The organism is Geomonas silvestris (assembly GCF_014193515.1).
Taxonomy (GTDB): domain Bacteria; phylum Desulfobacterota; class Desulfuromonadia; order Geobacterales; family Geobacteraceae; genus Geomonas; species Geomonas silvestris.
The window spans coordinates 171,196-222,933 of record NZ_BLXX01000008.1 but is presented as its reverse complement, the minus strand read 5'-3'; the positions used below and the strand labels follow the sequence as shown (position 1 = coordinate 222,933).

Genomic DNA, 51,738 nt, shown 5'->3' with positions numbered 1-51,738 from the left:
GGCTCGGCAAAGCATCTTTGACTACATCGAGCGGTTCTACAACCGCAAACGGATTCATTCCTCGCTGGGGTATCGGACCCCGTTCGAGGTCGATCAACTCAACCTAGCCGCTTAACCGACTGTCCACGAAATCGGGGCAATTCCAGAGAGTTCCTGGGAAACTTAGAGCACCTTTCCATGTAGCGCTGCGGCTGATCTCACGTTCCCCCCTTTGGAAAAGGGGGGGCAGGGGGGATTCGTCTTTTCTTGCAAGCGGAGAAATCGAGCAGATCATTCGTCATCTGCTGCCTTGGACATCCTTTGAGAGTGGGTCATAAGGTTGGCGCAAACCGAATCCCCCCCGACCCCCCTTTTCCAAAGGGGGGAGCCTACTAGCCCTGTTGTCGTCTAAAGGTGGTTCTTCCCAGGAATTTCCCGAGGAACCTTTTTGAAACGGGGGGACGCAAGGTCAACCGTAGCGCTTGGTAATTGTGTCGAGAGTCTTTGAAATTCAGGAAAAGTTGATCTGGCAGGTTATTTCTCAACCAATGGCAGGCTAACTGAGGGGCTGGTTTTTCGACCTTAATCTCAACCTTAACCTGCCTAACCCTAGGAGGAACGATGAAGCACTTGAAGAAATGGAATGGAATTCTGGCGGCATTCTGCCTCGCCCTGTTCGTGCTGGCCATGGCTGGCTGCGGCAGTTCAAGCACCACTGCCGCACCTGCGGCACTCACGGGCGTGTCTGCAAGCGCCGGCGATCAGCAGGTCGCCCTTAACTGGACCCCGGTGAGCACTGCCATCAGCTACAACGTCTACTACGGCACCAGCGCCGGTGTCACGACCGCTACCGGAACCAAAGTCGCCAACCTCGCCGGGCCGAGCACGGTCACCGGCCTTACCAACGGCACTACCTATTATTTCGTGGTGACCGCCGTCAACGGCGGTGGAGAGAGCCCGGTGTCAAACGAGGTCAGCGCGATACCGGTCCCGGCTGCGCCCGCCCAGGTGAAAGGGATATCGGTGTCACCCGGAGATACCACGGCGACGGTGAGCTGGACAAACGCAACCGACGCCGTCTCCTATAACATCTACATCTCGACTTCTGCGACCTTCACGACTACGACTAACGTTCTGCAAAAGATCACCGGCGCCACCAACGGCCAGGTTATCAACGGTCTTACCAACGGTACCGCCTACTACTTCGCCGTGACCGCTGTCAATCTCGGCGGGGAAAGCCAACTCTCGGCAATCAAAACGACGACCCCTGCGGTCCCGGTTCAGATCCCGACCAATCCTTCCGCGGTTACTGCCACCGCAGGCTCCGGACAGGCGACCATCACCTGGGGGGCGGTGAGCAACGCGACTTCGTACACCATTTACTACCTGCAGGCTCCCGCCTCTCCGCAGGTTGCCGGTAGCACCGTCAAAGCAGCAAACAACGCAATAACCAACGTCACTTCGCCGTACGTGGTGACCGGTCTGACGTCCGGCCTCAACTACTGGTTTGTTGTCACGGCCTCCAACTCGGCTGGCGAAGGCCAACCGCAGACCAACGCGAAGGCGGCCCTGATCCAGTAACTGAATTTCTAATCCTGGTGCTGCAGGGACGAAGCTCCGGTCTCTGCAGCACCTCTATTTCCGGTGCAAACATGAAACAGAAGCCACTCCTGTCGACCCTCGCCATTCTCAACCTACTCCCGTTGCTTGGAAGCCCTGCGTTTGCCGCACAGCCAGAAGACTCCACCTCCGACCGCTACAACCTGGGCGAGATCGTGGTCTCGGCACCCGGCGAAGGGGTTCAGGCCACCGAAACGGTGCGCATGGTGACTGCGAAGGACATCGAGACCAGCGGCGCCAGGACCCTCGATGAAGCGATCGCACTTTTGCCGGGCGTCAACATCCGCAACGGCGGAGAAGGGGTGCCGCGCATCGATATCAGGGGCTTCAAGACCCGGCACGTGGTTCTTTTGCTGGACGGCATCCCGTTGAACTCCGCGTTCGACCAGCAGTTCGATCCGACCGCGATCTCCACGGAAAACATCGCCGAGATCAAAATGACTTCCGGCGCGAGTTCGATCCTCTACGGGCAGGGTGGATTGGGTGGCGTCATCAACATCATCACCAAGAAGGGGATGCAGCGCACCCAGGGGATGGTCGGCGTCGAAACGGGCGATCACGAGCCGTACCAGGCGAAGGCCTCCGTCTCCGGCGCGAGCGATCGCTTCAACTACTTCTTCAGCGGTAACGCCCAAAAGGTGGACGGCTTCCCGCTTTCCGACGATTTCCGGCCGACCGTCGAGCAGGGCTCCGGTTACCGGAAAAACAGCGACCATGAGCGCAACAGCCTATTGGGGACCGTCGGGTTCACCCCGAACCAGGACCTCGCCCTGGGGCTCACCGTCAACTATGCGCAAGGCTCCTACGGCAAGCCGGCGACTGCTATCAACGACAGCGCCGACCTCTTTGCCAACACTACGAAATTTCAGCGGGTTCAGGACTACTCGACCCTGTCGCTGCAGCTGGCGGGCGAGTACGCTGCGACCCAGCACCTCAACCTGAGGGGCTGGACGTGGTTCACCCAACACGACGAACTGCAGAACCAGTACGGCAGCCGCGACTACGCTGCCGTGAACCTGCAGCAGAAGGCAATATCCACCATCACCGGTGTCACGCTGCAGCCCAAATACGATTTCGGTCCTGCGGGCTCGCTCGCGCTGTCGCTCTCGGCCGAAAACGACGCCTGGGATACCTACACCATCATCGGCACGGCAGACACCGAGCACCCCGAACAGCAGATCTACTCCGCTGGTATCGAGTACGAATTTTCGCCGCTGCCCGGGCTCAACCTGGTCGCCGGCTACGGCCACTACTGGCAGGCGAGAAGCGAAGTGACCCTTGACGATTACAGCGCGCTCTTCGGGGCCAGCTACGATCTCACAGCGGCGACGCGTCTGAAGGCCTCCTTCAAGCGCAACGTGCGCTTCCCGTCTCTTGGGGATCTCTACGACACATTCAACAACGGCAACCCTCAGCTTTTGCCGGAACGCTCCCACACCTACGAGGCTGGAGTGGATCAGAAACTCCCCCTGGAAACCACGGCTGCGCTTACCGGTTTCTACACCACGGTCGAGAACCTGGTGCAGACCAACCAGGACGTCGGCAGGAAGGTGAACCTTGCCGAGGTGCGCTTCGCCGGAGCGGAACTCTCTGTTGCCAACCGTGCCGTTAAGAACCTTTTGCTGCGCGGCAGCTACTCGTACCTGCACTCCGAGGACCGTTCCCGGGCCGGCCGGGAGGAGCAGCAGTACACCCCGGAGCACGTGATCGTCCTGGAAGGGAAGTACGACTGCGCCTGCGGTTTCACCCCCTACGCCTCGGTGCGCTACGTCGGGAACCAGTACGCCTACACCAAGAACAACGTGCAGCCGGTGCAGAAGGCGAAGCTGAACGACTACACCCTGGTGAACCTGAAGCTGAACCAGCAGGTCTGGGGCGGCAAGGCGAACCTCTATGTCGGGGCCGACAACCTCTTCGATCAGAACTACGAGACCAGCTACGGCTTCCCCCAGCCGGGCAGGTTCGTCTACGGCGGCGTGGAGTTCCGTCTCTAAACGCGCGCTGCCGCAACCCGCGGCAGGAACCACCTCTGGAGGAACCAAACGATGAAGCACGGCGGAAAAATCATCGCCCAGATACTTATCCTGACAGCGCTCGCGCTGGGGCTTTGGGGCTGCGGCGCCTCTCCCTGGCGTTACGATCCCGGCGTCCCTGCTGCCCCTGACGTGGTAGCCACCGCCGGAAACGGGGTCGTTCGCGTGAGCTGGTCCCAGCCGTCCAACGCCACGGCGTATGACATCTACTACGCGAGCTCGCCCGGCGTGACCACCTCCAGCTCCAGTATCCCGAATTCCTGCGGATCCTTCGCCGATGTGACGGGGCTGCAAAACGGCACGACCTATTACTTCCGTGTCGTGGCCCGCAACTCGAAAGGCTCCAGCCCGCTCTCCGGCGAGGTGTCCGCCGCGCCGTCATCAGCCGGGATCTTCCTGCCGGCCGACCTGGTGGGGACCTGGCGCTTCAACGCACTCATCTCCGGCTCCGGCGCGAAGTGGATGCGCGGCAGCGTGAACATCGACGCCTCCGGCGCGGTTTCGGTCGCCTCATTCCTGGACAGCGCGGGCGGCACTACCGCTCCCAACGATCTATTCAGCACCATGAGCATCGCCTCGGACGGCACCGTTTCGCAGGACGGCGCGGCCGCAGGCTTCCACGGCGTCCTCTCCGAAAACATCTTCCGCGACCTTTTGGTCGGCACCGGCACGACCGCCTCGGGGCAGCTCATGGTGGTGCTGCAAAAGATGGTGCCGGGGATCACCTTCGCCGCCACCGACATCCAGGGGACCGGCCAGTCGGGCGCGGGGCCGCTGCTCGTTGTCTATCACCAGATCTCCAGCGGCGCGGTAAGCGAATGGGAGTGGGGCAACTTCCAGGTCGGCCGGGATCAGGCGGAGACCTACAGCTCGATCGGAGCGCAAAGCGCCAAGGTGCTTCCCGGGGCCGGCTCCAAGGTGGTCGGCATGACCATCACGGCCGACGGGCTTATCTCCGAGTCGCCGAAAGCAGGCGTCACCCCGCAACCGGCGGCACTTTTAACCGATGCGGTAATGTCCGCGGACAAGATGACCATCGTGGGAACCGCGACCGACAGCCGTGGCGCCTACCTGCTGCGGATCATCCAGCTCGTGCATCCGCCGACTATCGCTACGGGGACGAACTACCAGCTTGGCGATCTGGCCGGAAGCTACACCTACCTCGCGGCAAGCGCCGGGGCGCTACCGGGCTGGGCCGTGGCAACCGAGACGGTAGGGAGCGCCGGCAACGCCTCGTTCTCCGGCTACCTTGCCTCCGACGGCAGCACTACTGCTCCGGCGCCCTTCGCCTTGGGACTCGACGCGCAGGGGAAACTCAGCTCCGGTGCCGACACGAGCTACCACGGCCAGTTCTCTTATTTTAAAAATCTGGTGGTGGCGACCGGAACCGGGGCGGGCGGAGCAGGGTACCTGAGCGTTGCGGTGAAGCGGTAACTAATCCACAGAAGAAAAGAGGGTAGCCATGGAAAGCGAAGCGCCGCGCAAGAAGAAGCGCTCCAAACTCTCCAAAGCCATCGACCTCGTGCTGCGTTACTGGCATGTCGGGACCACCAGCGTGCTCTTCGGTGGGATGGTGCTGGGGATCCCCTTCATCCGCCTGGATATCTGGCACACCCTGGCCATCGCCACCGGCGGTTCCCTGGTCTTTTCCGGGATCTGGCAGAGCCGGCACTGGCCCTACCAGGTGCGCGGAGTGCTCGCGCTCGTGCACGTGGGGCTTTTGGCCCTGGTGCATTTCCAGCACGATTTGGCGTTGCCGGTGCTTACCGCGGTGTTGCTCTTCGGGTTTTTCGGCAGCAATCTTCCCGGCAACCTGCGCCACTGGTCGCTGCTGCACGGAGAACGGGTGGATTGATACGGATTGCAGGCAACCCAAGAGGTTCGGCTGAAATACTAGAGCCAGCCACCGTGATATTTCTCAAGGAGGGTATCTATGAAACTGCTACTGCCGGGAATAACGCTTGTACTGTTGAGCTTGGCGTTTTGGAGTTCCCAGGCCCGCGCCGATCAGGGCTTCCTGCTCATGGCGAGCACCATCGGCCCCATCGATGCCGGCATTGTGCCGGTACTCGAGGACGCCTTCGAGAAGGAGACCGGCATCCAGGTGCGCCACGTCGGCGCCGGGACAGGCGAGGCGCTGCAGATCGCGAAAAAGGGGAGCGTCGACCTGGCGCTGGTACACGCTAAATCGCTCGAGGAAGCGTTCGTCAAGGAAGGGTTCGGTACCGAGCGGATCCCCCTCATGTACAACGACTTCGTCATCGTGGGACCGGCCGCGGATCCGGCTGGCATAAAGGGGATGAAGAGCGCCAAGGAAGCCCTGAAGCAGCTTGCCGTCCGTCAGTCGCCTTTCGTCAGCCGCGGCGACAAGTCCGGGACCCACGTGGCGGAGCTTGAGCTCTGGAAAGGAACCGGAGTAATTCCCGGCGCGCCTTGGTACTCCGTTTATGAGAAAGGGAACGAGGGGAACGTTCCGACCCTGCGCTACACCGACCAGCGGGGGGCCTACACGGTCATCGATCGGGCGACCTATCACTCCCTCAAGGACGCCATCAAGCTGGTGGTGCTGGTCGAAGGTGACGAGGTGCTCTTGAACCGCATCTCGCTCATCCCGGTGAACCCCAAGAAGTTCCCGACTGTCCACCACGCTGAGGCTTTGCAGTTTGTGGCCTGGCTGACCGACCCGGCAAAGGGGCAGCGCATCATCGCGGAGTTCGGGAAGGAGAAATACGGCGCTCCGCTGTTCTTTTCGGACTCCAGGCTCTGGCATGCCAGCCACCGGTGATGCTCAGTTATAGCCAGTTCTTTGATGAGGACCTAAATTCGAATACGAGATCTGTAAAGCGTAAAAGCCGCCTCCTGTCGCAGCGACAGGGGGCGGCTTTTTTGTTGTACTTTCCGCGATGGTGTCAACTTTTGGGAATCGTTCTTATCGCCCCCTTGTTGGTACAACCGTTTTTGGAATCGTACTAATCGACCCTTTGTCGGTACAAACGTTTTTGAAATCGTACCAATCGCCCACACGTTGGTACAAACTTTTTTGAAATCGTACGAACTACCCCTCTGTTGGTACAAACATTTTTGGAATCGTACTAACCGACCCTTTGTTGGTACAAACGTTTTTGAAATCGTACCAATCGACCACACGTTGGTACAAACTTTTTTGTAATCGTACGAACTACCCCTCTGTTGGTAAAAACGTTTTTGGAATCGTACTAATCGACCCTTTGTCGGTACAAACGTTTTTGAAATGGTACCAATCGACCACACGTTGGTACAAACTTTTTTGAAATTGTACGAACCACCCCCCTGTTGGTACAAACTTTTTTGAAATCGTACGAACCACCCTTATGTTGGTACAAACGTTTTTGGAATCGGAACAATCGCCTCGCGTCGATACAAACTTTTTTAGGATCGTACTGACCCACCTCGTGTTTGCCTAAACTTTTTTGCGATCGTACCACAAATGGTTCTCCCCGACGGCATCCAACGCCGGAATGCCGAACCAAGTAAACCTGTTCCCTGCGCGGTGCTTGATGCGGCTGCTTTTGGGCTTCTTTTTCAACCCGACTCGGTCTACCTCACATGAGAAGAAGGTCTTGTTCGCTGCACCACGCGAGGTACCCGCACGGTTTTCATGTGGCGCCGCGTCGTCCGAGGAGACCAACACGCGGATTTTCCTTAGGACTAAGGAATTCTCTGTATAAGAGATTTGCGGCATCTGATGCATAGTTGGCGGCACCGCCAGGTCTCTTTTCCCCAAGATCACGAAATCACTGGTAAATGATCGCAGAACAGGCTAAAAAGACTCTAAGGTCCCCTGCGGCTCGTAGTGAGGGCAGCTCGAGGGGACCGGTCCTGCCTGGTGAGGGGGGCGTGCCGCCGACAAGGAAGGCCGTCCCGCTGCTTCCCCAGGTCCCCCGTCCGGGGCGGCCCGCGACGAATGTGCCGCCATGGCCGCCGGGACGAAACCTGCTCCGACTCCTGGTTCGGCTCGCTGAACCGGAACGAGGAAAACGCCGCCTTGCGGGCTCCGGCACGTCCGGGAGGTCCCGCCGGAATAACAGCCATGCTGCACACCCACGTCCCCATCAGCTACCTGGTCCTCGATACCGAGGGGAGGGTCCTCAAGAGCAGCTACGCGACCGCTGAGCTTTTGGGTGTGCATCGCCTGCACCTGGTGCAACTCCCCTTCAGCGAGTTTGTACAGGAGGATTGCCGCCCGCTACTTCTCGCACTGCTGAAGCAGCTCTACGCCGAACCGGCGGAGCCGATCAGCTGCGAGCTCGCCCTGTGCACCGCGGCGCAGCAGACGGTCCACGTGCAGGTGCAGGCCCGGGTGCGCGAACCCGGCAACCTCTGCTTGATGACCTTGACCGAGGTAAGCCCGCTGCGCGACGGCCAGAAGAACTCCGATACGCTCGCCGACCAGACCGCCGCCTGGGAGTTCTGGGTCGGTCCCGACGGCAGGTTCATCTACATGTCCCCCTCCTGCCAGGCCATAACGGGCTATCGGGACGAGGAGTTCCTGGCAGATCCCGAGCTCTTCGTGCGCATCGTGCACCCGGAGGACACCCCGCCGTTTTACCCGTCCGACCTCGGGCAGTACCGCCAGGGGCCGCCGCAAGAATACCGGATCAGGCGCCGGGATGGCGGCACCGCCTGGATACGCCACGAAGGGCACCTGGTGACCGGGCCGGAGCAGGCCATCCTCGGGCTTAAGGGGACAAACCGCGAGGTGACCCACGAGCGGCAGTTGCGCCAGCAGCTGGAACAGTCGGTCGAGGAACTCAAAAAACTGACCGCGGAGCTGAACCTCTCCGAGGAACGTGAACGGCGCCGCATCGCGCAGGCGCTGCACGACCAGGTGGTGCAGGGGCTTGCCATCGGGAAACTGAACCTGGAATCGGTCCTCGACAAGGGCGAGATCGCCGATCATCCGGTGCTGCAGGAACTGAAGTCGATCCTCGAATACTCGATCCAGGACCTGCGCGATCTCTGCTTCGACCTCAGCTCTCCTCTGCTCTACGACCTGGGGCTCGAATCGGCCATCGGTTTCCTGGGGGAGAAGCTGGAGCAGAAGTTCGGCTACAACTTCGTCTTCAACACCTGGGCCCGGGACAAGAAGCCGCTCGGCGAAGAGGTCGCGGTCGCCATGTACCAGTTCTGCCGCGAACTCCTGATCAACGCGGGGAAGCATGCCGAGGCATCCACGGTTTCCTGCCTGTTGTTCCAGGACGACGAACGCCTGGTTTTGAACCTTCAGGACGACGGCAAGGGGTTTGATCCGGAACGGTGCCGGGAAGGGTTCGGGCTCCCCAGTATCCGGCAGCGGGTCAACTACCTGGGGGGGACCCTGACCGTTAAATCCGCGCCGGGTGCCGGGACGACCATCGAAATCACGCTCTGGCCCGCCACAAAGAGCGCCAAGGAGACCCTATGATCCGCCTGCTACTCGCCGACGACCACACCATCTTCCGCACCGGGCTGAAAAACCTGCTCTGCCAGGAGGAGGATTTTCAGGTGATTGCCGAGACCGACGACGGTGCGGCTGCCGCTGAACTGGCCGCGTCCCTCTCCCCCGACGTGGCCATCGTGGACATATCCATGCCGAGTCTTACGGGGATCGAAGCTGCACGCAGGATTACCAGGGAAAGCCCCGGGACCCGGGTCATCATCCTCTCCATGCACACCACCAAGGAGTACGTATCCGCCGCCCTGGTGGCGGGAGCCAGCGGCTTTCTCTCCAAAAGCTGTACCCACACCGACCTGATCCAGGCGATCCACGACGTGGTCGGCGGCAAGCACCACCTAAGCCCCACCATCAGTTCCTCCCTCATCGAGCTGATCACCACCCCTCCGGCGGAGCCGCAGCCGGTGCCCGCCAAAGCCGAGAACCAGCTCTCCCGCCGCGAGAACGAGGTGCTGCGCCTCCTGGCGGAGGGGAACTGCACCAAGGAGGTCGCCGCGCACCTGGGGATCTCCGCCAAAACCGTGGAGAGCTACCGGCTCAACCTGATGAAAAAACTGAACATCGTCAACATGGCGAACCTGGTGCGCTATGCCATCAGGGAAGGCATCGTCGATGCCGATTGAGGGTGCCGGCAGGCTGCCGAGACCCGGCGCCCGTGGTGCACCTTTTTTCGCCGGACCGGCGGCGGGCAAGGCTCCGCTCTCACCAATCAGCCGCACTGCGAAATCTCTTTACAACTGCCTAATACTGTCATAGGTTAGCGGCCAGTGCCGACGATGATGTATCTGTCGGATTGATACTGGCACAGTTCGACTCGCCTCCAACCTGAAATAGATCAGCAGCGGTTTCGCGTGGAGCATTAATGGCAGTGTCCGGCCTCTCTTACCATTACCGGAGCCGTTTAAAACAGCTGTGGGTTGCTTTTGTCTTCGTTTCCTGCTGCTGTTCCCCGTTTTCCCTCCCGCTTCCCGCCACCGCAACCGAGACCGCCGTCGAGGGGGCTGCCGCCGCACCCGACCAGGCGCTCCCCGATCTGAGCCTCGAACAGTTGCTGCAGGTCAGACTCTTTTCCCCCGCCCGCAAGAGCCAGACGCTCTCCGACGTCACCTCGGCCGTCTTCGTCATCAACCAGGAAGACATCCGCCGCTCGGGTGCCACCACGCTCCCCGACCTTTTGCGCATGGTTCCCGGGGTCCAGGTCGCCAGCATCGACGGCAATACCTGGGCCGTTTCCATCCGCGGCTTCAACGGCACCTTCGCAAACAAGCTCCTGGTGCTCATCGACGGCCGCTCGGTGTACACCCCTCTCTACGGCGGCGTGTACTGGGACGTCCAGGACCTGGTGCTGGAAGATATCGACCGGATCGAGGTGATCAGGGGCTCGGGCAGCACCATGTGGGGAGGCAACGCGGTAAACGGCGTCATCAGCATCATCACCAAGGACGCCCGCGACACAGCCGGCGCTCTGGTCACCGGCCTGGCCGGCAGCCGGGAGCGCGGGACCGCCGCGCTGCGCTACGGCTCGGGCATTGGCGACAGCAGCTCGTACCGTCTCTACCTGAAGTACCTCAACCGCGGGGAGAGCGCCGCGGCCGGCACTCCGGCGGTGAGCGACGACCAGGAGATGACCCGGGGGGGCTTCCGGATCGACAGCGTGCCGCACAACGACCTGCATCTCACCGTGCAGGGCGATTTCTACGGCGGCAGTGCGGGGAAGGCCTTCACCATGCCGACCTTGACCCGCCCCTACAGCGTCACGCTGCCGCAGACCGCGGAACTCTATGGCGCGAACCTCCTGACCCGCGCCGATTGGCTGCAGGGCCCGTCTTCCCGGTTTTCGCTCCAGCTCTACTACGACCGGACCGACCGGGACAACGCCCTCGTCTCCGAGGCGCGCGACACCCTCGACCTCGATCTGCAGCACAACCTCCAGGTGGCCCGGATCCACGAGATCACCTGGGGGGCGGGCTACCGCTTCCTGCACGACAGGGTCGATGGCACCAGGAACCTCTTCCTGCTCGATCCGCCAAGCCGCTCCCAGCACCTTTTGAACCTGTTCCTGCAGGACGAGATAACCCTGGTCCCCGAGACGCTGCGCCTTGTGGCCGGGAGCAAGCTCGAGTACACCGAGTTCACCGGCTGGGGGGTGCAACCCTCGGCACGGCTTCTCTGGACACCGACCCGGGGGTACAGCGTCTGGGGCGCGGTGACCCGCTCCACCCGCACACCGTCGCGCGGCGAGCAGGACGCCCGGCGCGGGATTCAGACCGTCCCACCCACCCCGACGGTCCCCTTGCCGACGGTAGTCATCGCCACGGGGAACCGGCAGCTGGACCCCGAATCGCTCATTTCCTACGAAATCGGCTTCCGGGCCGATCTCACCGACACCTTTGCCGCGGACCTTTCCTCGTTTTACAACCAGTACCGCGGGATCATCGCGCCGCGCCAGGGGGCGCCGTTTCGCGACGGCAGCCAGATCACGCTCCCGCTCAACCTTGCCAACCTGAACGATTACGACAGCAGCGGGGTGGAGCTGGCCCTGCAGTGGCAGCCGGCGGCCTGGTGGAAGCTCAAGGGAGGGTACTCCTTCATCGAGTTTTCCGGAGCCGGTGCCGACAACAGCCTGGCGAACCGCGCCACGCCCGCCCACCAGGGGACCCTGCGCTCCCAAGTGAACCTGGGGAGGGATATCGACCTCGATCTCTGGGCCCGGTACGCCGGCCGCAACAGCTACCCGTTACTGACCGGTAGCGTCCAAATCCCTGCCTACCTCACCATGGACCTCCGCCTGGCCTGGCGGGCGCTCCCCGGCCTCGAGCTCTCGCTGGTCGGGCAGAACCTGCTCGAGGAGCGGCACCTGGAATCGGTGTCCGATCTCTCGGTCGCCAGGCACCAGGTGGAGCGCACGGTCTACGGCAAAGCCGCCTGGGCCTTCTGACCCGGATCCCCCGGAATCTTCCCGTCGAGAAATCAATCGTTAAGGTAGTCACAGCCCCGCGCCGAAGAGTAAGGGTGGAAAGCTGGAAGCGGGGGGCCGGCCGCCACGGCGCCGCCGGCAACCGATTGAGAGTTTCTTTTGGCCGACAGATCAGGGAAATAGCTATTGCCGCGCCGGCGGTTCACTTGTAGCCTTGGGCTCAGGCAATAACCGGAGGCAAACCGGCAACGGGGCGCTGCCCGGAAAAGCGGATGCCGTGGAGAGCAACCCGGCATCTGGCGGTAGGCTGATCAGGAATATGGGGAGAAGGAAATGGGGTACCTCGCGAATGCTGCAGGGGGCGGCATGGTGGAAGTTGAAAAGAACTGCGTGATTGCCACGGGACGAGCCATCTCGCGGGGCGCCAGGAAGAAGTCGTCCGGCGTCATGCCGGTCGAGCAGTGCCTCGAGCAGATCTCGGCACACGTCGAGAGCACCCTGGGAACGGTGGATACCATCTTTCATGAGATCGTCTCCGACACCATCCACATCGACGTCCTGCAGGTCGCCCCGACCGAGGAGTCTCCCTTCTGGCGCCTGGTCACCTCGGGGATGAGCGACCTTCCGATGAGTACCCTAAGCGGCTCGGGGGATGCCAGGTACGCCGAGCTGATGCTTACCCTGCCGGCTTACTGGCGCTTCGACCAGGAGTCGCTGCAGGACGAGAACTGGTACTGGCCCCTGCGCCTTTTAAAGCAGCTGGCCCGGCTCCCGCACAGCCACCAGGCCTGGCTTGGGTGGGGGCACGCGATCCCCAACGGCAACCCGGTCGAACCCTATGCCGAGAACACCAGGCTCTGCGGCTCGATCATCCTGCTCGGCGTCTCCGAAAAGTTCGAGACCCTGCGCATCAATGCCGACAAGGAGATCCGCTTCTTCACCGTGGTCCCGCTCTACCAGGAGGAGATGGAGCTGAGGCGCACCAGCGGGACGAGCGGGCTTTTGGAGCGACTGGTCCACGCGCAGGTCTCCGACATCATCGATCCGCAGCGCAAGAGTGCCGCCTAAGCCACGCCGGCCGTAAGGGGAACCGCATGAGAAACGCTATCCAGGCCGGCAGCGCGGTTGCCGTCGGGCCCTACTCGCATGCCGTCGAGAGTGGCGACACCGTCTACCTCTCCGGCCAGACCCCCATCGATCCCGCCACCGGGAAGCTCGTGCAGGGAGACATCGCCTGTCAGGCAGAACAGTGCTTCGCAAACCTCTTCGCGGTGCTGGCGGCGGGGGGGCTGAGCACCGACCAGGTGGTGAAAGTCAACGTGTTCCTGGTGGACATGGACGATTTCGCCGCCATGAACGCCGTCTACGAGCGGCAGTTCTCGAAGCCGTACCCGGCCCGCACCACCATCGGTGTGGCGTCCCTGCCGCTGGGCGCTCGGATCGAGATGGAAATGATCGCTCGCAGGTGAACCGCAGCACCCCCCACCCAAAGTAGTTTCCTTTAAGAATTATCTATGACAAAGCCGATTCTCTGAGTATAATCAGCGCGCTCTCAATGAGCTTCCTGCTGCGGCCTGGACCTGTTGCACCATACCGGGACCGGGTCCTTCCACTGCCCTGGAGGTTGATATGAAACGCGCGTTGCGCCTGGTACTACTTCTTTTCCCTCTCGCGTTGCTTCTCGCCGCCCCCACCCTGGGGCGCGCCGAAACCAAGACCGCCCTTACCTGGTACGGACAATCGGCCTTCAAACTCACCACCCCCTCGGGAAAGGTGCTACTCATCGATCCCTGGATCGTGAACCCGGTGAACAAGAACGGCGCCCAGGACCTGGCCGCGCTCAACAAGGCGGACCTGATCCTGATCACCCACGGTCACGGCGACCATGTCGGCAATGCCGTCGAGATCGCCAAGAAGACCGGCGCGAAGCTGGTGGCGAACTACGACCTGGGGCGCGCCCTGGTGCAGTACGGCGGCTTCCCCGAAAAGCTCGCCGAGCGAAGCGGCCTCGGTTTCCCCGGAGGAGAGCTCAACCTCTTGGACGGCGAGGTGAAGATCCTCCTGGTCCCTGCGGTGCACAGCTCGGTCCTCGAGGCGGCGCCCGGGACCCCGCTGGCCGGCAAGGTGGTCTACGCCGGGACCCCCATCGGCTTCGTGATCAGCGTGAAGGGCGGCCCGACCATCTACCATACCGGCGATACCGACGTCTTCTGGGATATGTCGATGATCGGCAACCTGAACAAGATCGACCTGATGCTCGCCTGCATCGGGGGACACTTCACCATGGGGCCCTCGCGCGCCGCCCTCGCCGTGAAACTCGTGCACCCGGCCGAAGTGGTGCCGATGCATTTCGGCAGCAACCCGCTCTTGACGGGGACGCCCAAGGAGTTCGGTGCAGCTTTGGCGGAGCTTCCTTTTGACGGCCCGCGTCCGGTGGTTCGGGAGATGAAGGTCGGGGAAACGCTGCTATTGTCCGGACGGTAGCCGGCGACGGGAGAGGCGGCATCTTGTTCCGGCCAGAGGTCGGGAGGAGAGGGGGGACGCGCCGGGAATGCCGGCGCGCCGTTGGGCTTGGTGCAGAATGCTGAGTGCGGCGCCCTGCGGCACCGCCTCGGTTACTTACAAGGAGAACTGCCCCACCATTTTTTCCAGCTCTCCGGCGTTGGTGCTTAACTGATCCGCCTCGTGGGCCGACTGGCTGGCACTGGAGGAACTCTGCTGCACCACGTCGGTGATCTGCACCAGGTTCGCCGAGATCTCGCGGGTCGTGGCGGTCTGCTCCTTGGCGGCGAGCGCCACCTGGTTGATCTGCTGGGTCACCTCGTTGATCCGCTCGATGATCTCGCGCAGGGCATCCCCTGATTTGGTGGCCTCCAGGGTGCCGTTTTGTACCTCGGCAACCCCTGCTTCCCTGGAGCCGACCGCATCCCTGGTCTCGTCCTGGATCAGCTTGATCATCTGCGAGATCTCCCGGGTGGCCTTCGTGGTGCGTTCGGCCAGGGCGCGCACCTCGTCCGCCACCACGGCGAAGCCACGTCCCTGTTCCCCGGCGCGTGCCGCCTCGATGGCCGCGTTGAGAGCGAGCAGGTTGGTCTGGTCGGCGATGTCCTCGATGGTGTTCACGATCTCGCCGATCTGGTCGGAGCGCATCCCGAGTCCTTCGACCGTTTGGGCCGATGCCTGTACCCGGTCCGCGATACGGTTCATGGCAGCTATGGCGTTGGCCACGACGGCTGCCCCGGTTGCGGCGGTACCGCTCGCCTGGTGGGCCACCTCGGCCACGTTGCTGCAGCTTTGGGCGATTTCCGTCGAGGTGCTGGCCAACTCTTCGCCGGCCGCCGCCAGCGACTGCACCTGGTCCGATACGAGGTTCGCCCCGGAAGCCATCTGCCCCGAGGTCTCCCGGAAGTGGGTCGAGGCCGAGGTCATACGCTGCGCCGAGTGCTTCACGTCGCCGATCACCATCCGCAGCTTGCTCGCCATTTCGTTCATGTCGGCTGCCAGTTCCCCGAACTCGTCGGCGCCCTGGTAGCGGATCACGGTGTCCAGGTGCCCGGCGGCGATCCGGTTGATCCCTTGGGCGATGGTGCCGACCACCTTCTTGAGCGACCTGATCAGGACGAGCACGGCCGACATGCTGATCACGAAGACCGCCAGGGCGATGAGCAGGCAGTTGCGCAGGCTCTGGTTCAGTACCTTGGCGATCTCGTCCGTCGAGATGTCGGCTCCGATCAGGTACTCCTGGCCCGAGGGGGTCTGGGCCGGCAGGAAGATGGAGCGGAAGTTGCCCCACTTGTCGCGGTACTCGTCGTAGTGCAGCCGGTGGTCGGCCAGGGCGGCCTTGAGCCCGGCGCTCGCGTCGTCATAGGGGTCGTAGAGCTTGGTCGCGGTCCCTTTTTCCTTTTCCTCCTTGGTGTAGCTCGACGAGGTGAAGACGATCTTCCCCCCTTTTTGCTGGACGGTGTAGAGGTACTTGACCCCGACCGTGTCGGCGTAGCGCGAGAGCCCGTCCTGGAAGGCCTGGTGTTCGGCGGGGGAGGGCGGTGTCGCGCCGGCCAATCTGGCGTGCATCCCGTCGGCGCTCAAGCGGACCCCTTCGGCGCAGGCCAGCAGGCGGGCGTCGATGCTCCTGAGGATGGTCTCTTTCTGGCCGGAGTAGGTGTACACCGTGAACGCGGCGGCGGTAATCAGGTTGAGGACCAGCATCGCCCCGAGGAGTTTGTGGGAAAGTTTGAGCTTGGTGAACATCGTCGGATCTCCGGTTTGCAAGATGTTTTAAGTTCTCTTGCCTATCGGTTAGCCGCTGCCGCGGCTTGAACCTTTTCTGGCAGTCGGCGCGCTGACCGCGTTGAGGGACACTTCCCCAATTGAAATTTGTCATGAGCTGTTGTATTAATAGGACCTCATGTGACGGCTCGCAGAGAGCCGAAAACCCCGGCAGAAGGAGACAGCGGTGAAAAAGCTCATAGGTGCAATCGTAGTGTTGGTGCTGTGCTGCGCTTCGGCGTTCGCGCAGGGAGGGCTGGACAGTTTTCTCAAGAACCTGAACATCCAGGCTCGGGCCGACCTGAACGGCTTCTCCGCCAAGGTCGGGGTGCAGTTTGGCGTGCCCCAGGCCCAGGTGCAGGCGGTCATCGGGACGGTGCGTGAGCCGGCGGACGCCTTCATGGTCTTCCAACTCGGGCAGCTGGCGCACCAGCCTGCCGACTCCGTGGTGCAGGTCTACCAGACAAACCGCGGCAAGGGGTGGGGCGTCATCGCCAAGAACCTCGGTATCAAGCCGGGCTCCGCTGAGTTCCACCGGCTCAAGCGCGGCGACTTCGCCCTGACCGGAGATCCCGGCTCCGCCGATAATCCCGGCAAGGGGCACGGCAAGGGGAAAGGGAAGGGGCACAACAAGTAGGAGCGCTGCCTGGCGCACGGGGCTTTTAAGGAGACGCGATGTACAGATTTCCAAACAGTGCAGCTATCTTGGCCCTCCTGGCGTGGTTCGCAGCCCTGCCGGCCCAGGCCGCTGAGCAGGCCCAGCAGTGCGTAGCTGCCGCGCATGAACTCCAGGAGACCTTCGACCGCTCGATCGTGAAGGGGTGGCAGCTCAAGTTCATCGCCCGCGGCGAGGGCTGCGAGGTGCTGCACGTGGAGTCCTTCACCAACCTCGGGAAACCTTCCCAGGAGGCGCTGGCCAAAGGGACCATGGTCTACCGCAAGGTGCTGCCGGGTGGGGTGAACAAGTACGCCTTCAGCCACGGTTTCAGCGACGTGGTCTACACGAACGCCCACAACGCCAAGACGCTCAGCTTCGGCCCGAAAAACCTCGACCGCGCCCAGGTGAAAAAGCTCAAGCGCTGCGCTCCCCCGCGCAAGGGCAAGTCGTAGGAGCGCTCGCGATGAAAGCACTTCCTCCTCTTTTCGAGAACAACAAGAAGTGGGCCGCCGAGATCTCGCAGAGCGACCCGGAGTTCTTCGCCAAGCTCGCCAAGCAGCAGACTCCGGAATTTCTCTGGATCGGCTGCTCGGACAGCCGCGTTCCTGCCAACGAGATCATCGGGCTCTTGCCCGGGGAACTCTTCGTGCACCGCAACGTCGCGAACCTGGTGATCCACTCGGACATGAACTGCCTGTCGGTGTTGCAGTACGCGGTGGACATCCTGAAGATCAAGCACATCATCGTCTGCGGGCACTACGGCTGCGGCGGGGTGCGGGCGGCGATCGACAGCAGGCCGCACGGGCTCATCGACAATTGGCTGCGCCTGATCCGCGACCTGGACCAGCGCCAGGCCCACGAGCTGAACCGCTGCTCCACTATCGAGGAGCGGGTGGACCGGCTCTGCGAACTGAACGTGACTGAGCAGGTGAAAAACGTCGGCAACACCACCATCGTGCAGGAGGCCTGGCTGCGCGGCCAGCAGGTCACCATCCATGGCTGGGTCTACGGCATCCAGGACGGCCTTTTGAAGGACATGGGGGTCTGCATCTCGTCAGGGGAGGAGCTGCGCGCGATAGAAAAACGGGAGCTGCAGAAAGCGGAGTTGGGGTGGTGAAGCGCCGGCGCTGGACGGCGTGACTTTCGGTTTCGCAGGTGAGGAACAGAAAAGGGGATGCGGCAATTGCATCCCCTTTCTTTATTTATTCTATAAATTTCGGAAGCTGCATCCCCCTCCCTTGACGGGAGGGGGCCGGGGGGTGGGTGAAGCTGCCATCGGCAATGAGGTGGCGCCTTCCCCCTCACCCTAGCCCTCTCCCGCAAGGGGAGAGGGGACCCAAGCGGGACGGCTCTCCTGGTATTCCCGGATGAACGTCTTTTGCGGACGGCGCTACTTGAAGTACTGGGCGTGGATCGAGCCGCTCAGGGTCGCCATGACGAAGAGGGTGAGCACCGAGATGACGAAGCAGCCGATGAAGCACCAGGCCCCCAGGGTGCCGCGCAGCCCGAAGAAGCGCCTTAAGTGCAGGTAGGCCGCGATGGTGAGGCAGGTGATGAGCGACCAGGTCTCGGTGGGATCCCACCCCCAGAACCTCCCCCAGGACTGGTAGGCCCAGATCGACCCGGCCAGCATCCCGATGGTCCAGAAGATGAACCCGAAGCCGGCGAAGCGGTAGCTGTAGCTGTCCAGCACCTCGAGGGACGGCAGGCGCTGGCGCCACCCGGCGTCGCTGCGCTTCTTCATGAGGTAGAAGATCGCCAGGGTGCACCCGATCACCAGGGTGGCGAGCGAGATCTTGTAGAGGGCTATGTGGACGATGAGCCAGACGCTGCGGAAGGTGGTCGGCAGGGAACGGATCCCCGGGTCGTAAAACTGGGCCAGGGCCAAGAGGAGGAAAGCCGCCGGCAGGGCGAGTACGCCGACCGCCTTGAGGCGCGGATAGAGCCTGCGGCAGACCAGGAGGCCCGCGACGATCATCCAGGCGTCCGAGGAGAGCACCTCGCTGGGGGCCATGTAGGGGCCGTGCCCCACCTCCCGCCAGCGCAGCGCGATCAGGACGCTGTGCAGCGCAAGACCTGCGGAGGCGATCCGGAAACCGACCCGCTCGAGGGAGTCCTTTTCAAACTGCACGCCGGCAATCGCAAAAACCGCCGCCGCGACGTACATAAGCACCACGGCCCAGTTGGCCGCCACCATCTGCATGTAGCTCAGAGTCATCACCGCTGTCCTTTCCTAAGGGCCGCCGCGAGGCGGTCCCGTTCCTCTGCAAAACACTCCCCGAAGGCGGTGGTCCGCCAGTAGACCCGGTAGCTGCCGTCCGCCTCCCGGACCCCGAAAAGCTCGCGCGGGGGCATCAGGTAGTGGATGAGCCCCCCGAGGATGATGACGGCAAACCCTGCGAAGACCGCCTCCATCCCCTTCAGGTCGACCACGATCAGTTTGGCCCACTTCTCCACCCCGTCGAGGCGTACCCGGTACTCACCGAGGGTCCCGGTCGCGCCGAGGGTGAGCGAGGTGCGGGCCACCTCCTTGGCTCCGTTCATGAGGCGCAGTACCACGAGCGGGTTCCCGCTGGTCATGGAGCGCCCCTTAACGTCGGCAAAACTTTTGGCCGACAGGAGGTACGGCGACCAGGCGGTGGCGAGGTCGTCGCTGTACCCCGCCTCGGCGAGGCTCACCGGCTGCTGCACCGCGATCTTCACGGTGTGCGCGGCCCCGTCCGCGCCGGTGAGGGTCAGGCTGAAGGCGTCGCCGTACTGCGCGCTGTGGTAGATGCGCAGGTTGCCGTAGCGCTCGATCCGGTTGATCGCTGCGCTCAGGGGGACGCTGCGGCCTCCGGGCTCGGTGAGGGTGAGCTCCGAGGTGACCTCGCTTGCCTGGTTGAGGCGGTCGAACCCGACCCGGACCCGGTTCAGTCTGAGCCCCCCCGGCAGGCGCAGCGGGGCGGCCAGGGCCCCCGCTTCCGAGGCGAGCCAGGGCTCCTGCGGCTCGCGCTGTTCCCCCTCGACGAGCACAAGCGACCCCTGGCGCCCGGTGAGCGCCACGACGGAGGAGGCGAAGATCGCGAGGGCGATCCCCAGGTGCAGCAACAGGTTCCCGAAGTACCCCCAGGGGTATTTGACGCACTTCACCCGCTCTGCGCCGGCAGTCGCGAGCGGCCGGTAGCCGTGGGCCCGTGCCGCCCGGTAAAGCTTTTCGAGGGGGACCGACTCGGCGCAGAGTTCGGCGGCGGAGCTCCCGTCGGCGGCAAGGCGCCTGCGGGCCGCAGCGAACTGGTCCCAGGAGGAGAGGGCGAGGGAGAGGGCGGCAAAGAGGTTTAAGGCTGCGAACCAGGGCTGGGCGTAGATGTTGTGCAGGCGCAGGAGGTCGACCAGCCAAAGAAGGCCCCGGTGTCCCGCGCGCCAGGCGGCGAGCGCTCCCGGCGCGGCTTCCACCTGCTGGGGGATCACAGTTGAGAGGTACAAAAGGGCCGCGCTCCCGAGGATGAGTCCCAGGGAGAGGCGGCGCGCGGTCATCAGGCGTTTGAGGCGTTTCATCGGGTTCGGGTGCTCTAGTTGCGGTCGGGCCGAAGCGGCGAGGGATGCGTAAAGCCCGGTGGCTTTTGGCGCGGCGTTCGTGCCGGGTTATCTACTACAGTAGTTTTGCCTCGAGTTCAAGTCATTTCAGGGTGTTGCGAAGCGGCGAGCAGAGTCGAAAAAAAGGCCGGGCAAGCTGCCCGGCCTTTTGCTAGCAAACAGCGCTGTTTAGGTAAGGGCGAAACCCCTACCAGCGGTTGGTCTTGGTTCCCCCTCCGGAGCACCCCGCGCTGATGGTGCCGTGTACGCAGGTGACCGAGTTGGCCGGTATGGTCACCCCCTTGCCCGGGGGGCTCGCCGTGGTGATGCCGTTGACGAAGGGACCTACCACGTCGGGGTTCGCGTTGCGGTTGCCCGGTCCGTGGTTCACGGTGGCGCCGGTGCCGCTCACGCTCAAGTTGTGGCAGACGCTGCAGGCCGCGGTGCCGTGGGCGCTGTCGGACTGGCCGCTGTGGTAGCCGACGCGGTCCGGGAACGTGGTGCCGACCGGGCGCCCCTGGGTGGTGGCGTTGGTCGCGGTGAGCGAGCCGTGGCAGCTGCCGCAGGCTCCGAAGCCGGTTGCCGAGCCGGGGGCGGCCTTCTTGTGGCAGCCGCGGCAATCCGGGGCGGCCCCCGCCACGGCGGCAGGGTAGACGCTCGTGGCGCTCCCGATGGCGTGGCAGGCGATGCAGGCGGCGCCGGTGCCGGCGGCCTGGTGGTTGTAGTTCGGGACGGCGTGGGGTGCCGAGGCGCTCACGTCGAGGACGCCGTTTATGTGCAGCGACTTGTCGACGAAGATGTTCGCGTAGCTGTTACCCGCCTGGTTGATGTTCGGGTGGCAGCTGCAGGTGGTGCCGAGCGAGGCCGTGGTCGGGAAGCCGGCCGGGATGGTGATGCCGGTCGGGTGGCCGGAGGCGGCGCTCGGCGGGAAGCCGTGGCACAGGCCGCAGGCCGCACTGGAGAGGGTCCCCGGCAAGAGGGTGCTCCCCCAGGCGGGTGCCCGGTTGGTGCCGGTCGTGTCGCCGCCGGACATCCGGCCGCCGTGGCAGTAGGTGTTGCTGCACTGGCCGGTCGCCCCGCCCGCGAAGCTCGGGGTGCCGCCGGTGCCGGCCTGCATGATCGGGGTCGCGCTGAAGACCACGGGGTTCGCGAGCACGGCTGCCGCCCGGGCGCGCGCCCGGTTCAGGTGGTCCACGGTCCCAAGGCCGAGGCCGCTGTGGCAGTCGGCGCAGCTAAGCGTCATGCTGGAGACCCGGCTCGCCGCCACGTGGGTGGCGTGGGTGCCGGCTGTGTTCGGGTAGCTAGCCCCTGCCGGCGGGTTGGCGTGGCAGGAGGTGCATCCGGTCGAGGTGACCGTGGGGTCGCTTAAGTGACAGGTGAGGCAGCGCGGGATCACCTTGCCCCCCTGGGTGGTGACGTCGGCCGCAACCTGGTGGCACCCCAGGCAGTAGGGGAAGTTGGAGCGCGCCGTCGCGTTGTGGTTGTTGTAGGGGACCGGGTGCGGCGCGACCCCCGGGCCGCCGGAGTGGCAGGTGCGGGCCTGCCCCAGGGCGTTGGTGAAGCTTGCGCTGAAGCAGCTGGGGGAGGCGGGCAGCGGTGCCGTGCGTCCCTGGGTCACGTCGTGGCAGATGATGCAGGCGTTGGCGATGTTCTGCGCGGTGCGGTGCGAATAGGTGCCCGATCCCTGCCAGTCGGTGGCGTGGGCCTTCGCCGCGGTGTGGCAGCTCGAGCAGGCGATGGTGGTCACACCGCTTGAGAGCACGCGTCCGTCGAAGGAGGTGCTGCCGGGAACGCCGTGGCACCCCTGGCAGACCCTCAGGTCCTGCTTGGCGAGCGCGCCGTGCACCCCGATCCCGGGGCCCGGGGCTGCCAGGAAGGGGATCTGGTGGAAGTGGCACATGGTGTTGTTGTAGCAGCCGGCCGGCCCGCTGGCCGGGTTCGGGGGGACGATGCTCGAGTTGGCCCCCGCCGTGTGGCAGGCGGCGCAGATCGCGGCGTTGCCGGGATCGGTCGTGGTGTGGGTGGTCCCGGTCGAGGTGGTGCCGGTCCACGGTTTCGCCGGGTGCGGCGCCGAGACGGTGAGGCCGTGGCAGGTCAGGCTGTTCAGGCACGAGGGGGCCGTCCCGTTCTGGAAGGTGCTGCCGTGGCAGGGCTGGCAGGACGCGAAGCCCGTGGAGGTGGTCGGGGCACCCTTGGCCGCGGTGCCGTGCTGCGCGGGGACCCCCCAGCCTGCCGGGTGGCCGACCGTGCCGTGGCACAGGGTGTTGTTGAAGCAGCCGGTGAGCCCGACCGGGTCTCCCGGGACCGGCACCCTGGTGGAGTTCGCGCCGCCGGTGTGGCAGAGCGCGCACTGGGCGGCGTTGTCGGTGTTGGTGTCGACATGGGTGGGACCGCCGGTCGCCGAGCGCCAGGGGCGCGCCGGGTGGGGCGCCGCCACGCCGTGGCAGGTGTTGACGCAGCTTTGCTGCGCGCTCCCGCCGTCGTAGGCAGCCCCGTGGCACTGGGTGCACTCGCCGAAGGAGCTGATCGGGGAGGTCACCCCGTGGATCACGATGCCGCCCGCTGCCGCCTTGGCCGCCCTGCCGTGCGAGGAGTAGCTGCTCCAGCCGATCGCGTGACCCTCGACGCCGTGGCACAGGGTGTTGTTGAAGCACCCCGGTGCGGTACCGGCCGGGGCCGGCGGGGCCGGGGTGCGGCGCGAGTTGGCGCCGCCCGTGTGGCAGACTGCGCAGGCCGCGGCGTTACTGGGGTCGGTCGAGGCGTGGGTGCGGGCGCCGTTGTGCCCGATGTCGAGCCACGGTTTCGCCGGGTGTGCGGCGAAGATCCCGGCGCCGTGGCAGCCGGCGGTGTTGAGGCAGGACTTGTTGGCGGTGCCGCCGGCGAAGTCCGCACCGTGGCAGACCTGGCAGTGGGCGAGCCCGTTCATCCCGCTCAAGAGCGCCTTGGCCGCGGCGCCGTGCGCGTCCGGGGCAGCCCAGCCGGCCGGGTGCCCCGAGGGGCCGCCGGGGTGGCAGGAGATGCCGTTACGGGAGGCGCTGAAGCAGCTTACGTTGCTGATCCCCCCCTTGAGGTCCTTGCCGTGGCACCCGTAGCAGGCGCTGGGGACGCTGAGAAAGGCAGCCGGATGGCTACCGCCGGTATTGGCGACCACCCAGCCGGCGGCGTGCTTGCCAGTGCGCGGGTCGATGGTTGATGCCCGGTCGTTGGCCTTGGAACAGGCACAGACCACCAGGACTGCGAGAGAAACTAAAATCGCCTTTACCAGTACTTTCATTGCGGAGCACCCCCTCTGCGTCTCATCAGGTAATTCGTATGCGCGTGATGACCATCCCACACTCGGACCCGGGAGCGGCCGGGTCCGGCAAGGGGCGGCGCGGGTACGGCTCCCCGCGCCGGGCTGGCCGGAAACTACTTGTGGCAGGCGACGCAGCGCTCGTTGTTACCCCTGCCGTGGCAGCGGTAGCAGCTGGCCGGATCCACCTTCCCCTCGATCTTGTGCATGGTGAGGTAATCGCCGCGGTGCGGCATCTCGCGGTCCGGGCGGTTGCCCCACTTAACCGAAGGTTTCATCTCGACCTGGTTCGTGTGGCAGTCCGCGCAGAAGGAGACCTTGTGGCAGGTCTCGCAGAGCCTTGCGTCGGTTGCGGCATAGAAGCGGTGGTTCTTCACGAAGGCCCGGCTGTGGCTGAAGGCGTTGATGTTCTTGAGGGTCCCCTTCTGCTGGTCCTCGTGGCATTCCGAGCAGTCCACCTGCTGCCCCACGGCGAGCGCCTCGGGGTGCGACTCGGGGAGGGAGGGGAGGGCCTTCATCTGGGCGCAGGCGGCGATGGTGAGTGCGCCCGCGGCCAGGGCGAGGGCGGCGCAGAGAGCTTTCATCGTGGTCATTTTTTCCCTCCTGCGGTGGAGAATGTCGTGTTGTAGGTGAGGCGGACCAGCCCGCGCGTCTCTTCGCTGAAGTCCGGGTTGCGCCCGTAGCTTACGTCGCCGGAGAGGAAGAGCTGCGGGGTGAGGTGGTAGCCCAGGGAACCCAGCACTTCCCAGGCCTGCTTCTCGTTGAAAACGCGCTCCTTGAAGAGGTAGTCGATGAAGTCAACCGCCCCGGTGAAGCTCTTCGAGTCGAACATCCCCCAGGCGCGCATCTCGTGGTAGGAGCCGGACGGGTTAGGGGTAATGGCGAAGCCGGGACCGGCGTCGAGGTAGTGGTAGCTCCCGCCGGCCCGCAGCATGTTGTCGAAAAAGCCCATCTTGAGATCGCCGCCGTAGCGGTTGGCGTTGCCCGCGACGCGCTTGTAGTGCTTGTAGTCGCCGGAGATCTCGACCAGTTTGGCGATCTGGTAAGAGGCGCGCCCGCCGTAGTTGCGCGAGGTGTCGCCGGCGTCCACGAGCGGCCCGTTGGGGGTCGCGTGCAGCGCGGTGCCGGAGAACATCGCCCAGGAGTACTGGTAGCTGCGGTCGTTTTGCTCGTTGAACTCGCCGGTCAGCACCAGGTGCTGTACCGGCTTTATGTTGATGAGGTAGCTGTGCTCGGCCACATGGCTCGTCTCGGTGTTGTAGGTGGTGTGCCCCATGACCTCGAGCACCTTGTGCGGGCTGAACCAGACGTCCCCCCCGATGAGCCGGTGGTTGCCGCTGGTGTGCTGCTGCAGCGTCGGGGCCTTGCTCTCGTAGACCCCGGAGGCGCCCAGTTCCAGCATGCCGCCCAACCGGTAGTTGATCCGGCCCCCGGCGATCCCGTCACCTTTGCCGTCGCTGTTCTCCCCGAAGATCCGGGCGGTGTGCACGTTGGCGCCGCCGAAGGCGGAGATGCCGAAGCCGTAGGGGAGGTCGCTGTGCGCGCTCACGCCGTCGACCTGCTCGTTGTTGATCCCGTCGTGGATGAACTGGCGCCCCAGGCGGATGTCCGCATTGGCCTGCTTGAAGCGGTACTTGAGGTAGCCGTAGGTGAGGCTCCCGGCGGCCCGGTCGTCGTTGAAGCTCTTGTCGATCAGGTCGACCCGCCCCCAGCCGTAGAAATGGAAGGAGAGGTTGCCGTCTGCGAGCCGTGTGGCGTCCAGGCTCAAGAACTCGGTGGCCGGGAGGAAGGTGTCCTTCTGCGAGCCGTTGTCGCGCTGCTCGATCCTCAGGATCGTGGTGGAATCTACCGAGGTCTCCGCCGCACCGGCCAGGGCGGGCAGACCAAGGAGTGAGACGGCTGAAAAGACGCGACACAGGGTCCTTTTCATACATACGCTCCTATTGTGGAAAGTAAGACAGACGGAAAGCAGTCCAGCACTCTAGATAAGATCCCGTTCTCAGGATCAGGAAATATTTGAGCGTATCAATCTATTGCTTCGCTTTGGGGAAAACTGTCTTTGGATTGCTGCTATTTATAACGAATCGTCTTTACTGAGTGACGGGGCTTATGATGAAACAGGACGATAAAACGCACTGTTACAATGGGACCTGAAAGATCGTATACTAGTATACTCATTGCGGATTGGCTGTCAATCATTGAAAGATTTTCTTACTTTTCCCTCAATGGTTGATCCAGAGCAATCGATTCGGCACCTCTTTGAGGGGGAGCCGTCGGAGGAGTACAGCTGGCCGAGGTGGCAAAGAAGTGAAGGGGGGGAGGCCGCTGAACGTTGGCAGGGTTTGTCTGCTGACAGTGGGGAGATATCCGGCTGATGCGAGAAAGAGAATTCCTGCCGCACCAGGTAGTGCGGCAACAAAGGTGGGATCAGGGGAGGGGGGGGACTTCCCCGGCAGGCCGGTGCCTGCCGGGGCGCCCGTTTGGTTAGCCGAGCCGGTCCCCCTTGGGGAGGGTGAAGGAGAACGCCGCCCCTTCGCCCAGGGTGCTGCTGACCTCGACGCTGCCGCCGTGCGCCTGCACGATGTGTTTCACGATGGAGAGACCGAGGCCCGTGCCGCCGCGCTCGCGGCTTCTGGCCTCGTCGACCCGGTAGAAGCGCTCGAAAAGGCGCGGCAGGTCCTTTTCCGGGATCCCGATGCCGGTGTCGCGCACCTCGACCCGCACCAGGTCCCCCGCCGGGCGCGCGGAGACGGTGACCGTGCCGCCGATCTTGCTGTACTTGATGGCGTTGTCCAAAAGGTTCATGAGCACCTGGTCCAGGCGCTTGCGGTCGGCAAAGACCGGCCCCACCCGGTCCATCCCCTCGCAGCGCATCACCAGCGCCTTCTCCTCCGCCTTGAGTTCGAGAAGCTGCAGCGACTGCCGCACGGAACTCTCCAGGCGCACGCTCTCAAGCTTCAGGAGGTTGTCGCCGCTCTCCAGTTCCGAGAGCGCCAAGAGGTCGGCGATCAGGCCGGAAAGCCTGCTGGCATGGTTGTCGATGATGGTCAGAAAGTGCCGGCCGCGCTCGGTGTCGCTCGCCAGGGCGCCGCTTAACAGGGTTTCCGCGTACCCCTTGATGACGGTGACCGGGGTGCGCAGCTCGTGGGAGACGTTGGCCACGAAGTCGCGCCGGATCTTCTCCACGCGCTTTAGGGCGCTTATGTCGTGGAACACCGCCACCACCCCCTTGAGCTCGCCTGAGTTGACGAGGGGGACCCAGTGCACCCGGGTGCTCCTGCCGCCGGGGAGCGTGATCTCCTGGTGCCGCTCCTGGCGGTCGGAGAGGACCTCGCGGCAGGCCGCGTACAGGTCGGGGTGCCGGCTGATCTCGATGAGCTTGCGCCCCTTAACCGAGGCGTCGGAGCCGAACAGGGCGCCGAAGGCTGGGTTCACCAGGGTGATCACCGCCTCGGTGTCGGTCACCATGACCCCTTCGCCCATACCGGAGAGGATGGCGTCCAGGCGGTTTTTCTCGGAGGAGATCCGCTCCATCTGGGTCTCGATGCGCCGGGCCATCTCGTTCATGACCTGGGCCAGCTCTCCCAGTTCGTCCGCACTCTGCACCGGAAAACGCACCCCGGGCTCGCCGCGCCCGATCCGTCCGGCGGTCGCCGCGAGGCCGCGCAGGGTGCGCGAGGTAAGGTGCGAAAGGAGGTAGCTGAGGAGCAGCGAAAGGATGACCCCCACCGCGAAGGCGACCGTGAGGCTCTGTTTCAGGCCGTGCCGGGTCTTCTCCACTTCCGAGAGCGGCAGCGCCAGGCGGAGCACCCCGTGGTCGGCGAAGGGGACCGCCAGGTAGAGCATGTCGGTGTGCAGGGTGGCCGAGTAGCGGACGGCGCTGCCCGACCCCGCGGCAAGCGCCTCGCGCACCTCCGGGCGGCCGGCATGGTTCTCCAGAAGCGGGAGGTCGGCAGGCTTCACCTGGGAGTCCCCCAGCACCTGGCCGTCGCGGCCGATCACCGTGACCCGCGCCCGGACCACCTGGGCCACCGCCTGGGTGAGCTGGGGCGCGTCGCGCCGCGGGTCCTTAATCTCCTTGGCGGCCATGAGAGCGGCCACCTGGGCCTGGTCCTTCAGGTGGTCCCTGATCCCGGAGATGAGCGAGCTTTCCAGGGTGATGGAGAGGTAGGCGTAGAGCCCGGCGCCCAAAAGCAGCACCAAGAGGAGGTAGGACGCCATCAGCTTGAGCCGGAAGGTCCCCCTCATGACAGCTCCAGCTTGTAGCCGAAGCCGCGCACGGTCCTGATCAGTTCCCCAGCGGGGCCAAGCTTGGTGCGCAGCCTGGTCAGGTGGGTGTCCACGGTGCGGGTGTCGCCGAAGTAGTTGTAGCCCCAGACGTTTTGCAGCAGGATCTCGCGGCTCTGCACCCGGCCCACCCGCTCGGCCAGGTTCATGAGGAGCTTGTACTCGGTGGAGGTGAGCACGACCTCCGCGCCGGCCACGGTGACCAGGTGCCGCTGGGTGTCGATCACCAGCTCTCCCAGGGTGATCACCGTGCTGGCCGGGCTCAGGTCCCCCTTGCGGCGCAGTACCGCGCGCACCCTCAGCATCAGCTCGCGGGTCGAAAAGGGCTTCACCACGTAGTCGTCGGCCCCCATCTCGAACCCGACGACCCGGTCGATCTCCTCCCCCTTGGCGGTCAGCATGATGACCGGGATTCCCGCGGTCTGCTCGGTCCCCTTCAGGATCCGGCAGATCTCGGTCCCCATCATCCCCGGCAGCATGAGGTCGAGCAGCACCAGGTCGGGGTGCAGGCGCTTGGCCTCGCTCAGGCCGGTGCTGCCGTCCGAGGCGATGATGCTGCGAAACCCCTCCTGTTCCAGATGGAACGAGACCAGCTCCGCCAAGTCCTTCTCGTCTTCGATGATCAGTACGGTCTGCACCGGCTGCTCCCCCCTTGGACCGGGAATCGCTCCCGGTTCTTGCCGTCTGCTACGTAAATGCTAGTAACTACCTTGAAATACTGCGTTATAGGCCCGGATTCCCTCCGATCCACACGCGCTGTGGAAAGCGTTGTGGAAAAGATGTTAATCCTTTTCAAAAGCGCTTTCAGATTGGGCAGATTAGCAGATTGCCTAAATTTTAGTCAGCTGAAATTGACCCGGTAAAGAGTAAAAAAGACTGCTAAAACAGCTAGTTATTGAAAGGTGCCGATTCTTCGCCGGAAAATCTGTCAAGCTTTTTCTGGCCGGATCCTGTTTACGTTTTCCTGGGAGCGGGTTCCCTTTCATAAGCGGTATCGGCAACAAACGGTTTCTTATTTAAATGGAGGAAGGGGGTTGGAGCCTGATTGCCTGGGCCCTGGTAACCTCTTCCCGCTGCCGCCGCGCTGCGGTTCTTTTCCCTGACCCGCTTTATAAAGGACCTTAGTGAAGAAGACAAGCTTCCTGTTTCTCAAAGGTTTTGGCTCCCGCGTCGCCTGGGGGCGCCTCCCTTAATTCTTGACATGCCCGGGGGGCTATGGTAAGTGGTAAACTCCTTTATTATCAACAAGTTAAATACCGTCGATGAAAAGTTTGATGAATTGAAACAAGGAGGGTGCCCATGTCGCAACAACTTGATTTTACTGTCGGTGCTCTGCTCGACGACGTCGCCGCGCGCTTTCCGGATCACGAGGCGCTGGTCTATGTCGAGCGCGGGCTCCGTTACAGTTACCGGGAGTTCAACGAGCGCTGCCGCGAGGTGGCCAAGGGACTCCTGGCCCTGGGCATCAAGAAGGGGGACCACCTTTCGATCTGGGCCTACAACGTACCGGAGTGGGTGGTGCTGCAGTTCGCCACCGCAAAGATCGGTGCGGTGCTCGTTACCGTTAACACCAACTACAAGTCGGCGGAGCTCGAGTACATCCTCAAGCAGTCCGACTCCAACACCCTTTTCCTGGTGCAGTCCTTCAAGGACACCGACTACGTCGCAACCCTGAACGAGGTGGTGCCGGAGCTTGCCGCGAGCACCCCCGGCGCCCTGAAGAGCGCGAAGCTCCCCTTCCTTAAGAACGTGGTCTTCCTGGGGGAGGGGGAACGCCCCGGGATGCTCGGCTTCGAAAAGCTGGTCCAGCTGGGGAAGACGGTGCCGGACGCGGCGCTGGCCGAGGTGGAGGCGAGCCTCGACAAGCACGACGTGATCAACATGCAGTACACCTCCGGCACCACCGGGTTCCCCAAGGGGGTCATGCTGACCCACTTCAACGTGGTGAACAACGGCTTCAACATCGGCGAGTGCATGCGCTTTACCGAAAAGGACCGGCTCTGCATCCCGGTGCCGTTTTTTCACTGTTTCGGCTGCGTCCTGGGGGTGATGGCCTGCGTGACCCACGGCTCCACCATGGTCCCGGTGGAGGTCTTCGATCCCCTGAAGGTGCTCACGGCCATCGAACAGGAGCGCTGCACCGCGGTGCACGGCGTCCCCACCATGTTCATCGCCGAACTGGAGCACCCCGAGTTCTCCCGCTTCGACCTCTCCTCCCTGCGCACCGGGATCATGGCCGGCTCCAACTGCCCCATCGAGGTGATGCGCCGGGTGATCCGCGACATGCACGCCTCGGAGATCACCATCGCCTACGGGCAGACCGAGTCCTCCCCGGTGATCACCCAGACCCGCACCGACGACCCCATCGAGTTGAAGGTTGCCACCGTGGGGCGCGTGCTCCCCAACGTGGAATTGAAGATCGTCGACATCGAGACCGGCGCCGCGCTCCCGCCGGGGAAGCAGGGGGAGCTCTGCACCCGCGGCTACCTGGTGATGAAGGGGTACTACAAGATGCCCGACGAGACCGCCAAGGCGATCGACGCCGAGGGGTGGCTCCACACCGGGGACCTGGCGGTCATGGACGAGAACGGCTACTGCAAGATCACCGGCCGCATCAAGAACATGATCATCCGCGGCGGCGAGAACATCTACCCGCGCGAGATCGAGGAGTTCCTCTACACCCACCCGAAGATCTCGGACGTCCAGGTCTACGGTGTCCCCGACCGCAAGTGGGGCGAGCAGGTCATGGCCGCCGTCGTGCTCAAGAAGGGGGTGGAGCTGGACGAGGAAGAGGTGAGGGAGTTCTGCCGCGGCAAGATCGCCAACTACAAGATCCCGCGCTACGTCCGCTTCGTCGAGTCCTATCCCATGACCGCCTCGGGGAAGATCCAGAAATTCAAGCTGCGCGAGATGGCCATCCGCGAACTGCAGCTCGCAGGGGAGGGGGCCTGACCGAAGGGGCCATCCCGTATACGTCATATTGACGTCCCCCGCGTTTCGCGCTATCTTTCCTGCTCCTCTTCCGGAACTCATGAGGAAGAGGGGCAGGAGGGAGTGTGCGCTTTACCCCGAAGAACGAACTGGAATACCGTTACCGCAGACTGCAGGCCGAGATGGCGCGGGCCGGCCTCGACGCCGTCGTCATCCTGCAGAATGCCGATCTCTTCTACTTCACCGGCACCACCCAGACCGGCAACCTCTACGTACCCGCCGCGGGGGCCCCGCTCTACCTGGTCAAGCGCAGCTTTTTGCGGGCCCGGATGGAGAGCGCGCTCTCCGAGGTGGTCCCCTTCAACTCCCCCAGCGAGCTCCCCGGCATCGTCGCCGGCCACGGGCACCAGACCCCCGAGCGAATCGGGCTCGAGCTCGACGTCCTGCCGGTCAACCTCTTCGAAAAGTACCGCTCCCTCTACCCCAACGCCCGCTTCGTCGACGCGAGCCCGCTGATCCGCCGGGTGCGCGCGGTTAAGACCCACTACGAGATCCACATCCTCCAGGATGCTGCGCTTCAGGCCGACAAGGTGTACCGGCGCTGCGCCGAGGTCCTCAGGGAAGGGGTGAGCGAGGTTGAGCTTGCCGCGGAACTTGAGCGCGTGGCGCGCCTGGAGGGGCACCAGGGGTATCTGCGCATGCGCGCCTTCAACGGCGAGGTGGCCTGGAACCATGTCCTGGCCGGCCCCGACGCGGCGGCCCCCGCCTTTTCCAACACCCCCCTGGGGGGGATGGGGCTCACCCCGGCCTTCGGGCAGGGGGCCGGTTTCAACCGGGTAGGGCGGGGCGAGCCGGTCATCGTCGACTTCGCGAGCTACCTGGACGGCTACCTGGTGGACCAGGCGCGCGTCTTCGCCGTGGGGGAGGTCTCGGACCGGATGCGCCGCGGCTACGACGACATGCTGGGGCTCGAGGAGTTCATGATCCGCCGCGCCGGGGAAGGGGCGACCTGGAGCGAGATCTACGAGGCGGGGTGCGCCGAGGCGGCCAGGCTCGGCTACGCCGAGAACTTCATGGGGGCTGCGGGGTGCCAGGTCCCCTTCATAGGACACGGCGTCGGCATCGAGATCGACGAATATCCTTTCATCGCCCGCGGCTTTGCTCAGGAGCGCCTCGAAGTTGGGATGGTTTTCGCCCTGGAACCGAAGCTGGTGTTTCCCGGAGAGGGTGCCGTTGGCATAGAGGACACGTTCTATCTCTCCGAGCAAGGCATAAAGAGACTCACCTTCTCAAACCAGGATCTGGTAATCCTTTAGAAAATAGGAAATTGTAAACAAAAGGGTAGAACGCGATTTTTTTATATTGAAATTAGCTTGAGGCAATGGTATACATTTGAAAAATCTGTGTATACAGTATACTTCCTTGAACGCAGCCGGTCGCAAGGCGGGAGATGCCCGGCACGGTGTCGAAGAGGGTGGCAGTTAAAGATCCTAATTTCTTCAGTTAGCACTTAACCCCCAACCGAAAAGGAGAACCGAGATGAGTCAATTGAAAGAGAAACTGCAGGAGAAGATTCAAGCTCACCGCCCCCGCATTACCCGTCTGACCAAGGAGTTCGGTTCTGTGGTCATCGACAAGGTCGACATCGGTCAGTGCATCGGCGGCGCCCGTGACATCCGCTGCCTGGTGACCGACATCTCCTATCTTGACCCGCAGGAAGGTATCCGTTTCAGGGGCAAGACCATCCCCGAGACCTTCGAGGCACTCCCGAAAGCGGCCGGTTCCGAGTACCCGACTGTAGAGAGCTTCTGGTACTTCCTTTTGACCGGCGAAGTTCCGACCCCGGACCAGGTCAAGGCGGTTGAGGCTGAGTTCAAGGTTCGCCAGCAGGTTCCCGAGTACGTCTACACGGCTCTGCGCGCTCTCCCGAGGGACAGCCACCCGATGGTGATGCTCTCCGTCGCCATCATGACCATGCAGAAGGAATCCAAGTTCTGCGGCTTCTACAACTCCGGCAAGTTCAACAAGATGGATGCCTGGGAATACGTCTACGAAGATGCCAGCGACATCGTGGCCCGTATCCCGGTCGTCGCAGCCTTCATCTACAACCTTAAGTACCGCGGCGACAAGCAGGTCGCCATCGACCAGAACCTCGACATGGGTGCGAACTTCGCCCACATGATCGGCCAGAGCGACCAGTACAAAGACGTAGCCAGGATGTACTTCATCCTGCACTCCGACCACGAGTCCGGGAACGTCTCGGCCCACACCACCCACCTGGTGCACTCCGCGCTTTCCGACCCGTACTACGCCTACGCCGCAGGCCTCAACGGCCTCGCCGGCCCGCTGCACGGCCTTGCCAACCAGGAAGTACTCGGCTGGATCATGGACTTCCAGAAGAAACTCAACGGCGCCGAGCCGACCAAAGAGAACGTCACCAAGGCCCTTTGGGATACCCTCAACGCCGGCCAGGTCGTTCCGGGCTACGGCCACGCCGTTCTGCGTAAGACCGACCCGCGCTACACCGCACAGCGCGAGTTCTGCCTGAAGACCCCGGGCCTCAAAGAAGACCCGCTGTTCAAGCTGGTCGCCATGATCTTCGAGACCGCCCCGGGCGTTCTCACCGAGCACGGCAAGACCAAGAACCCCTGGCCGAACGTCGACGCGCAGTCCGGCGTCATCCAGTGGTACTACGGCGTCAAGGAGTGGGACTTCTACACCGTCCTCTTCGGCGTGGGTCGCGCCCTGGGCTGCATGGCGAACATCACCTGGGACCGCGGTCTGGGCTACGCCATCGAGCGTCCGAAGTCCGTCACCACCGACATGCTCGAGAAGTGGGCTGCCGAAGGCGGCCGCAAGATGTAAGGATTGGGCTTAGGCCCGCAAAAAAGGGGGACGCCGCCGGCATCCCCCTTTTTTTGTGCCTGGGAGGTGAGAGAAATGCCCCGGCTACCTTGTGCCTGGATTCACCGAGTCGTCTGTCATCTGCAGGTGGCAAATTACTTTCTGCTCCCGATAGGCTATCGGTAGCTCCATATAGGTCATTGGGAGCCCCCGATAGCCTATGGGCAGATCCCGATAGCCTATGGGCAGATCCCGATAGCCTATCGGTAGCCCCCGATAGCCTATAGATAGCTACCGACAGCCTCTAGGGAGTTCCCGATAGCCTATCGGTAGCACATAACGATTACTTTCTCTTCGCCTTCACGACGGACAGGCCGTTTTCTGCTTCAAAAGAAAAGCCCCCGGATTTGGATCCGGGGGCTTTTAGGCGCGGTACTGGTTCACATGCGGGAGATACTATTTGGGGTGGCAGAAAGTGGGGAAGGGAGGAAAGCTCCCCGGAACTACTTCTCTCCGAATACCTCCGCGGTGAAGACGTAGATGTCGGCGCCTTCCTTCCAATCGTCCTGTTTGAGCCCGGCCTTCTGGGCCGTCTTGCTCAGGAAGGTCTCCCGGTTCCAGCCATGCTCGACTGCGACCTGGGGGAGCAGCACGCCGCGCGAGAAGTTCTTCTCCAGGTACAGTCCGTGCCGGCCAACCTCCACCTCGTCCGGGTTCTCGATCTTCGCCAGCGGGGAGAGTACCGAGATCTCCAGGTCGAAATCGACCAGGTCCTCCTCCTTCATCGGGTAGAAGCGCGGGTCGTGGATCGCTGCCGAGGCGGCCATCTCCTGCACCAGCTGGTACAGGGGCTTTTCGGAGGTGAAGTTCCCGATGCAGCCGCGCAGCTCCCCCTGCCGTTTTATGGTGACAAAACAACCCTGCTGCACGCTCAGGGTGTCCCGGGTGACCTCGCGGCTGGCCAGCCTGCCGGTGCGCACGGTGCTCGTAATTGCCTCGCGTGCCAACTCCAACAACAGTTTACGATCTGCAGTACTCAGTGATTCGCTCACAAGCTCCCCCCGGACGGTATATTTCTATTTCTAATGGGTAGTCGTTGTTTAATTGAGCAAAGGTAATATATTTGTGCGTTGTTTACAAGAGGGAATGCGGGGTTTTAACGGCCCGCAACCGCTTACCGCGGCACCCCTTGGCGGCGTCAGGTTAATGAGCGGTGGGAAGGGGGGCGGGGCCGAAGTCGGTTTCCGGAGGTTTCCGAGGGGGGAGCGGGGGGAGCGGGGGGCTCCCGGAGATTCATAAAGCGAAACACATCTCGTAAACGGTTTTTCTGTCACCCGGCCGCCGCCGGAAACCCTCCCTCCAGCGGGGGAAACCACCTCTGGAGCGCGCCGCCGTATAACGCAAGGGTTCAGAGTGAATCCCGCGCAGCGCTTGCTGTGCCGCGCAATTCCGCGGCACAGCTAACGAAATCCTGCTCGCGCCGGGGGATGGGAGATTTTTGTCCAAAGAAAAGCACAAAACATCTTTAAAAAGTATTGACTTTATCCTGAAAGCTAGTATATTCGCCCTTTGTTACGTCACAAAAACCAAATGCGCTGTGCGCAGTAATGGTAAATTCCAAAGGAAAAGAGGAAAAAATCAATGAAAAAACTGATCTCTATGGCTCTCTGCTTGGCTCTGGCTACCGCTTTCGCTGCTGGCTGCAAAAAGAAAGAAGAAGCTCCGGCTCCGGCTGCTGAGCAGGCTGCACCGGCTGCACCGGCTGCTCCGGCTGCACCGGCTCAGGCTCCGATGTCTTCTGCTAAAGCTGCTCCGGCCGCTCCGGCTGCCCCGGCTGCTCCGGCAGAGAAGAAGTAATTCGAAGCAGGCCTGGCCTGATTCAAAAAAAGCCCACAGAGCGATCTGTGGGCTTTTTTTCGTCTGCGGAACCTCCCGTTTTGCCTTGACAATCCGCGAGGCGAGATGCTAAACATAGCGGTCGTTTACAATCATATTTGAGCCTGGAGGCAAACCTATGGAAAGAACATTCGCAATCATCAAGCCCGACGCAGTGGAGCGTAAGGTTTCCGGTAAGGTACTGGCCATGATCGAAGAGGCCGGTTTCAACATCGTGGGCATGAAGAAGATCCAGCTCTCCAAGTGCGAGGCCGAAGGCTTCTACTACGTGCACAAAGAGCGCCCCTTCTTCGGCGACCTCTGCAGCTTCATGTCCCGCAGCGCCGTGATCGTTCTCGCGCTCGAGAAGGAAAACGCCATCGCCGACTGGCGTGCGCTGATGGGCGCCACCAACCCGGCCAACGCCGACGCGGGGACCATCCGCAAGGAACTGGGCGTGAGCATCGAGGAGAACACCGTGCACGGCTCCGACTCCCCGGAATCCGCGGCGTTCGAAATCCCCTACTTCTTCAGCCAGCTCGAACTGGTCTAGATCAGGCACTCTACGAGGTACCAAAGGCCCTTCTTTGCGGAGGGCCTTTTCTATATTCAGCGCATGGAAAAAATCGATATCAAGAATTTCACCCTGAAGGGCCTGGAAAGCTACATCGCCGGACTCGGCAAGGAGCGTTTCAGGGCCAAGCAGATCTTCAAGTGGCTCTACCAGATGGACGCGACCGGGTTCGACGAGATGACCAACGTCTCGAAGGAGTTCCGGGCACACCTGGAGCAAACGGCCACGATCTCGAACCTGGTCCCCGAGGTGGTCGAGGCCTCCGACGACGGTACCAAAAAGTACCTGTTCAGGCTCTCCGACGGCATGAGCGTGGAAAGCGTCCTGATCCCGGACGAGGGGCGCAACACGCTTTGCATCTCGAGCCAGGTCGGCTGCGCCATGGGGTGCGCCTTCTGCCTCACCGGCTGTTTCGGCCTGACCCGCAACCTGACCACCGCGGAGATCGTGAACCAGGTCTGCGCCGTGAAGCGCGACGACCCGGTACGAAACATCGTCTTCATGGGGATGGGGGAGCCTCTGGCGAACCTCGCCGCGGTGATCCCGGCGGTGGAGATCCTCACCGACCCGGACGGCTTCCAGTTCTCTACCCGCAAGGTCACCGTATCCACCTCGGGGCTCGTGCCGCAGATGGCTGAGCTGGGGCGCGCCGTGACGGTCAACCTGGCGGTATCGCTCAACGCGACCACCGACGAGGTCCGCTCGCAGATCATGCCGGTGAACCGCCGCTATCCGCTCAAGGAGCTGCTCGCCGCCTGCAAGGCGTTCCCGCTCCCCTCCAGGCGCTGGATCACCATCGAGTACGTCATGATCCGTGACTTAAACGACACCCTGGAGGACGCGAAGCGCCTGGTAAGGCTGATCAGCAACATCCCGTCCAAGGTGAACCTGATCCCCTTCAACGAGCACGAAGGGTGCGACTTCAAAAGCCCCACCCAGGAGTCGATCGACCGGTTCCACAAGTACCTTTTGGACAAAAACGTCACGGTGATCACCCGCTCCAGCCGCGGCTCGGACATCTCGGCCGCCTGTGGGCAGCTGAAGGGGCGCCTGGACGAGTTGATCGGGCAGGGGGAGTAACCCCTTTCGCGGCGGGGTGGGCGACCGTCCACGCCGCGAAAGGTACCTAACGCTACTTTTTTCTATTACGTTATTCAGGAGGCTTGGCATGGCAGAGGTAATCGGCGTCATCGGCGGCAGCGGGCTTTATGAAATGGAGGGGATGACCGATATCAAGCAGGTAACGGTCGACAGCCCCTTCGGCCGGCCCAGCGACGACTACATCACCGGGATGCTGGACGGCGTCCCCATGGTGTTTCTCCCCCGCCACGGCAAGGGGCACCGCTTCACCCCGAGCGAGGTGAACTACCGCGCCAACATCTACGGCATGAAGAAGCTGGGGGCGACCCGGATCATCTCGGTCTCGGCGGTGGGGAGCCTGCAGGAGGAGATCGTCCCGGGGCACATCGTGATCCCGGACCAGTTCATCGACCGCACCCGCGGCTCCCGCAAGGACACCTTCTTCGGCAACGGCATCGTGGGGCACGTGCAGTTCGCCGACCCGGTCTGCGCCGAGCTCTCCGAGAAGCTCTACCAGGCGGCCCAGGCGGCCGGCGCCACGGTGCACAAGGGGGGCACCTACGTCTGCATGGAAGGCCCCGCCTTCTCGACCCGCGCCGAGAGCCACCTCTACCGCTCCTTCGGGGCGTCCATCATCGGCATGACCAACCTCACCGAGGCGAAACTCGCCCGCGAGGCGGAGCTCTGCTACGGGGTGATCGCGCTCTCGACCGATTACGACTGCTGGCACCAGGCCCACGAGGACGTCTCGGTGGAGGCGATCATCGCCATCATCAAGGCGAACGTCGCCATGGCGAAGCAGATCATCAAGAAGGTGGTGGGGCAGATCCCCGCCGAGCGCAGCTGCCCCTGCGCCTCCTCGCTGCAGTACGCGGTGATCAGCGACACCTCGGTGATCCCGGTCGAGACCAAAGAGAACCTGGACCTCCTGCTCGGGAAGTACCTGAAGTAGCCGCCGAGGATGGAGAGTTCCCGCTTGCGAAGTAGGCTAGGGGAGCGGGCGCTGCGCCCTGACGCGCCATCCCTGCCAGCCCCGCCCCGATCGCGGGTTCTTTCTCAAACCTTAACCTCAACCTGTTTTAACAACCTCAACCTGATTTTCCGGGAGGACATATGAGCATACTTGTGGTCGGTTCCGTAGCACTCGATTCCGTGGAGACCCCCTTCGGCGTGCGTGAGCGCGTCTTGGGCGGCTCCGCGACCTATTTCGCCACCTCGGCGAGCTTTTTCACCGACGTGAACCTGGTGGGGGTGGTCGGGGAGGATTTTCCCCAGGAGCACACCGATTTCCTCACCTCCCGCAACATCGACCTGACCGGCCTCTCCAAGGTCCCGGGCGAGACCTTCCACTGGAAAGGGCGCTACGGCTACGACCTGAACGAGGCGCAGACCCTGGAGACCCATTTAAACGTCTTCGCCAGCTTCAAGCCGGTGATCCCGGAGCAGTACGCGGACGCCGAGTACCTGATCCTCGCCAACATCGATCCGGAACTGCAGATGGAGGTCCTGAACCAGGTCAAAAAACCCAAGGTCGTCGCCTGCGACACCATGAACTTCTGGATCTCCTCCAAGCCCGAGGCGCTCAAGAAGGTGATCAGCCGTGTCGACTTCTTCATCATCAACGAAGGTGAGGCGCGCCAGCTCTCCGGCGAGGCGAACCTGGTGCGGGCCGCCCGCAAGATCCTCGACATGGGGGTCAAGAACCTGATCGTCAAGCGCGGCGAGTACGGCGTCTTGATGTTCAACGGCGCCACCGTCTTCGCCGCCCCCGCCTTCCCGCTCGAGGAGGTCTTCGACCCGACCGGGGCAGGCGACACCTTCGCCGGTGGATTCATGGGGTACCTCGCCAACACCGGTAACCTCACCGATGAAGGGGTGCGCCAGGCGGTGGTGTTCGGCAGCGTGATGGCCTCCTTCAACGTCGAAGCCTTCAGCCTGGACCGCCTGAAAACCCTCAGCTACCCGGAGATCGAGGCGCGCTACCGCAGCTTCAAGCGGATGACCCACTTCGAAGGTGTCTCCGAGCTGTAGGGCCGACCGGCCGGACTTAGGCGGTTTCATTGACATTACTTCGCCGATCTGTTAATTTTTGACGGAACTTGCGGGAATCTTTCAGGTGAGGCGCCATGCCGCGTTTATTCATCTTCATCGTCGTCTGTTTGCTTTCAGCTTCCGGATGCGCTGTCAATCAGGCCGCCAAGAACAAATCCCTCTACCACTATCAGATGGGACAGTCCTTCTATGCGGAAAACAACTTCACCGCCGCGCTGGTGGAATACAGTGAGGCGGAGAAGCTCACCCCGAAAGACCCAGCACTCCTGAACGACCTGGGGCTCGCCTACTTCCGCAAGGGGCGCTACGACTTGGCCGAGCTTAAGTACCTGCGGGCCATCGAGCTCAAGCCGGACTTCTCGGAGGTGCGCAACAACCTTGGGGTCAACTACCTCGAGATGAAGCGCTGGGACGATGCCATCGTCCAGTTCAAGAAGGTGCAGGACGACATCTTCTACCAGGGACAGGACAACGCCTCGATCAACCTGGGGCTCGCCTACCTGGGGAAGGGGGAGCACCAGCAGGCGCTTGCCCTTTTGCGCGGCGCGGTGGGGAAAAATCCGCTCGATCCGCGCGCCAGGGTGTACCTGGGGCGGGTCTACTTCGCGATGGACAAGCCCGACCTTGCCGTCGGCGAGTACCGCAAGGCCCTGCAGTTGAACGCAAGCTACGCGAACGCGCACTACTACCTGGCACTGGCCCAGGTGAAGCTCAAGGACAGTGCCGGCGCCAAGCGCTCCTTCAAGGAAGTGATCCGCATAGCTCCAGATTCCGAGATCGGGCAGCTCTCCAGGGAATACCTGGACCTGCTCAAGTGAGGCGAACGTGTCCGAGCCAGAGGCAGAACAGGTCGCAGAACTCCCGGTAGGGGATTACCTGCGCGGCGTGCGCGAGTCGCGCGGGCTCCCGTTGGACGAGGCGTCCCGGACCACCAAGATCAGCAAGAGCTACCTGGTCGCCATCGAGCAGGGGCAGTTCGACAAGCTCCCCAACCAGGCCTACATCAAGGGGTTTTTAAGGCTCTACGCCCAGTTCCTCGGTCTCTCGGGGGACGAGGCGGTGCGTCGCTACGAAGCGGGACTCCCCAGTGCGCGCCCAGCGGGGCAGGCGGAGGCGAAGGCGGAACCCGAGCGTCCCCGTCAGGTGGTGGAGCGCGCCCGCCTGGACGGGGGTGGCCGCTGGGTGGTGCCGGTCGTCCTCCTCGCCCTGGTGATCGTGGCCGCCTTCTTCTTCAGAGAAAGCGACGAGAAGCCGGCACCGCAAGTGGCCAAGACCGCGCCGGCTCCCGCCGCACCCGCACCCACGCCGGCCCCGGCTGCCCAACCGGTGCAGCCGCCGCGCAGCTCCGCCCAGCTGGCTCCGGGAACCCCGGCCGCGCCCCCCGCGCCGTCCCAGGCCCAGGCTCCCCAGGGCGCACCGGCTCCTGCCGCCGCACCAGCCGGCACCCCCGCCAAGCGCGACGGCGGGGTCCTGAGGCTCAAGTTCAACCAGGACAGCTGGCTCAGCATCACCATCGACGACAGCATCTCGCAGCGCTACGACCTGAAGGCCGGCGACATCATCGAATGGAAGGGGAAGCGCTCCTTCGTGGTGGACCTGGGAGACGGCGCCGCCGCCGAGGGGGACTTCAACGGCCGCCCGCTCAAACTGGGAGAGTCGGGGAAGCCGGCCCACGTGGAACTGAAGAACGAGTAGGTTTTAGCGCAGGCAAACGGAGCGCTTTATGAATCGGGTCGGTAGCTTGACAGGTGAACTGCCGGTGCTAGAATCAAACAGTTCAAAATTACTACAAAGGCCGGAGTCACACTTGGCAAAGCAGCCCAAACGTATATTGGTTGTGGATGACGAAGAAAACGCACGTATTGGACTGTCCCGCCTGCTTGCCAAGGAGGGGTTCCACGTCGATAGTGTGGCCAACGGTTTCGAAGCCCTCAACTACCTGCGTGAACAGGAAGTGAACCTGATCGTCACTGACATCAACATGCCGGAGATGAATGGGATCACCTTTTTAAAAGAGTTGAACCGCAGCTACCCCCGCTCCAATGTCATCATGATTACGGCCTACGGCGGTGTCGAATCGTACATCGAGGCGATGAACCTGGGCGCCTTCGAGTACATCAACAAGCCGGTGAAAATAGACGAGTTGAAGTCCATCCTGAAAAAGATTTTCAAGGAAACGAGCCACTGACCACGGCCCGCGAAAGGGGGAAGTTCAGATGCGCAGCTTCGACAAGATTCTCTTTGCCACCGATTTTTCCGAAAGTTCCGAGCACGCCTTCGAATACGCGCTCGCCTTGGCCCAGAAGTTCGGCAGCCGCCTCACCGTGCTGCACGTGATCAACGAACCGGTGGACCTGCGCGGTTTCTACGTCCCGCACGTCTCCTTCGAGAACCTGGAGAAGGAGATCGAGGAGGGGGCGCAGCAGATGATGGAGAAGTTCTGCAAAAGCCACATGGCCGAGTTTGCCAACTACGACTCGGTCATCGTCACCGGCATCCCCTTCGAGGAGATCCTCAAGTACTCGGAGACGCACCAGGTCGCCTTCATCGTTTTGGGGACCCAGGGAAGAAGCGGCATCGACCACCTCCTGTTCGGCTCGACCGCCGAGCGCGTGGTGCGCAAGGCGCTCTGCCCGGTGGTGACCGTCAGACTCCCCTGATGCGTGGGGGCAGCAACAGCTTTAAGGGGCGGCATACAGCTGCCCCTTTTTTTTGCCAGTCCGGGAGCCGCTCCCCCCGCCAGATGAAAGCTTGACTTACAGCTTCTTGCATAGTACGACTACTCAAACGTTCCGGATCTTCCGAACAAAGTGAGAGCCACCATAATGACCACGAGTCCTGAGAAACAGTCGCGCGGCCGGGTGCTGATCGTCGACGACGAGAAGGTCATCCTCGACCTGACCGCCATCATCCTGAAAAACCGCGGCTACCAGATCTTCACCGCCCTAAACGCCCGGGAAGGTCTCGCCACCATCGAGTCGGAGCGTCCGGAACTGGTGCTGCTCGACTACATGATGCCGGACATGGACGGCCTGACGGCCTTGAAGGAGATCCGCCGGCGCTTCCCCGAGACCTACGTCATCATGTTCACCGGCAAGGGGAGCGAGGAGATCGCCGTCGAGCTCATGAAGGCCGGGGCCTCCGACTACATCCTGAAGCCCTTCAACAACCAGGACATGGTGGAGCGCATCGAGAGCGTCTTGAAGCTGCGCGCCGTCGAGCTGCAAAACCGCGCGCTTTTGAGCGAGCGCGAGCGCCTCTTGGCGGAGATCGCCCAGTGGAACCGTGACCTCGAGGAGCGGGTGCAGGAGAAGAGCGAGGCGCTGCGCCGCGCCCAGGCCGAGATCGTGCAGTCCGAGAAGCTCGCTACCCTTGGGTACCTCTCCGCCGGGATGGCGCACGAGATCCGCAACCCGCTCAACTCCATCGCGCTTTTCGTGCAGCTCATCAGAAGCGGTCTCGAGGACCCCGAGCGCCTGGACTACGTGGACAAGATCTTAAAAGAGGTGGACCGGATCGACGGCATCTTGAGGAAACTTTTGGACGCCGCCAAAAGGCCGCGCTTTGAGATCAGCGAGGTGCGGGTGGACCGGATCCTGGAGAACACCCTGGAGGCGTTCACGCCCCAGCTGCGCCAGAAGAAGATCAAGGTGGTCACCGATTTCCGGAGCATACCGCCGGCCATCAAGGCCGATCCCATGGAGATCGAGCAGATCTTCACCAACCTCTTCCTGAACTCGATCCATGTCATGGAGGAGGAGGGTACCCTCGCGGTGCAGCTCGACCAGGACGACCACTACATCAACATGCGCGTCTCGGATACCGGTCCCGGGATCCCGCCCGAGAACCTCCCCAACATCTTCGACCCCTTTTTCACCACCAACAGCCGCGGCACCGGCCTGGGTCTCTCGGTGGTGCTGCGCATCGTGAAGACCTACAAGGGGAAGATCGAGGTTGAGAAGAGCGACTCGTCAGGGACCACCTTCTCCGTACGCCTGCCGCTCACCCCACAGTAGTCTTTCCGGGGCGTTTCCCCTTTTCTTTTCGACCGCATTTTTGTATGATGGCCCATCCTTAGCGGCTTAGAGGTCGAAATGACTGCTCATCGGGGAAAGATTCTCCTCGTCGACGACGATAAATTCTTCCTGAAAGTCCTCTCCGACGCCTTCAGCGAGGCGGGGTTCGAGGTGGTCACCGCACCGGACGGCCTGGCCGGGGTGCAGGCTTTCAGCGAGCACCTCCCCGAGGCGGTGATCTCGGACCTCGTCATGCCCCGTATGGGCGGGGTCAGCACCTGCCTGGAGATCTCCCGGCTGGCCGGCGACCGCGACCCGGTCATCGTCCTGCTTACCTCCATGTTCCAGGGAGCCCCGCACGAACACCAGGAGCCCGAGATGGGCGCCAAGGTGCACATCCCCAAATCCACCAAGCCCCTGGACATCGTCATCATCGTCGAGCAGCTCCTGGATCGGAAGCGCCGCGGCGCCGGTGCCGCCTGACGGATATCCCCATGCCATTTCTGTTGCGTAACCTCACCTTGAACCCCGGTGACGAGGAAGCCCTGTTGCGTCCCCTGGTCGCCCGGGCCGCCCGTGTCGCCGAATCCGAGATCACCTCGCTCACCCTGGTGCGCAAGGGGGTGGACGCCCGCAAGAAGGGGCGCATCAAGCTGGTCTACACGGTGCAGTTCTCGTTAAAAGACGAGCACAAGGTGAAGACCGGGGGGGACCTGACCCGGCTGGAGCCGGTCACACCCAAGCGTTTCCCGCGCCTTGCCCCCCGCGACGGGATCGTCGTCGTCGGGATGGGGCCGGCCGGGCTCTTCGCGGCACTGCGCCTGGCGGAGTACGGGCTCAGCGCCACCATCCTGGAGCGCGGCCGCGCGGTCGACGAGCGCTCCCGCGACGTGGCGCGCTTCTGGCGCCTGGGGGAGCTCGACCCGGAGAGCAACGTGCAGTTCGGCGAGGGGGGCGCCGGGACCTTCTCGGACGGCAAGCTCACCTGCCGGGTCAAGGATCCCAACACCCGCTACGTCCTGGAGCAGCTGGTGCGTTTCGGGGCACCCGAGGAGATCCTCTACGCGGCGAAGCCGCACATCGGCACCGACCGGCTGCGCACCGTGGTGCGCGGCATCAGGGAGCGGCTCAACGCAGCCGGCTTCGAGATCCGCTTCGAGAGCCTGTTAAGCGGCGTCGAGTTCCAGAAGGGACGGGTTGCCGGCGTCCGGGTGAACGGCGGCGAGGAGTCCCCCTGCGAGTTCCTGGTGCTCGCGCCCGGCCACAGTGCCCGCGACACCTACGCCATGCTCCTAGATGCGGGGGTGCGGATCGAGCAGAAACCCTTCGCCGTCGGGCTCAGGGTGGAGCACCCCCAAAGGCTCATCGACGAGATCCAGTACGGCCGCAACCCGCACCCGGCGCTCCCCCCCGCGGAGTACGCGCTTACCTACAACAACCGGGAGACCGGGCGCTCCGCCTACTCGTTTTGCATGTGCCCGGGCGGGGTGGTGGTGGCCGCCGCCAGCGAGCCGGGCGGGGTGGTGGTGAACGGCATGAGCGGCTACCGGCGCAACTCCCCCTCCGCGAACAGCGCCCTGGTGGCGACGGTGGGGCGCGAGGACTTCGGCAGCGCCGAGCCGCTGGCCGGGGTCGAGTTCCAGCGCCTTTTGGAGCGGCGGGCCTTCGAGGCGGGCGGTGGCGGCTACCTGGCACCGGCGCAGAACCTCCTGGCCTTCCTGGGGCAGGGGAGGGGGACAGTTGCCACCAGCTACCGCCCCGGCTGCACCGAGAGCGAGCTCTCCGGGCTCTTCCCGCCGCCGGTCACCGCGACCCTGCGCGAGGGGATCCGCGATTTCGAAAACCGGATGCGCGGCTTTATCAGCGCCGAGGCGACCTTGATCGGCGTGGAGACCAGGACCTCCTCGCCGGTGCGCATCCCGCGCGGCGAGGACCTGCAGTCGGTCACCCACCGCGGGCTCTACCCGACCGGCGAAGGGGCGGGTTACGCCGGCGGCATCATGAGTGCCGCCCTCGACGGGATCCGGGTCGCCGACGCCATCGCGGCCGCCCTGGGGCTGGAAGCCCCCTGACCCTGCGCCCGCGCCCGCTTTCCTGGCAGTTAAGGGCGCAGCCATTGAGCGGTACACGCGGTAACTGTTACAATGAGAAGAACCGCCTACCGCCCCACATGATAATCGACAAGGAGCTTCCTTTGAAAAAGAAATACATCGCCGATATCAAGGACCGCGACATCGTCGAGTCGGTCTACCTCGTCAAGGACAAGATCATGGCCATGGCGAAAAACGGCAAGCCCTACCTCACCTTGAAGCTCATGGACAAGACCGGCGAGGTGGATGCCAAGGTCTGGGACAACGCCGACCAGATCGCCGAGATGTTCGACAAGAACGACTTTCTTGGGGTGCGCGCCAAGGCCTCGGTGTACCTTGGCAAGATGCAGCTGATCCTCTCCGAGCTGAAGCGGGTCCCCGAGGAGTCGGTGGAGCTTGCCGATTTCCTCCCGGAGACCGAGCGCGACATAAACGAGATGGTGGAGGAGCTCTGGCAGCTGGTCGGCTCCCTCGCGGACCCGGACCTGAAGCGCCTGTTGACCGCCTTCTTCTCCGACCCGGAGCTTTTGGCCCAGTACCGGATCGCCCCTGCCGCCAAGGGGATGCACCACGTCTACCTGGGGGGGCTTTTGGAGCACTCCCTGTCGGTCGCCAAGCTGGTGGACGCCATCATGCCGCTCTACGAGGGGCTGAACCGGGACCTTCTGGTCGTCGGCGCGCTGTTGCACGACATCGGCAAGGTGCGCGAGATGACCTACCTGCGCGCCTTCGACTACTCAGACGAGGGGAAGCTGATCGGCCACATCACCATCGGGGTCGAGATGCTGCAGGAGCGCATCGCGAGCCTGCCGGGGTTCCCCTTCGAACTCGGGATGCTTTTAAAGCACATGCTGTTGTCGCACCACGGCCAGTACGAGTACGGCTCCCCGAAGCGACCGAAGACCGTCGAGGCCACCATCCTCAACTACCTGGACGATCTGGACTCCAAGATAAACGGGATCAAGACCCACATCAAAAAGGAGCCGGACAACCCGTCGCGCTGGACCTCGTACCACCGGCTCTACGACCGCTACTTCTTCAAGGAGAACTGCCTCCCCACGGCAGGTCCGGAGGAGTGCCCGGAGCCGGAACCGGCGTCGCTCGATCCGGTCCCGTCCCCCGAGCCTGCGGCGGCTAAGACTGCTTCTCAGAGAGCGCCGCAGCAGCCTGCAGCGGCGGGCAAGCAGGAGGCGCCGCGGCCCCAACAGCCCCGCGGCGAACGCAAGAGCTTCAGCAACAGCCCGTTCGCCGCCCTGAAAGACGATTTTGACGTGTTTTGATCGGGTCTTACGCGACCCGGTGAAGGAGGAACAGATGCTTTTGGAAACGATCGTGGTCGGCCCCTTGGGGGTTAACTGCTTGATCCTGGGAGACAAGCAGAGCAAGGAAGGGGTGGTGGTCGACCCCGGTGCGGACAGCGACATGGTGCTCGCCGCGGTTAACCGCCTCGGGCTCAAGATCAAGTACCTCATCAACACCCACGGTCACTTCGACCATGTCGGCGGCAACCGGCAGGTGAAGGAGGCGACCGGCGCGGAATTCCTGATCCACCAAAGCGACCTGCGGCTGCTCGAGATGGCGGCGCGCTCCGCCCAGAACTACGGGCTGGTGGTGGAGAACTCCCCGCTTCCGGACCGCTACCTCACCGACGGCATGCAGCTGAGCTACGGAAAGAGGACCATCGAGGTGCTGCACACCCCGGGGCACACCCAGGGGGGGTGCTGCCTGCTGTTGAGAAACGAGGGGGTGGTCATCACCGGGGATACCCTCTTTGCCGATTCCGTCGGGCGCACCGATCTCCCCGGCGGCTCGCACGAGCAGCTGATCCGCTCCATCAACGAGAAACTGATGCCGCTCGACGACACCACCGTGGTCTGGCCGGGGCACGGCCCTTCCAGCACCATCGGGCAGGAGCGGCGCTACAACCCGTACCTCAACGAGTAGGGGGATGACCATGCTGCGAGGCAAGACCATCGTTCTCGGTGTGACCGGGGGGATCGCGGTGTACAAGGCGGTGGAACTCCTGCGCCTTCTGACCAAGGCGGGGGCCGCGGTCCACGTGGTGATGACCCGGGGCGCCACCGAGTTCGTGACGCCGCTCACCTTCCAGACCCTCTCGGGTAACCCGGTGCATCTCGAGCTCTTCAACCTGATCTCCGAGCAGCATATCGGCCACATCTCGCTCGCCGAGCGCGCCGACCTGTTCGTGATCGCGCCGGCCACGGCGAACTTCATCGGCAAGATCGCCAACGGCATCGCGGACGACCTCCTGACCACCACGGTCATGGCGACCCGGGCCCCGGTGCTCATCGCGCCGGCGATGAACGTGCACATGTACCAGAACCCGATCTACCGGGAGAACGAGGAAAAGCTCAAGCGGCACGGTTACCTGATCGTCCCGCCCGCCAGCGGGATGCTCGCCTGCGGTTACCAAGGGGAGGGGAAGCTTCCCGAGCCGGAACTCCTCTTAGAGGAAGCGCTGGCAGCACTTACCCCGAAAAAACTGGCCGGGACCCGCATCCTGGTGACAGCGGGGCCGACCCAGGAAGAGATCGACCCGGTCCGCTTCGTCTCTAACCATTCCTCCGGGAAGATGGGGTACGCCATCGCCCGCCAGGCGCGCCTGCGTGGCGCCCAGGTGACCCTGGTGACCGGTCCCTGCGCCATAGCGCCGCCTTATGGTGTCGAGGTCGTGCGGGTGCAGAGCGCGGCCGCCATGCGCGAGGCGGTGCTGGCACGGCTCGATCAGATCGACGTGGTGGTAAAGGCGGCAGCTGTTGCCGATTACCGCCCCAAGGTGCGGGCCGGCCAGAAGGTGAAGAAGGGGGCCGAGGAGATCGTCATCGAGCTGGAGAAGAATCCGGACATCCTGGGGGAGTTGGGGCGCTTGAAGGGGAAGCAGGTACTGGTGGGATTCGCCGCCGAGACCGACGACCTGGTGGCGAACGCCAAGGCGAAGCTCACCAGGAAGAACCTCGATCTCATCGTCGCCAACGACGTCTCGCAGGAAGGGGCCGGCTTCAACGTCGACACCAACATCGCGAAGCTCCTCTTCGCCGACGGCCGCCTCGAGGACGTGCCGCTCACCGGCAAGCAGGAACTCGCCGGGATCATCCTGGACCGGATCGAGCAGCTCAGAAAGGCAGGCTAAGGCTAAGGTTGAGGTTGGGGTTGAGAAACGGCAGCTTTCCGAGGCGCTGGGGTGGGCAGTTCAGCTACGGGAAGGTTCATCGCGGAATCTCGGGGGAATCACATCTCCCCCTCCTTTGACGGGAGGGGCCGGGGGGTGGGTGAAGCTGCCACCGGCAGTGATATGGCGCCTTCCCCCTCACCCAATCCCTTCCGCAGGGGGAGAGGGGACCTAAGTCAACGGCTCTCCTGAATTTCCGGGTGATACAAAACGAAGGTCCTCTAGCTCGACAGGATCTGCCCCAATAGCTCCGGCTGGCAGATGGCTTCCCTTAACTTCACCTTGATCTCTTCGAGTTCCGCGTAGGCCTGGGCCTTGGTGAGTTTGCCGCTGCGGTAGAGCAGGCGCAGGTTCTTGCGGACCGCTTCCGCCACCGCGAGCGCCTTTTCGCCGGTCGGATCGGCATGGAAGTAGCGTGACTGGATTCCGTTGTTGAGGAAGTCGAACACCGCTTCCTGCGCAAGTTGCATGTACTCTTCCCGGTCGCTCTCCTCAAGGACGTAGCGGGAGGAATCGGACAGGGTCTGCAAGAGGCTCTGCCACTTTTCCATGCGGCTTACCAGCAGGATCGAGTTGAAGATCCGCTTGTTGGTGGTGAAGGAGAAGATGGTATCCGAGAGGACCCTGCGCAAGAGCTGGTCGTTCTTGCTGAAGTGCTCGCGCGAAACCTTCTTGCCGGTTTCCCAGATCTCCTTGTCCACGTAGTTCTCGAAGCGCATCTCCCAGTAGGCGTGCTTTAAGGTGAGCGAGGAGAAGCTGCGCATCACCTTGAAGGGGACGAAGTAGTTGTGCGCGATGCAGTCGGCCGCCAGGTGGCTCAGGTAGCCGTAGGCACAGGCAATCTGGGACTGATCGCCCGCCTTGTCGAGGACCTTGTGGCCGATCCCCCAGCGGTGGCAGTGCTGCAGGTAGTGGGTGAACTTTTTCCCGATGGTGATGTCGGCGGCAATGGTGCCGTAGAGGAAGTCGTAGGGGTGGCTGCCGATAACGGCGGCGACGCTTGGTTCCAGAGCTTCCAGGTGGGACAGGACCTGCATTCCGAGCTGCAGGTGGATACCGGCTCCCCAGGCGAAGGCGTGGTCGGGAACGGCAAGGACGAGTAACAGGGCGGCGCTGAGAAGTATAAACATGCCAAAAAGCATAGTGAATGGCCGCCGAAAAGTAAAGGGGTTTGCGGATGCATCAGGCGCACGGGGTGGACGAGAGAGACTTTCTGCTGCAGGCACTCAAGGGGTACCTCGAGGAGCTTCGGGATACCGGGGTCGACGAGGTGGAGTACGGTGATCCGGCCGCGCAGAACGCTCCGACTGGGCCCTCCGTGAGCGTGCAGCCCCAACCCGGTCCGGCTGTCACGGTTGCCGCGCCTCCGCAGACCGGGAACCCTGCTGCGCCTGTCACCACGGCTACGACGCCCCCCGGTGCCGCGGCTGGCGCCGAAAGCGCCGCTGCGCCGACCACGGAGCCTGCGGCCGGCAGCGAAGCGGGCCCGCTTGAAGCCGCTGCCGAGTTCTGTTCGGTCATGGGGAACCCGCAAGCCCGGCTTCTGGTGGTGACGACCGGCGACGGGTTCGAGGGGGCAGCCGGCGAGTTGCTGGCCAACATCGTCAAGGCGATGGGGTTCGACCGCGACCAGGCATATCTGATCACCTTTTCCGCTGCCTCGCCCGGTGAGCTGGGCTCCTTGCGCACGGAGCTGCTGCGCCGGATTGCGGCCGTGGCTCCCGAAGCGGTGGTGGCCTTCGGTGAACCGGCGGCGCAGGTTGTACTCGGAACTCGCGATCCCATTGCCAAGCTGCGCGGCCGTTTCCATAACCTGGGGGGGATCCCTCTCATGCCGACTCTGCACGCAGAGGCCCTGGTAGCCGACGTCTCGCTGAAACGGCAGGTCTGGAACGAGATGCAGCAGGTGATGAAGCGTCTGGCGGACGGTACGCGCTGAGCCTGGCCCGCCCGAGGCTCCCGCGCCGTGGCCAGCCTCTTCGATAACGCGGGGAAAGCCCCCGACCTGTTTCCCACCAGCCGTTTACCATCTGCCGTCTACTCTGCCGTCTGCCAACCCCGCGCACTCCCTGGCCCGAGTGCCCGCCAGCCCCCGAACTTCCGATTCCCCGATCTTCCTAAAGAACGTCCCGCGACCTCGTGGTAGCTGATCCGGAGAGCTCTCGAGCTTCCCGGATCCCGCATGCTCCCCAAGCCTTACGCCCTCTGCGTCACCCCCCCTTAAGCGTCGATCACGGCGGGGTCCCGCACGACTTGAGGTTGCCGTTTTCGTAGAGAAACACCGGCTGGTACTCGGCGCAGGTCCGGTCGCCGAAGTGTGCCTGGTCGAACAGCGTGCAGTTATCAAGCTTCCCGCTGGGATAGAAGGTGACCACCGTGTATTGGTTGCAGGTGATAGTGTCGTACACGAAATAGTCGCGGGTAGTACAACTGCGCAGCCTGCCGTTTTGATAGACGACAGCCGGCATGTACTGGGCGCAGTTCACGTTGTCGATCACGGTGTCGTCGCCCATGGGACAGCTTTGCACCGTGCCGTCGGGAAAGTAGCTCACGGCCGAACCAGGTTTGCAGAGGGCGAGGTCGATCCCCGCTCCCCAACTGGCGGTCACTGCGAGCAGGGCAACACTGAGTGCGACCAGAAGCGTTCTCATATCGATCCTCCTTGTGCTGTTGTTGTCAGCCTGCCGAATGCCGTTGCCAGTATACTGGCGTTACATCGCAATTCAACGGGCGGCTGAGTACTGCTTGACACTGGAGACATGTTGGTTATCTTTAATTTGCTTCAGATTCCAACTATCAGGGAGAGGAGACACACCATGCGTACGATCTACGGCTTCGCACGACTTCTGGCTGTTCTGGCACTCTTCGCCACCTTCCAAGGCTGCACCACGACACAGAGCCATGAGAGTACCGGTCAGTATGTGGATGACTCTGTGATCACCAGTAAGGTAAAAGCTGCTATAGTGAATGACATGGCCTTGAAGGGACTGCAGATCAACGTGAAGA

45 protein-coding genes (1 of these 45 only partly in view) are annotated in these 51,738 nt (G+C 63.2%); 34 read left to right on the top strand and 11 right to left on the bottom strand.

Annotated features, from left to right (window positions below; genetic code table 11):
- The 12 genes from GMST_RS14065 to GMST_RS14010 form a co-directional block, all read left to right on the top strand.
- Positions 1-115, top strand: a 115-nt coding sequence (locus GMST_RS14065) for an IS3 family transposase (protein WP_183355314.1), incomplete at its 5' end; no start/stop codon positions are given.
- A gap of 485 nt (positions 116-600) precedes the next feature.
- Positions 601-1,560: a fibronectin type III domain-containing protein gene (locus GMST_RS14060; protein ID WP_183355313.1), complete on the top strand. Its 960-nt coding sequence runs from the start codon at positions 601-603 to the stop codon at positions 1,558-1,560.
- A gap of 71 nt (positions 1,561-1,631) precedes the next feature.
- Positions 1,632-3,593, top strand: a complete 1,962-nt coding sequence (locus GMST_RS14055; RefSeq protein WP_183355312.1) for a TonB-dependent receptor plug domain-containing protein — start codon at positions 1,632-1,634, stop codon at positions 3,591-3,593.
- 51 nt (positions 3,594-3,644) lie between these two features.
- On the top strand, positions 3,645-5,066 hold the full coding sequence (locus GMST_RS14050; protein WP_183355311.1) for a fibronectin type III domain-containing protein: 1,422 nt from the start codon (positions 3,645-3,647) through the stop codon (positions 5,064-5,066).
- Between the two features lie 28 nt (positions 5,067-5,094).
- Complete coding sequence (locus GMST_RS14045) at positions 5,095-5,487, top strand: hypothetical protein (protein WP_183355310.1); 393 nt, start codon at positions 5,095-5,097, stop codon at positions 5,485-5,487.
- 78 nt (positions 5,488-5,565) lie between these two features.
- Positions 5,566-6,417: an ABC transporter substrate-binding protein gene (locus tag GMST_RS14040; RefSeq protein WP_183355309.1), complete on the top strand. Its 852-nt coding sequence runs from the start codon at positions 5,566-5,568 to the stop codon at positions 6,415-6,417.
- Positions 6,418-7,701: 1,284 nt separating this feature from the next.
- Entirely contained in the window at positions 7,702-9,075 is a 1,374-nt protein-coding gene (locus tag GMST_RS14035) for a PAS domain-containing sensor histidine kinase (RefSeq protein ID WP_183355308.1), read from the top strand.
- Positions 9,072-9,728, top strand: coding sequence for a response regulator (locus GMST_RS14030; RefSeq protein WP_183355307.1), 657 nt, complete (start codon positions 9,072-9,074; stop codon positions 9,726-9,728). The genes GMST_RS14035 and GMST_RS14030 overlap by 4 nt, the downstream gene beginning before the upstream one ends.
- Positions 9,729-9,967: 239 nt before the next feature.
- Complete coding sequence (locus tag GMST_RS14025; protein WP_183355306.1) at positions 9,968-12,043, top strand: TonB-dependent receptor plug domain-containing protein; 2,076 nt, start codon at positions 9,968-9,970, stop codon at positions 12,041-12,043.
- A gap of 345 nt (positions 12,044-12,388) precedes the next feature.
- Positions 12,389-13,090 (top strand): suppressor of fused domain protein, encoded by a 702-nt coding sequence (locus GMST_RS14020; RefSeq protein ID WP_183355305.1) that lies wholly within the window; start codon positions 12,389-12,391, stop codon positions 13,088-13,090.
- Positions 13,091-13,116: 26 nt separating this feature from the next.
- The gene (locus GMST_RS14015; protein WP_183355304.1) at positions 13,117-13,491 is read left to right on the top strand and encodes a Rid family detoxifying hydrolase; all 375 of its coding nucleotides are present in this window, start codon (positions 13,117-13,119) and stop codon (positions 13,489-13,491) included.
- A 160-nt stretch (positions 13,492-13,651) separates the two neighbouring features.
- Positions 13,652-14,506, top strand: coding sequence for a metal-dependent hydrolase (locus GMST_RS14010; RefSeq protein WP_183355303.1), 855 nt, complete (start codon positions 13,652-13,654; stop codon positions 14,504-14,506).
- Between the two features lie 135 nt (positions 14,507-14,641).
- On the opposite strand, the gene GMST_RS14005 is transcribed toward GMST_RS14010, so the two are convergent.
- Positions 14,642-16,270, bottom strand: a complete 1,629-nt coding sequence (locus tag GMST_RS14005; RefSeq protein ID WP_183355302.1) for a methyl-accepting chemotaxis protein — start codon at positions 16,268-16,270, stop codon at positions 14,642-14,644.
- 205 nt (positions 16,271-16,475) lie between these two features.
- Between GMST_RS14005 and GMST_RS14000 the strand changes: the two genes are divergently transcribed.
- The 3 genes from GMST_RS14000 to can are packed head-to-tail and all read left to right on the top strand — an operon-like array spanning position 16,476 to position 18,063.
- On the top strand, positions 16,476-16,925 hold the full coding sequence (locus GMST_RS14000; RefSeq protein ID WP_183355301.1) for a hypothetical protein: 450 nt from the start codon (positions 16,476-16,478) through the stop codon (positions 16,923-16,925).
- A gap of 38 nt (positions 16,926-16,963) precedes the next feature.
- A complete protein-coding gene (locus tag GMST_RS13995; protein ID WP_183355300.1) occupies positions 16,964-17,398 on the top strand; it encodes a hypothetical protein in 435 nt (144 codons plus the stop codon).
- An 11-nt stretch (positions 17,399-17,409) separates the two neighbouring features.
- Entirely contained in the window at positions 17,410-18,063 is a 654-nt protein-coding gene (gene can / locus GMST_RS13990) for a carbonate dehydratase (protein ID WP_183355299.1), read from the top strand.
- Between the two features lie 273 nt (positions 18,064-18,336).
- Here can and ccsA read toward each other — a convergent pair whose 3' ends face one another.
- The 7 genes from ccsA to GMST_RS13955 form a co-directional block, all read right to left on the bottom strand.
- On the bottom strand, positions 18,337-19,164 hold the full coding sequence (gene ccsA, locus GMST_RS13985) for a cytochrome c biogenesis protein CcsA (RefSeq protein WP_183355298.1): 828 nt from the start codon (positions 19,162-19,164) through the stop codon (positions 18,337-18,339).
- On the bottom strand, positions 19,164-20,483 hold the full coding sequence (locus GMST_RS13980) for a cytochrome c biogenesis ResB family protein (protein ID WP_183355297.1): 1,320 nt from the start codon (positions 20,481-20,483) through the stop codon (positions 19,164-19,166). The genes ccsA and GMST_RS13980 overlap by 1 nt, the downstream gene beginning before the upstream one ends.
- Before the next feature lie 226 nt (positions 20,484-20,709).
- Positions 20,710-23,775, bottom strand: a complete 3,066-nt coding sequence (locus GMST_RS22455; RefSeq protein WP_183355296.1) for a CxxxxCH/CxxCH domain c-type cytochrome — start codon at positions 23,773-23,775, stop codon at positions 20,710-20,712.
- 134 nt (positions 23,776-23,909) lie between these two features.
- A complete protein-coding gene (locus GMST_RS13970; RefSeq protein WP_183355295.1) occupies positions 23,910-24,386 on the bottom strand; it encodes a cytochrome C in 477 nt (158 codons plus the stop codon).
- On the bottom strand, positions 24,383-25,723 hold the full coding sequence (locus GMST_RS13965) for a hypothetical protein (RefSeq protein WP_183355294.1): 1,341 nt from the start codon (positions 25,721-25,723) through the stop codon (positions 24,383-24,385). The genes GMST_RS13970 and GMST_RS13965 overlap by 4 nt, the downstream gene beginning before the upstream one ends.
- Before the next feature lie 554 nt (positions 25,724-26,277).
- On the bottom strand, positions 26,278-28,041 hold the full coding sequence (gene pnpS / locus GMST_RS13960) for a two-component system histidine kinase PnpS (RefSeq protein ID WP_183355293.1): 1,764 nt from the start codon (positions 28,039-28,041) through the stop codon (positions 26,278-26,280).
- On the bottom strand, positions 28,038-28,718 hold the full coding sequence (locus GMST_RS13955) for a response regulator (RefSeq protein ID WP_183355292.1): 681 nt from the start codon (positions 28,716-28,718) through the stop codon (positions 28,038-28,040). The genes pnpS and GMST_RS13955 overlap by 4 nt, the downstream gene beginning before the upstream one ends.
- 661 nt (positions 28,719-29,379) lie before the next feature.
- Between GMST_RS13955 and GMST_RS13950 the strand changes: the two genes are divergently transcribed.
- The 3 genes from GMST_RS13950 to GMST_RS13940 all read left to right on the top strand — a co-directional run bounded on the left by GMST_RS13950 (position 29,380) and on the right by GMST_RS13940 (position 33,876).
- Positions 29,380-31,032: an AMP-binding protein gene (locus tag GMST_RS13950; RefSeq protein WP_183355291.1), complete on the top strand. Its 1,653-nt coding sequence runs from the start codon at positions 29,380-29,382 to the stop codon at positions 31,030-31,032.
- Between the two features lie 104 nt (positions 31,033-31,136).
- Entirely contained in the window at positions 31,137-32,327 is a 1,191-nt protein-coding gene (locus tag GMST_RS13945) for a M24 family metallopeptidase (protein WP_183355290.1), read from the top strand.
- A gap of 223 nt (positions 32,328-32,550) precedes the next feature.
- Positions 32,551-33,876 carry a citrate (Si)-synthase gene (locus GMST_RS13940; protein WP_183355289.1) on the top strand — a complete coding sequence of 442 codons (1,326 nt, stop codon included), beginning with the start codon at positions 32,551-32,553 and terminating at the stop codon, positions 33,874-33,876.
- A gap of 482 nt (positions 33,877-34,358) precedes the next feature.
- On the opposite strand, the gene amrA is transcribed toward GMST_RS13940, so the two are convergent.
- The gene (gene amrA / locus GMST_RS13935) at positions 34,359-34,907 is read right to left on the bottom strand and encodes an AmmeMemoRadiSam system protein A (RefSeq protein WP_183355288.1); all 549 of its coding nucleotides are present in this window, start codon (positions 34,905-34,907) and stop codon (positions 34,359-34,361) included.
- A gap of 962 nt (positions 34,908-35,869) precedes the next feature.
- Between amrA and ndk the strand changes: the two genes are divergently transcribed.
- The 14 genes from ndk to coaBC all read left to right on the top strand — a co-directional run bounded on the left by ndk (position 35,870) and on the right by coaBC (position 48,693).
- A complete protein-coding gene (gene ndk, locus GMST_RS13930; RefSeq protein ID WP_183355287.1) occupies positions 35,870-36,283 on the top strand; it encodes a nucleoside-diphosphate kinase in 414 nt (137 codons plus the stop codon).
- Positions 36,284-36,346: 63 nt separating this feature from the next.
- Positions 36,347-37,384, top strand: coding sequence for a dual-specificity RNA methyltransferase RlmN (gene rlmN, locus GMST_RS13925; RefSeq protein ID WP_183355286.1), 1,038 nt, complete (start codon positions 36,347-36,349; stop codon positions 37,382-37,384).
- An 88-nt stretch (positions 37,385-37,472) separates the two neighbouring features.
- Positions 37,473-38,336, top strand: a complete 864-nt coding sequence (gene mtnP, locus GMST_RS13920) for an S-methyl-5'-thioadenosine phosphorylase (RefSeq protein ID WP_183355285.1) — start codon at positions 37,473-37,475, stop codon at positions 38,334-38,336.
- Between the two features lie 161 nt (positions 38,337-38,497).
- Positions 38,498-39,415: a PfkB family carbohydrate kinase gene (locus GMST_RS13915; protein ID WP_183355284.1), complete on the top strand. Its 918-nt coding sequence runs from the start codon at positions 38,498-38,500 to the stop codon at positions 39,413-39,415.
- A 95-nt stretch (positions 39,416-39,510) separates the two neighbouring features.
- The gene (locus GMST_RS13910) at positions 39,511-40,254 is read left to right on the top strand and encodes a tetratricopeptide repeat protein (protein WP_183355283.1); all 744 of its coding nucleotides are present in this window, start codon (positions 39,511-39,513) and stop codon (positions 40,252-40,254) included.
- Positions 40,255-40,261: 7 nt separating this feature from the next.
- Positions 40,262-41,131, top strand: coding sequence for a helix-turn-helix domain-containing protein (locus tag GMST_RS13905; protein ID WP_183355282.1), 870 nt, complete (start codon positions 40,262-40,264; stop codon positions 41,129-41,131).
- Between the two features lie 112 nt (positions 41,132-41,243).
- Positions 41,244-41,624, top strand: coding sequence for a response regulator (locus GMST_RS13900; RefSeq protein WP_183355281.1), 381 nt, complete (start codon positions 41,244-41,246; stop codon positions 41,622-41,624).
- A gap of 28 nt (positions 41,625-41,652) precedes the next feature.
- Complete coding sequence (locus tag GMST_RS13895; RefSeq protein WP_183355280.1) at positions 41,653-42,096, top strand: universal stress protein; 444 nt, start codon at positions 41,653-41,655, stop codon at positions 42,094-42,096.
- Between the two features lie 165 nt (positions 42,097-42,261).
- The gene (locus GMST_RS13890; protein WP_183355279.1) at positions 42,262-43,452 is read left to right on the top strand and encodes a hybrid sensor histidine kinase/response regulator; all 1,191 of its coding nucleotides are present in this window, start codon (positions 42,262-42,264) and stop codon (positions 43,450-43,452) included.
- A gap of 78 nt (positions 43,453-43,530) precedes the next feature.
- Entirely contained in the window at positions 43,531-43,935 is a 405-nt protein-coding gene (locus GMST_RS13885; RefSeq protein WP_183355278.1) for a response regulator, read from the top strand.
- Positions 43,936-43,946: 11 nt separating this feature from the next.
- The gene (locus GMST_RS13880; protein ID WP_183355277.1) at positions 43,947-45,524 is read left to right on the top strand and encodes an NAD(P)/FAD-dependent oxidoreductase; all 1,578 of its coding nucleotides are present in this window, start codon (positions 43,947-43,949) and stop codon (positions 45,522-45,524) included.
- Positions 45,525-45,646: 122 nt separating this feature from the next.
- A complete protein-coding gene (locus GMST_RS13875) occupies positions 45,647-46,822 on the top strand; it encodes a 3'-5' exoribonuclease YhaM family protein (RefSeq protein WP_183355276.1) in 1,176 nt (391 codons plus the stop codon).
- 34 nt (positions 46,823-46,856) lie between these two features.
- Positions 46,857-47,486, top strand: coding sequence for an MBL fold metallo-hydrolase (locus GMST_RS13870; RefSeq protein ID WP_183355275.1), 630 nt, complete (start codon positions 46,857-46,859; stop codon positions 47,484-47,486).
- 10 nt (positions 47,487-47,496) lie between these two features.
- On the top strand, positions 47,497-48,693 hold the full coding sequence (coaBC, locus tag GMST_RS13865; RefSeq protein WP_183355321.1) for a bifunctional phosphopantothenoylcysteine decarboxylase/phosphopantothenate--cysteine ligase CoaBC: 1,197 nt from the start codon (positions 47,497-47,499) through the stop codon (positions 48,691-48,693).
- Positions 48,694-48,953: 260 nt separating this feature from the next.
- Here the strand turns inward: coaBC and GMST_RS13860 are convergent, their stop codons facing one another.
- Positions 48,954-49,874 (bottom strand): zinc dependent phospholipase C family protein, encoded by a 921-nt coding sequence (locus tag GMST_RS13860; protein ID WP_183355274.1) that lies wholly within the window; start codon positions 49,872-49,874, stop codon positions 48,954-48,956.
- Positions 49,875-49,909: 35 nt separating this feature from the next.
- Between GMST_RS13860 and GMST_RS13855 the strand changes: the two genes are divergently transcribed.
- Positions 49,910-50,671, top strand: a complete 762-nt coding sequence (locus GMST_RS13855) for a uracil-DNA glycosylase family protein (protein ID WP_183355273.1) — start codon at positions 49,910-49,912, stop codon at positions 50,669-50,671.
- Positions 50,672-50,963: 292 nt separating this feature from the next.
- Here GMST_RS13855 and GMST_RS13850 read toward each other — a convergent pair whose 3' ends face one another.
- Entirely contained in the window at positions 50,964-51,383 is a 420-nt protein-coding gene (locus tag GMST_RS13850) for a hypothetical protein (RefSeq protein ID WP_183355272.1), read from the bottom strand.
- Positions 51,384-51,548: 165 nt separating this feature from the next.
- On the opposite strand from GMST_RS13850, the gene GMST_RS13845 reads away from it, so the two are divergent.
- Positions 51,549-51,738, top strand: the 5' portion of a protein-coding gene (locus GMST_RS13845; RefSeq protein WP_183355271.1) for a BON domain-containing protein. Its footprint extends 131 nt past the window's final position; only the first 190 of its 321 coding nucleotides appear in the window; the start codon lies at positions 51,549-51,551; its stop codon lies off the right edge, out of view.

Bases quoted from the DNA above. Each gene is read 5' to 3' on its own strand.
- GMST_RS14060 (WP_183355313.1), top strand. From the start codon at position 601: ATGAAGCACTTGAAGAAATGGAATGGAATTCTGGCGGCATTCTGCCTC.
- GMST_RS14055 (WP_183355312.1), top strand. From the start codon at position 1,632: ATGAAACAGAAGCCACTCCTGTCGACCCTCGCCATTCTCAACCTACTC.
- GMST_RS14050 (WP_183355311.1), top strand. From the start codon at position 3,645: ATGAAGCACGGCGGAAAAATCATCGCCCAGATACTTATCCTGACAGCG.
- GMST_RS14045 (WP_183355310.1), top strand. From the start codon at position 5,095: ATGGAAAGCGAAGCGCCGCGCAAGAAGAAGCGCTCCAAACTCTCCAAA.
- GMST_RS14040 (WP_183355309.1), top strand. From the start codon at position 5,566: ATGAAACTGCTACTGCCGGGAATAACGCTTGTACTGTTGAGCTTGGCG.
- GMST_RS14035 (WP_183355308.1), top strand. From the start codon at position 7,702: ATGCTGCACACCCACGTCCCCATCAGCTACCTGGTCCTCGATACCGAG.
- GMST_RS14030 (WP_183355307.1), top strand. From the start codon at position 9,072: ATGATCCGCCTGCTACTCGCCGACGACCACACCATCTTCCGCACCGGG.
- GMST_RS14025 (WP_183355306.1), top strand. From the start codon at position 9,968: ATGGCAGTGTCCGGCCTCTCTTACCATTACCGGAGCCGTTTAAAACAG.
- GMST_RS14020 (WP_183355305.1), top strand. From the start codon at position 12,389: ATGGTGGAAGTTGAAAAGAACTGCGTGATTGCCACGGGACGAGCCATC.
- GMST_RS14015 (WP_183355304.1), top strand. From the start codon at position 13,117: ATGAGAAACGCTATCCAGGCCGGCAGCGCGGTTGCCGTCGGGCCCTAC.
- GMST_RS14010 (WP_183355303.1), top strand. From the start codon at position 13,652: ATGAAACGCGCGTTGCGCCTGGTACTACTTCTTTTCCCTCTCGCGTTG.
- GMST_RS14005 (WP_183355302.1), bottom strand. From the start codon at position 16,270: ATGTTCACCAAGCTCAAACTTTCCCACAAACTCCTCGGGGCGATGCTG.
- GMST_RS13995 (WP_183355300.1), top strand. From the start codon at position 16,964: ATGTACAGATTTCCAAACAGTGCAGCTATCTTGGCCCTCCTGGCGTGG.
- can (WP_183355299.1), top strand. From the start codon at position 17,410: ATGAAAGCACTTCCTCCTCTTTTCGAGAACAACAAGAAGTGGGCCGCC.
- ccsA (WP_183355298.1), bottom strand. From the start codon at position 19,164: ATGACTCTGAGCTACATGCAGATGGTGGCGGCCAACTGGGCCGTGGTG.
- GMST_RS13980 (WP_183355297.1), bottom strand. From the start codon at position 20,483: ATGAAACGCCTCAAACGCCTGATGACCGCGCGCCGCCTCTCCCTGGGA.
- GMST_RS22455 (WP_183355296.1), bottom strand. From the start codon at position 23,775: ATGAAAGTACTGGTAAAGGCGATTTTAGTTTCTCTCGCAGTCCTGGTG.
- GMST_RS13970 (WP_183355295.1), bottom strand. From the start codon at position 24,386: ATGACCACGATGAAAGCTCTCTGCGCCGCCCTCGCCCTGGCCGCGGGC.
- GMST_RS13965 (WP_183355294.1), bottom strand. From the start codon at position 25,723: ATGAAAAGGACCCTGTGTCGCGTCTTTTCAGCCGTCTCACTCCTTGGT.
- pnpS (WP_183355293.1), bottom strand. From the start codon at position 28,041: ATGAGGGGGACCTTCCGGCTCAAGCTGATGGCGTCCTACCTCCTCTTG.
- GMST_RS13950 (WP_183355291.1), top strand. From the start codon at position 29,380: ATGTCGCAACAACTTGATTTTACTGTCGGTGCTCTGCTCGACGACGTC.
- GMST_RS13940 (WP_183355289.1), top strand. From the start codon at position 32,551: ATGAGTCAATTGAAAGAGAAACTGCAGGAGAAGATTCAAGCTCACCGC.
- ndk (WP_183355287.1), top strand. From the start codon at position 35,870: ATGGAAAGAACATTCGCAATCATCAAGCCCGACGCAGTGGAGCGTAAG.
- rlmN (WP_183355286.1), top strand. From the start codon at position 36,347: ATGGAAAAAATCGATATCAAGAATTTCACCCTGAAGGGCCTGGAAAGC.
- mtnP (WP_183355285.1), top strand. From the start codon at position 37,473: ATGGCAGAGGTAATCGGCGTCATCGGCGGCAGCGGGCTTTATGAAATG.
- GMST_RS13915 (WP_183355284.1), top strand. From the start codon at position 38,498: ATGAGCATACTTGTGGTCGGTTCCGTAGCACTCGATTCCGTGGAGACC.
- GMST_RS13910 (WP_183355283.1), top strand. From the start codon at position 39,511: ATGCCGCGTTTATTCATCTTCATCGTCGTCTGTTTGCTTTCAGCTTCC.
- GMST_RS13895 (WP_183355280.1), top strand. From the start codon at position 41,653: ATGCGCAGCTTCGACAAGATTCTCTTTGCCACCGATTTTTCCGAAAGT.
- GMST_RS13890 (WP_183355279.1), top strand. From the start codon at position 42,262: ATGACCACGAGTCCTGAGAAACAGTCGCGCGGCCGGGTGCTGATCGTC.
- GMST_RS13885 (WP_183355278.1), top strand. From the start codon at position 43,531: ATGACTGCTCATCGGGGAAAGATTCTCCTCGTCGACGACGATAAATTC.
- GMST_RS13880 (WP_183355277.1), top strand. From the start codon at position 43,947: ATGCCATTTCTGTTGCGTAACCTCACCTTGAACCCCGGTGACGAGGAA.
- GMST_RS13870 (WP_183355275.1), top strand. From the start codon at position 46,857: ATGCTTTTGGAAACGATCGTGGTCGGCCCCTTGGGGGTTAACTGCTTG.
- coaBC (WP_183355321.1), top strand. From the start codon at position 47,497: ATGCTGCGAGGCAAGACCATCGTTCTCGGTGTGACCGGGGGGATCGCG.
- GMST_RS13860 (WP_183355274.1), bottom strand. From the start codon at position 49,874: ATGCTTTTTGGCATGTTTATACTTCTCAGCGCCGCCCTGTTACTCGTC.
- GMST_RS13855 (WP_183355273.1), top strand. From the start codon at position 49,910: ATGCATCAGGCGCACGGGGTGGACGAGAGAGACTTTCTGCTGCAGGCA.
- GMST_RS13850 (WP_183355272.1), bottom strand. From the start codon at position 51,383: ATGAGAACGCTTCTGGTCGCACTCAGTGTTGCCCTGCTCGCAGTGACC.